Raw genomic sequence first — 55827 nt, 5'->3', positions numbered from 1 at the left:
CTCTTGGCGCGGCCGCCGAAGAAGGCCTTGTAATCGTCGACTGCTTGCGCAAGCCGCCGCGTCTCGGGTTCGACGCGTGTGTAGCGGATCATGATCGCAAGCGGGAAGGTCAGCGTCGCATCGCTGCGATGCAGCCAGTTGCGGTACGACCAGTAATCGGCCTCCTCGCGGCGCACTTCGAGCGGCGTTCCTTCCGCGATCCGCTCGCAGATTGCGGCCGATTCGGTCATGAGCCGCCCCTCCTCGACCCAGCCCGGCACGGTCATCAGCGGGTTCACCGGACGGTAGTCGGGTGCAAAGGCACGCGGTGGGAAGGGGAGGAGGCGAAGATCAATCTCCATCCCCGACTCTTCGGCCGCCCAAAGGCAGCGCAGCGACCGCGCGTCCGGGCAATGATAGAGGATGGGCTTCGGCTTCATGCCGCAATATCCTTCTGTCGCTCGATATGGAGCCGGTGCTCGCGCCAGGCAATGAAGAGGCCGCTGAGGATGATCAATGGCGCGCCGACCCAGGTCGTCTCGGCTGGGAAGGTGCCGAAGAAATACCAGCCGAAGGCAATCGCCCAAAGGAGGCTCGAATAATCCATCGGCGTCACCAGCGCGACCGGTGCGAGCCGCAGCGCGCCTGTCAGCGACATCTGCACTACCGCGCCGAGGAGACCAAGACCGATGAGGATGGCCCATTCGGACGCGCTGTGGGACGTCATCACGAAGGGCAGCGCGAGCGTGAGCGGGATGAGCGAGATCAGGCTGAACCAGAAGACGATCGACATCGCGCTTTCGGTGCGGCTGAGATCGCGGACCTGGATGGTGATGAGCGCGGTCATGACGGCGCCTCCAAGTGCGATGAGCGTCCCAAGACCATGATCGCCGCTGAACCCGCTCGCGACGACCGTCGTCGGATTGAGGACGACGAGGACGCCCAGGAAGCCGATGATGACGGCGCTCCAGCGCTGCCAGCCGGTCGGCTCGCCCAGGAATAGCGCAGCGAATATCACCGCGAAGATGGGGACCGAGAGGTTGATCGTCGTCGCCTCGGCCATCGGCAGGTAGATCATGCCGCCGAAATTGAGCGCCATGCCAGTCAGCCCCATGATGGCGCGGCGGGCATGGGTGCCGGGGCGGCGGGTATGAAAATTGGAAAGTCCCCCGTGCCGCATCGCCCAGATGACGAGCAGCGGTAACACGACAACCTGCCGCCAGAAGAGGCTCTCGGCGACGTGAACCCCCGCGTCGGCGGCCATCTTCACCAGCACGAACATGGCAGACAGACTCGCCATTGCCAGCAAGCGAAGCGCAATGCCGCCCAGATAATGCTGCGGAACCTCGGGATGCTGGGCGGCTTTCATGTGCCGCAAGCGCATATCAATCTCGAGATACTTTGCAAGCTATGGATCTTTTCCGGTCACGCTTCATGAGACAGCGATGCAATCCCCTTGCACACGGGCCCCTGATGCGGCTAAGGGCGGCGTCCGGCCTAGGGGTATAGCTCAGCTGGTAGAGCATCGGTCTCCAAAACCGAGGGTCGCGGGTTCGAATCCTGCTGCCCCTGCCAGGTCGGTGTGTTGTCCAGCCCGGACACATAGGTGACGTTTCGTACCGGAGACATAGGTTACAACCTCGGGCCGAACGGGTTGTCGAGGGTTTGCAGGGTTTTCTGCTCCAAGTCGATATATCCCAAGTCGTAATGCATGAAGCTGACGAGCCAGATGCCCTCGTCGATTTCCTTGATGCCGAGGCGCTGGCCGGCGAGGACGGTCGATATGTTGATCTTCTTTCTGTGCATGCAGATGCGTCCACAGGATGTGACGATGACATCCTTGTCGTGGAGCGGGTAGGTGAGCTCTGGGAGGCCGTGATAATCGCGCGCTGATGGCTGATAGCAATCGGCTGGGACCTTCATTCCGAGCGCCTCGTGCGGTCGCTCATTGTTGAACTCAGCCGTGAAGGCGTCGAACTTCGCTTGCTGCTGGAGGAAGTTGGCCCCGGCGGGTCTGGTTGCCTCCTTTTTCAGCGTCAGGTGCATTCGTTCATGACGGCCATTTTGCTGTGGGCGCCCTGGTTTGATGCGTTCGATCTCTATGCCGAGCCTGAGCCGCCAGACGGCGAGCCTGGAGAGGTTGTAGAGCCCGTTGGGGCTGGCGAAGGGCACGCCATTGTCGGAGCGGATGGCGGCTGGCAGTCCGCGCTCCTTGAACAGCTGCTCGAAGGCCGGAAAGGCCAGGTCTTCGCGGACCGACTCGAGTGCGTCACACAAGAGCAGATAGCGTGAGGCGTGGTCGGTGGCCGTGAGCGGATAGCAATATCGGCCATTGCCGAGCATGAACTCGCCCTTGAAGTCCACGCACCAAAGATCGTTGGGCCTGGCGCCTTGGGAGAGCGGCGTTCCGGTTGCGCGCTTGCGCCTTCGCATCCGTTGGACGAGGCCGTGCCGATCGAGGACGGCATGGATGGTGCTTCTTGCGGGTATGCGCACGTCGCCGGCAAGGCGCCTGACCAGCAGCTCACGGATCTTACGCGCACCCCAATGGGGCTTATCCTGCTTGGCCCTGACGATCATCCGCTCAATTGGCTCTGGCAGTTGGTTGGCGTAACGAACAGACCGTCTCGACCGATCGGTCAGCGCATCCAGACCATGGTCCTGATAGCGATTGAATATTTTGTAGCCCGTCTTGCGGGAAATACCGAACTCGCGACACAGCTCGCTCATCGGTTCACCGTCTAACAGGCGGACAACGAAGCGCATTCGCTCTTCCATTACCGAACACTCCTTCCACGGCATTGACACCTCCCGCATGCGATCGCATGCGGGAGGTGTAACCGATGTCTCCGGTACAGAGTGTCACCCATGTCTCGGGCCGCTCAGACCTTGCTTGAGAATGAAGTCGCGGCGGTGAAGGCGATCTTCACGCCCGATTGCGCCCGTCAGGAAAATGGTCGGGTCGTGGTCGAAGGCTCCGTCCATGGCGACTTCAAGGGCAGCCCGATCCGGTTCACCTATGCCTTCACGCTCGAAGGCGACCTCATCGAGACGCTGGAGATCACGCTATGAGCATCCGGACCGATCCGGCCGAGTTTGCGCACAAGCGCGTCGTCGTCAGCGGAGGCACCAAAGGGCTGGGCCGTGCAACCGTCGAGCGCTTCCTGGCGGGCGGCGCCCGCGTCCTCGCCGCCGCCCGCGGAAACCCCGACCCCATTGCCGGTGCAGAGTTCGTCCGGGCGGACCTGACGAGCCGCGAGGGCAGCGAAATGCTGGCGGCCGCCGCGCTCGCGAATATGGGCGGTGTGGACATCATCGCCCATGTGATTGGCGGCTCGTCTTCGCCGGCGGGGGCTTCGCCGCCTTGACCGACGATCACTGGCTCGCCGAGCTGAACCTGAACCTGAACCTGAACCTGAACCTGAACCTGAACCTGAACCTGAACCTGAACCTGCTCGCCGCCGTCCGCCTCGATCGCCTCCTCGTCCCCCGCATGATCGAGCAAGGGGCCGGAGCGGTGGTGCATGTGACCTCCATCCAGTCAATCCTGCCGCTGCCGGAAGCCACCACCGGATACGCCGCCGCCAAGGCTGCGCTCCGGACCTACAGCAAATCGATCTCCAAGGAACTGGGGGCGAAAGGCGTGCGGGTCAACGCTGTCTCCCCTGGTTGGATCATGACCGAGTCAGCCGTTCAATTGCTGGAACGCCTTCAGGCCGCTAATGGCGGCACGATCGAGGACGCCCGGCAAGCCGTTCTCCGCGGTTTGGGCGGCATCCCGATCGGGCGCGGAGCGGAGCAAGCCGAGGTCGCCGATCTTATCGCCTATCTTGCCTCGGATCGCGCCGCTGCGATTCATGGCGCCGAGTTCATCATCGATGGCGGAACCATACGAACGGTATGAGGATATGGCCCGACGTCTGCACGGAAACGACGTCGGCATGCGACAAACCTCGGCGCAGGGTTGGACCCACTTGTTGATACCGAGGTTCGAAGGTCAAATTTCCGTTCAAGCCGAGAGCAGACCCAAAGATATCTGTCAGCTCTCGGCCATGCCCAGCCGCTCCCGACTATCGATGCGCATGCTCAAGGCGCCCGTTTATCAAGAGGATGAATATACCCTGCGAGGTAAAATGTTCGCATATACCCTGTAGGGTATAGCTTCGCAGGTGGAAGCGGGCCGGGGCTATCTTCCGGTTCCGGTGAGCCCGATCGTCAGATCGCGAGGCGCCCGCGGTGCTGCTCGATCGCTTCGATGACGTCGGGCGTGAAGAGCAGCTGGTCCTTCTCCTCGCGCCATATGTCGTCGAAATGCTCGGCCGTCTCTTTCGCGGTCCGGACGATGAGCGCCGCCGGTAGCCGTGCCTTGCCGGCGATCGCCTCAAGTTCGCCGAAAGTGAAGCTCTCCCAGGCGCGCGAACGATGGAATTTGAGCGCGGCCTCCTCGTCTGCGGTATAGGGCAGCGTCGAGAGCAGGTCATAGGCGGGCGCCAGGATCGGCCGCCGCCGGTCGGGATAGATCAGCGACCAATTCTTGAGCTGCATGTCGCCATTGCCGATCAGCACCGAATAGGTGAGGCGGCGAATGAACTCGACAGCGCTTTCCTCGTCGCTCTCGATCGCGAGCACCGAGAGAATGCTGCGGTAGCTCGCATTCTCATATTTATCGTCGGCATAGACGCCGAAGACCTGCGCAAAATCCTCGATATGCACCGGGCCCTCGCGGCTGCGGTCGAAACGCCGGATAGCGAAAGCCCTGGCGCCGTAACGGCGGATGCCTTGGGGCAGGCCCGCGATGCTGTCGATCGGGACGAGGTCGACGTCGGGAACTTCGATGCCGAGACGGCGCGCGAGCAGCATTGCGGCATATTCATTCTCGGGCACGTCCGGAAAGCGCGAAGAAGGCAGTTTGACGATCCAGTCGCCGCCGGTGCCGGTCACCGGAATGGTGATTCCGCCGCCGCGTCCCTGGTTCTTCACAGCCGAGAATTTGAGCTGCACGCCTGCGAGCGAGAAGCGCAGCGCATGTTTCGCCTGAGCTTTTGTGCCTTCCTCGTCGGCCTCTTCCGGGGCCTCCCACCCTCCGACCGGTTCCGCCGTGACCGCGCCGGGAAGATCGGCGCCGAGCTCGGCGAGCAGCCGATATTCGCGCGGGCTTTTGACGCCGGCGCGCCGCGCGAGATAATCACGGAGCGTTCCTTCGGGGAGCAGATTAGAGAAAAAGGGCTCGATCCGCGTCTGATAGGCGCGCGGCTGGTCGATGAGCGCGCCGTGGGTGTCACGGTAGGCGAGCGAGAGCGTCGCGCGCGCCGGATCGGCGGCATAGGCCGCGTCGAACGAAAAGATGCTCCGGTCCCCGTCGAGCCGCGCGATCGTGCCGATCCGCGTACCGTGGAGGAGAATGTCGAGGACAGCGGCATCGGTCATGCGTCATCCTCCTCGTCGAGGCGGTGTGCGGGGCGCTGCGGAGCGGGGAGGGCGGGCCGATGCGCGGCTTCGTTGCGCAGCGATCGCAGCGCGGTGGTGGCCGTGCTGAGGCGCCGGGCAAGTGCAGTCGCCTCGGCGAAAGCCTCGAGCGATTTCCCTAGCTCGCGCGCCGGACGGAGGGCCTCGTCGAGCGCGCGCCAGGCCGGCGGCGTGTATTGGAGATTGCGCAAGCTGCGCACCGCTCTCCCAAAGCTTTCCGTCTCGATAAGCTCCGGGAATTTCCGCTCGATCCTTTCGGCAAGCTCGAGCTGCTCGTCGAGCGCGGCGATCGCGCGGCTGGTTTCGTCTGCCCCGCCGAACGCCCTCACGCTGCTTTCGACCGCCCGGAGCGCGCGACGCGGTACGAGCGTGACTTCGAGGTCGAGCGCGCGCGCGATCTCCGTCAGGCTCGACAATTTTATGTCGACGCTGCCCTTCTCGATCTTCGAAATATGGCTTTGCGGGATGCCGACGCGCGCCCCGAGTTCGGCCTGTGTCAGGCCCCGCGCATGGCGCGCCTTTTTCAAGGTCTCGGCAAGGGTCAGGCCATTGGTCATTATATTCTCAAGCATATAATTATGCGTAGGAATATGCTTGAATATATGAAAACCGAGCCGAGAGCAATAATTATATGCCAAAGCATATTTTTGCTCCTGAATATATTCTGGAATATATACGGGCGCTGCAAGCCGTCGGCCAACTCCTGCGCCCGCGGAAGCGGAGCGCTCCGCGCCAGCGCCAGCGCGGCACAGATATGGGAGAGCTTTCCTCTTTCGCCGCGGATCAGGCGCATGCTCGCGCCGGCACGTGAGAAGATCGGGCATATAGGCGTCGGCATTGTTATAGATAGATCGCTCCCGTCGATCCGCGAGCAACAGTCCGCGCGCGCGCGACAGCGGCAGGCACGCAGGAAGCCCGCTTTAGCGGTCCCCCGGCATGGAAGTTAGATGTCCGCCTCGGCCCCGGACGGTTGCCATTTGCCTTGGCGCCGGCCGATTCCGTGGCGAGGAACTCGGCGCCGAGAGCGCCGGCCACAGGCTCCCCCGCCGGGCGGGTCAGGCTCACCAGCCTATGCGGTCGCTGAGGTGCCGGAGGACTGTCGGCAATGCGATCGGTGAGGAGCGTCAAGCCTGGTCCAGGGAGCGCCCGGATCCTGCTGTCCCTGCCATTTTTTCAAATGGACCGCCGATCGCTTGAAGGTTGAGCGTTCGCTCGCATCTTTTTTTTTGGATCATCACGCGGCAGGACGAATATGTCTGGCCGACGCTCGGAGTCGCCGCGCGCCCGCCCAAGCGGCAAGGCGGCCTTAGCGGGGCTGGTCGAGGCGCTGATGCGTTCGGATATAAAGAGGTCCGAGGGACCATGACCGCCACAAACCTTCGCGCTCGCTGCTGCGGAGCTGCGAGCGGCGCCATTTGATCACCAGACCCAATTGCGATTTGTCCCCCCGGCGGAACCGAAAAACAATGTAAATTCCGCCCCGTTCGAATGCTACGCGCATGATCGCCCCTGCTTGGCGCCCCCAAGGGTTTTTCCGTTGCCGAGATCGGTTGCATTTTTCCAGAAAAATCGTTGCCAGATATGAATTATTGCACTCGCCAGGCGTATGGGGGGCAGGCGCCCGCGCGCGGGCAAGTGGGCATGGCGATCGGGGAGGGGGCGGCGTCGCAGTATTTTCGGTCCCATCTGCTTGTCGCGGGAACCGAACGCTCCAACGATCCATTCATGGTCCGGTCAGGGCATTTGGCCTTTGCTATCGGCCGCTCGTTTCGGGCAGGAGAAGGGACCCATGAAAAAGATTCTTGCCGCTCTACTGTTCGCGGGGATCGCGCTTCCCGCCCCCGCCGCCTATGCCGATCCGCCCCCGTGGGCGCCGGCGCATGGCAAGCGCGCGAAAGACCGCGCTCTCTATGACCGCTATGGCCGCTATTATGAACCGCGCCGGCTGTCCTATAACGACCGAATCTGGCGCGGCCGCGACGGCCGCTATCACTGCCGTCGCGATAATGGCACGACGGGGCTGATTATCGGGGCAGCCGTGGGCGCGCTCGTCGGCCGCGAACTCGACGGTGGCCGGGATCGCACAGTCGGCACGATCATTGGTGCGGCGGGCGGGGGCCTCCTTGGCCGAGCGATCGATCGCGGCGAGCTCAGGTGCCGCTAGGCGGGGGCAGTTCTTCTGCTTCGCTCAGGGCAGCACGCGCCCTTCGTCGCGCCGCGGCATTGGCGCGGCAAACCGGAGCGCAGTAGAGGAGAGGATCAGCCAGCCGGCCGCCGCCGCGAGCGCCGCTGGCAGGCTCGACAAATCGGCAACCACGCCGAGCAGCCAGGCGCCGAGGGCCATCCCGCCGAATGTTACTGCCTGATAGATCGAAAGGCAGCGGCCGAGAATCGCCTCGGGCGAGCGCAGTTGCATTGCGACATTCAGCGTTGTCATCGTTGCAACCCAGCACATGCCCGCTACGAACGCCGCAGCAAGCACGGGCGTCATGCTATTCGAGAGCGCGATCGCGAAGGTGGCCATAGCGAACAGGAGCGCGGCGCCCCCGACTAGGGTTTCGCTACCCCAGCGATGGCGCGCCTTGCCGATCCCGAGCGCGGCAAGGATCGAGCCTGCTCCAAATCCCGTGAGGCACAGCCCATAGATGAGTTCGTCGCCCGCGAGCTGATCGCGAACGACCGACGGCAGCAGCGCCTGGAAACCCGCCGCGCCGAACCCGAAGGCGAAGCCGCGCACGAGGACGCGGCGAACCGGATCGGATTGCGCGCAGAAGCGAAGCCCCGTGGCGATCGCCGAAAGCATCGGAGAGCGCTTGGGCGGCGTGATCTCGGGGTGCCAGCGCAAGAGAACGATGATCAGCGCGACATAGCTCAGCGCATTCAGCCCGAAGCCGATGGCGGGACCCGTCAGCGAAATGAGCAGCCCGCCAAGCGCCGGCCCGACGCTGCGGGCAAGGTTGAAAGCGATGGTATTGAGCGCGATCGCCTGCGGCAGATGCTCGTGCCCCACCTGCAGGCGCACCGAGGCCTGCCACGCGGGCGCGTTGAGCGCCGTACCGCAGCCGACGGCAAGAGTGAAACAGAGGAGCAGGATCGGATTGATCATACCGATCCAGGTCGCAAGCGCGAGCAGCGCGGAGACGAGCAGCATCCCGCTTTGCGCCGCGAGCATCACCCGGCGGCGGTCGAAATTGTCCGCGATGGCGCCTGCGAAGATGCCGAGCAGCATGATCGGGATCGTCGCGCTCGCCTGCACCAGGGCGATATAAAGGTGCGAAGGCGTCAGCTCCGTCATCAACCAGGCGGCCCCCACCGCCTGGATCGTCGATCCCATGTTCGAGGCAAGGTTCGCGATCCAGATCGCGCGAAAGGCGGGAAAGCGGAAAGGGGCGAGGGCAGAAGGAGCGGAAGGCTTGTCGGTACTCACTGCACTGCGACTAGACGCGCTGCCGCGCCCCGGCAAGCCTGCGGCGCTGCGAGCCCGCTCAGCAGGTCAAAGCGGCCTCGAACAGGCAGCGGAAGCGATATTCGCATTCCGCGCGCTGGCGCGGCGACCCATCGAGCGCGTCGATTTTCATGATGGTGCGCAGCACGCCGATCCCCATGAGAACCGCGAGCAGCATGTTGGCGCGCAGCTCGGCATTCTCATCGCCAAGGATCTCGGCGAGGGGGCCAAGAATATCATGATGGACAAGATCGCGAATAATCTCTCCCGCCTGGGGCGAGGACGCCGAGCGGAGCATGACGATGAACATCTCCATGCGGTGCTGGCGGTTCTCGTCGGCGTCGTCGACGACAAGCTGCGCGAGATAGGCGGGAATCTCGGTCGCGGAGAGCGGCTGGCGAAACAATCCCCCTTCCTTGCCGTGAAGCAGGACATCGCGAAACAGCCCTTCCTTGCCGCCGAAATAGCGGCTGATCAGCGCGACATCGACGCCGGCATCGCCGGCGATATCGCGCAGGCCGACGCTGGCATAGCTTTCGCGCAGAAAGCGGTCGCGCGCCGCAGACAAAATCGACGCGCGGGTTGCAATCGCATCGCGTTTCTTGATCCCCGGAGGGACGATCGTGGTCCTCGACATAATGCTTCTATTATCTGAGTTGAGAACTAAATCAACACCTGTTGACTTAATGGAAATCGCAATTTAGGGCACTCCTCCGGCATCGCGCTGCGCCTCCCCCTCCCTGCCGCGCGATGCCGAACCGCCCTGACAGAAAAGAAAAACGCTATGCTCAAGCGCGCTCGCCTCGCGCCACTGATCCTTCTTTCGGTGCTTCTTTCCGCCTGTTCAGGCGGGGACAGCTCGCAGAGCGGCCCCCCCGCGCTGCCCGTCACCGCCGCAAATCCGCTGGTGAAGGAGGTCACCGAATGGGATGATTACGTCGGCCGCTTCGAGGCAATCCAGAGCGTCGAGGTGCGTCCGCGCGCCTCAGGCTATCTGACGCGATCGCATTTTTCCGATGGGCAATATGTGCGGGCAGGGCAGCTGCTCTTCACGATCGATGCGCGTCCTGCGCAGGCTGCGCTCGACCAGGCGCGCGCGCAGCTCGCGCGCGCGCAGGCAACCCTTGCCAATGCGCGCACCGAGCTTGCGCGCTCCGAAACGCTCGCAGCGTCACAGGCGGCAAGTCGCGAAGAGGTCGAGCAGCGCCGCGCTGCCGTGCGCACGGGCGAGGCCGATGTAGCTGCAAACCGCGCCGCGATCCGCGGCGCCGAGCTCAATGTCGGCTTCACGCGCGTTACCGCGCCGATTTCGGGCCGCGTATCGCAGCGGCTCGTCGATCCCGGCAATGCGGTCACTGCCGACCAGACGGTTCTGACGACCATCGTATCGACCAATCCCTTGCACTTCAGCTTCCAGGGGTCGGAGGCGAGCCTGCTCGCCTATGAGCGGCAGGGCGACACGCTCGAAGGCTCGCCGGTGCGCATTCGCTTGCAGGGCGAGGAGGCGTATAGCCGCACGGGCAAGATCGATTTCGTCGACAATGCGCTGAGCACGGGTTCGGGCACGATCACCGTGCGCGCGGTTGTTCCCAATCCCGACGGCAAGCTGCGCCCGGGCCTTTTTGGACAGCTTCAGCTTGCCGCCTCGGCGCCGCGCGCGGCAATCCTCGTTCCCGACACCGCGATCGTCACCGACGCTGCCCGCCGCGTCGTCTATGTGATCGGTCCCAAGAATGTCGTGCAGGCGCGCCCGGTTACCCTCGGTCCCGTCATCGATGGCCTGCGGGTCGTGCGTACCGGCCTCACCGCGAAGGACCGCGTCATTGTGAACGGCATTCAGCGCGCGATGCCCGGCCAGCCCGCCAAGGTGGAGGCAGGCCGCATCCTCCCGGATGGTAAGGTGGTCACGAGCAAGGCCGCGCCGCCGGCCGGTACATCCAGGTCAGCGCCCGCGAAGGACGCGGCCAAGTGAAGTTCAGCCGCTTCTTTGTCGACCGTCCGATCTTCGCGGCGGTCATTGCAATCTTCATCACGCTGATCGGGGCCTTCTCGTACCCGCAGCTTCCGCTCGCACAATATCCCGAGATCGCCCCGCCGACGATCGGCATCACCGCCGCTTATCCGGGCGCATCGCCCGACACGATCGCGGAAACGGTGGCATCGACGCTCGAGCAGGAGATCAACGGTGTCGAGAACATGCTCTACATCCAGTCGTCATCGACGCAGGGTGCAGCGCAGATCACCGTGACGTTCGAGCCGGGCACCGATCTCGATGCCGCGCAGGTTCTGGTGCAGAACCGCGTCGCGCTTGCCGAACCGCGGCTCCCCGAGCAGGTGCGCCAGATCGGCGTCCAGGTGAACAAGCAGGAAACCGGCTTCCTGATGATCGTTGCGCTCACGTCGACCGACCCTGCGATCGATACCGATTATGTCGGAAACTATGCGAACTCGACATTGCGCGACCGGTTGCTTCGCCTCGAAGGCGTTGGCGGCGTCCAGATATTCGGCGGCGGCTATTATTCGATGCGCGTGTGGATCGACCCCGACAAGGCCGCCGCGCGCAACTTGACCGCAACCGAGATTGTCGCAGCGCTCCGGAACCAGAATGTTCAGGTCGCTGGCGGGTCGGTTGGCGCACCGCCCTATGGCAAGGGCAATCCGGCGTTCGAATTGCCGGTCGAGGTGCCCGGTCGCCTCGTGACACCCGAACAATTCGCGAATGTCGTTATCAAGACCGACACGCAGAACGGAGCGATCACGCGGCTGAAGGATGTGGCGCGCGTTGAGCTTGGAAGCCAGGATTATGGCGTGCGCGGCGTGTTCAACGGGCAGGAGGGGGTCGGCATGGCCGTCATCCAGCAGCCCGGTGCCAACGCGCTCGATGCCGCGAACCTCGTCCTGCAAGAGGTCGAGGCTGCCTCGAAGGATTTTCCGCCGGGCCTTGAATATCAGATCCCCTTCAACCCGACCGAATATGTCCAGGCGTCGGTAAGTGCGGTTCAGGAAACATTGGTCGAGGCGCTTGTCCTCGTCGTCCTCGTCGTGCTCGTCTTCCTCCAGACCTGGCGCGCCGCGATCATCCCGATCGTCGCGATCCCTGTCGCGCTCGTCGGCACCTTTGCGGTGCAGCTCGCGCTCGGCTTTTCGATCAACTCGCTGTCGCTCTTCGCGCTCGTCCTTGCGGTCGGGATTGTCGTCGATGACGCGATCGTCGTCGTCGAGGCCGTTGAAAAGCATGTGCGCGCGGGTCTCAGTCCGCGCGAGGCGGCGCACCGGACGATGGGCGAGGTGTCGGGCGCTCTCATCGCCATCGGCCTCGTGCTCGTCGCGGTGTTCGTTCCGACCGCCTTCGTGCCGGGCATTCCGGGCATCTTCTATCAGCAGTTCGCGGTCACGATTGCCGCCGCGACGGTATTTTCGCTGCTGACATCGCTAACGCTGTCGCCCGCGATGGCGGCGCTGCTCCTGAAGCCGCACGAGGAGGGGCAGCAGGAAGAACCCGCAAATCGGGTTTTGCGCGTCGCACGCCGCGCGGCCGACAGGTTCAATCATGCCTTTGACACGCTTTCCGAACGCTATGGTCAAACGACGGCAAATCTCGTGCGCAAGGCAGGGCTCATGCTCGCCATTTATGCGGTGCTGCTCGCGTTCACCGGGTGGCGTCTGACAGCGACGCCGACGGGCTTCATTCCCGATCAGGACCAGGGGGTGCTGATCGGTGTGGTCCAGCTGCCCCCCGGTGCATCGCTCGACCGCACGAGCGAGGTTCTGGCGCGCGCGCAGCAGACCGTCATGGGTCTCGACGGGGTCGACGGCATCGCGACCTTTGCAGGGCTCGACGGGTCGAGCTTCTCGACGGCCTCGAACGCCGGCACGATGTTCATCCGCCTCAAGGACTGGGAGGAGCGCGGCAAACAGCTCAGTGCCGCTGCACTGTCCGGCCAGCTATCGGGCGCGCTCGCGGGCGCACTCCCCGAGGCCAATGCCTTCGTCATCGCGCCGCCCGCGGTGCAAGGGCTCGGCAGCGGCAATGGCTTCACCATGATGATCCAGGCGACCGGCGGCGGGAGCTATCGCGAGCTTGAGCAGGCGACCGGCGCGATGATGGGCGCAGCGTCGCAAAATGACCAGGTGCAGCAGGTCTTCTCGCTGTTCAACACCGCAAGCCCGCGCATCTTTGCCGACGTCGACCGCGACAAGGCGCAGATCCTGGGTGTCGATCCGAGCCAGGTCTATGCGGCGCTCGGCACCTACCTTGCCTCGACCTATGTTAACGACTTCAACTTTCTCGGCCGCACCTTCCGCGTGACAGCGCAGGCGGAGCCGGCTTCACGCGCGCGGATCGAGGATGTGGGTCGGCTTCAGGTACGGTCCACGTCAGGCGAGATGGTGCCTTTGTCGTCGGTTGCGACCTTCCGTGACGACAGCGGGCCGACGCGCGTGGTGCGCTATAATCTTTTCCCGGCGGTCGAGCTCCAGGGGCAGGCGGCGCCCGGCGTCTCATCGGGTGCGGCGCTTGGCGTGATGGAAGAGATTGCCGCCAGCACGCTGCCTGCCGGCTTCGCCTATGAGTGGACGGGGCTTGCCTATCAGGAAAAGGCGGCCGGAAGCAGCGCGGTGCTGATCTTCCTCCTCGCGGTGGTCTTCGTCTTTCTCGTGCTGGCAGCGCAATATGAATCGCTGCCGCTGCCGCTCGCGGTGATCCTCATCGTGCCGATGTGCATCCTCGCGGCGATGATCGGCGTCAATCTGCGCGGGATGGACAATAATATCCTGACGCAGGTCGGCCTCGTGGTCCTCATCGCGCTCGCGGCGAAGAATGCGATCCTCATCGTGGAATTCGCCAAGCAGGGCGAGGAGGAGGAGGGGATGAGCAAGATGGAGGCCGCGGTCCATGCCGCGCGCTCGCGTCTGCGCCCGATCCTGATGACCAGCTTTGCCTTCATCTTCGGGGTGATCCCGCTCGCGATCGCAACCGGACCGGGGCAGGAAATGCGCCAGGCGCTCGGCACCGCGGTTACCTTCGGGATGCTCGGCGTGACCTTCTTCGGACTGATCTTCACACCGGTCTTCTACGTCGTGTGCCGAAAGATCGGCGAGCGGACGAAGGCGTGGGTAAAGCGCCGTGGCCACAAAGCGGGCGGCGGCAAGTCGCTGGAGGCTCAGTAATGAAGCGTTCCCTCCTTCTTGCCGCCACGGGCGCGCTCGCGCTGCCCGGCTGCACCGTCGGGCCGGCTCATGTTTCGCCTGTGCCCACGGCACCTTCGCAATCGCCTTTTGTCGAAGGCGAAAAATCGCCTGTCTTCACTGGCGATCAACCCCCGGGCGAATGGTGGAGCCTGTTCGGCGACCCGGCCCTCGACGCGCTCGTTGAGCAGGCGCTCGCAGCCAATACGGACTTGCGCGTCGCCGCCGCCAATCTGGCGCAGGCGCGCGCGGTGCTGAAGGAAGCGAAGGCCGGTCGCCTGCCGACGACGCGCGTCGGCGCGAGCGGCGCCTATGCGCGTCAGGGTGGAAGCACCACCGGGATCGGGCCGGTTGAAGGCGAGACCTATGATGTCGGGCTCGATGTCGGCTATCAGGTCGACCTCTTCGGCCGCGTCGAAAGCGCGATCCGCGCAAGCCGCGCTGATGCGCAAGCCGTGCAGGCGGCCTTCGATTTGACGCGCATCACTGTCGCCGCCGAAACCACGCGCGCATACGCTGACGTCTGCGCGTTCAACCGCCAGCTCGCAGCAGCACAGGAGACGCTGCGCATACAGGAGCAGACCTTTGATCTGACGCGCCGCCTCTTCGAGGGCGGCCGCGCGACCCGGCTCGAAACGGGACAGGCGGGGGCGCTGCTCGAGCAGACGCGCGCGGCGCTGCCGACGCTGGAGGCGCAGCGGTCAGCCGCACTCTACCGGCTCGCGGTGCTGACGGGGAAGCCGCCCGCCGAAGCGCCCGAGACCGTGCTGCAATGCCAGGCGCCGCCCGCGCTTGACCGACCGATACCGGTCGGTGATGGCGCCTCGCTGCTCGCGCGGCGTCCCGATATCCGCCGTGCGGAGCGGGAACTCGCGGCCGCAGCAGCACGGGTCAATGTCGCGACCGCGGAACTTTATCCCAGCATCAGCCTTGGAGGTTCGATCGGCTCAACCGCAGGGTCGATTTCTGGGCTCGGCTCCTCTGACGGCTTTCGCTTCTCGCTCGGCCCGCTCATATCGTGGAATTTTCCGAATATGGCTGCCGCGCGCGCGCGCCTCAGACAGGCCGAAGCCGGCGCCGATGCCGCGCTCGCTGCCTTCGACGGGGCCTGGCTCTCCGCACTGCAGGAGACCGAAAGCGCGCTTGCAGCCTATGCGGGCGAACTCGACCGGCTTTCCGCGCTTCGCCGGGCATCCGAGGAAGCCGGAGAGGCCGCGCGGATCGCGCGGCTGCGTTATCAGGCGGGACGCGAGAATTTCCAGGTTGTGCTCGACGCTGAACGTTCGCTGGCGCAGATCCAGGCGACCATTGCGCAGTCCGAGCAGCAACGCTCGACCTATCTCGTGGCCCTGTTCCTCGCGCTCGGCGGCGGGTGGCAAGAGGCGGCAACCGGCGCTTGATCCAAACAGGGGTGGAGCATCCCCCCAATAGCTCCACCCCCGGCCTCGCGGCACCGCGCGAGGCTATATGGTCACGCGATTTCGACGCGATTTCGTCCAGCCTCCTTGGCGCGATAGAGCGCATCGTCGGCCGCTTTCAGCGCCGCGCGGGGGCCCGGGTATCCGAACACATCCGCGACGCCCCCCGAGAAGGTGACAACGCCGAAAGGCGTATCGGTCTTGCGGTTGACGAGGCGGCGATCAGCGAGCCGCGCGCGCGCGCCGTCGAGACGCGCCGCCGCCTCGGTAGGGGTCAGGCCGCGGAACAGCATGACGAATTCCTCGCCGCCGTGGCGTGCGACGTGGCAATTGTCGTCCGAAATCTGCGCGAGCGTGTCGGCAATGACCTTGAGCACGCGGTCGCCCGCTTCATGGCCGTGCGCGTCGTTGATCGCCTTGAAATTGTCGATGTCGCAAAAAGCGACGCTCAGCGCCACGGGCGTCTCGCGCGCCTCGCGATAATGGCGTTCGAGCAGCGCCTCGAAGGCGCGGCGGTTGGGTAGGCCGGTGAGATAGTCGACTTCGGCGTCGCGCTGCGCGCGAGCGAGGCTGCGGCGCAGCGATTTTGCCTCTTCCTCGCTGCGGCGCATTTCGTCCTCTGCCTTGCGCGTGCGTTCGAGCATGGCCTTTGCAAGGTCGGCAAGGCTCGACACGATCTGGCCCGTCTTTTGGAGCCGCTCGAGGTCGGTGAGATGTTCTTCGAGCTCGCTGCCATAGTCGCGCGTCATCTGATGCGCGGCTCTGGAGCGCGTCTGGAACGCGTCGAGATTGGTTTCGAGCCGTGCCATCAGCCGGTCGAGATCCGCGCGGGTCTCGTGCTGCGTTTCTTCGCTGGTGACCTCGTTGATCCACTGCTGACTGACGCCTTCGCGTGACCGGCTGCGCCTCGCAATCTGGCGCGCGAGCTGCGGATTGCGCCCCGAAAAGGCGCTATGGGCAACCAGCAGATTGGCGGGCGAGACCTCGAGGTCATTCTCGATCAGGAAGCCTCCAATAGCCGCGATGAGGTTGCGGCGCGCCTGCCGCACTCCTCCGGGGTCGGGCGCATCGCTCGATGCGGGCGCGTCGCTTCGGGGACGGCGCAGCCCTAGGTAACCGAGGAGCCGCCCGACCGGCTCCCGCGATATGGTGCTTCCAATGGTCATGCGACGATTAACGGGCGCACGTCTGCCATTTTAAGCGCGCTTGGCCTCCCGCCTCCATGCTATTAGCGCTGGTCTAACGGGCGCATCCGCGCAATGCAACCGGTTACATTGGCGCCTGCGGGAGCTTTGAGGCGCCGCGGGCGCTTGCTTCCAAATATTCGTCCATCGCCTACTGGCGCGTTCGCCCTCGACTGGTTACATGGGCCGCCACCGAACGAATCGCGCGCGCCGCTACCGTGATGCGGGGCAGGCGCCGCCCGCACCAGAAAGTGGCACCCATGGAAATCATCACCGGTCTGACCTTCGACGACGTGTTGCTGGTCCCCGGTCCGTCCGATATACTGCCGTCCGACGCCAATCTGTCGACCCGGATTACCGGCGGCATCCGGCTCAACATCCCCATTCTCTCCTCGGCGATGGACACGGTGACCGAGGCCGACATGGCGATCTTGATGGCGCAGATCGGGGGGCTCGGGGTGCTCCACCGCAACCTTACGATCGAGGAGCAGGCGGCGGCGGTGCGCCAGGTCAAGCGCTTCGAAAGCGGGATGATCGTGAACCCCATCACCATCGCCCCCGACGCGCCGCTCTCCGATGCGACCGCGCTCATGGCGCAGCACAATATCTCGGGAATTCCGGTGGTCGAGACGGGCGGAAAGCTCGTCGGCATACTCACCCATCGCGATGTACGCTTTGCGGAAAATCCGAAGCAGCCGGTGCGCGAACTCATGACGTCCGATAATCTTGCGACCGTGCGTCCCGGCGTCGGCCAGGACGAGGCGCGCAAGCTGCTCCATCAGCGGCGCATCGAGAAATTGCTCGTGGTCGACGACGATTATCGCTGCATCGGCCTCATTACCGTCAAGGACATGGAAAAGGCGGTCAATTTTCCCGATGCGACCAAGGATGAGAGCGGCCGCCTCAGGGCTGCAGCGGCGACGAGCACCGGTGACAGCGGCGTCGAGCGCGCCGAGGCCCTTCTCGACGCCGAATGCGACCTCATCGTTGTCGATACTGCGCACGGCCACAGCAAGATGGTCGGCGCGACGGTCGAGCGGATCAAGAAACTTTCAAGCCGGGTCCAGGTGCTCGCGGGCAATGTCGCGACCGGCGATGCAACCAGGGCGCTGATCGACGCGGGCGCCGACGGGGTCAAGGTCGGCATCGGTCCGGGCTCGATCTGCACCACCCGCGTTGTCGCGGGTGTCGGCGTGCCGCAGCTCACCGCGATCCTCGACAGCGTCGAGGCAGCCTCGAAGCAGGATATCCCGGTCGTTGCCGACGGCGGGCTGCGAACCTCGGGTGATCTTGCAAAGGCGCTCGCCGCGGGCGCCTCGTGCGTGATGGTGGGCTCGCTGCTCGCAGGCACGAGCGAAGCGCCCGGGGAGACTTTCCTCTATCAGGGCCGCACCTATAAAAGCTATCGCGGTATGGGCAGCGTCGGCGCGATGGCGCGCGGTTCGGCCGACCGCTATTTCCAGCAGGACATCAAGGACCAGATGAAGCTCGTCCCCGAAGGGATCGAGGGGCAGGTGCCCTTCAAGGGGCCCGCAAAGGACGTCATCCACCAGCTCGTCGGCGGCGTGAAGGCGGCGATGGGCTATACCGGGAGCCGCACGCTCCAGGATCTTCGTGAGCGCGCAAAGTTCGTGCGCATCACCAACGCGGGGCTGCGCGAGAGCCATGTCCACGACGTCGCGATCACGCGCGAGGCGCCCAACTATCCGGCGGGCTAGTCGGCTCTTGCACCCGAAGCACGTCCGATGACCCCCGCAGCACGCGTCCAGGCGGCGATCGAGATTCTCGATGCAATTGCCGTCGCGGCCCGCGAGGGCGGCGCTCCTGCCGATGCGCTCCTTGCGGACGCGATGCGCCAGCGCCGCTACGCGGGATCGAAAGATCGCCGCGCGATCCGCGGCCATGTCTATGAAGCGATCCGTGCGGTGCGTATCGCTCCGCCCTCGGGGCGGGCGGCGATGGTCGCGCTGGCCGACCTCCGGCCCGATCTTGCCGCGCTCTTCGATGGTTCGCCTTATGGTCCGGCCCCGATAACGCCCAATGAGCCACGCGCCGAAGCGGGCTTTGTGGCACCAGCGCTCGCCGAACTTTTCGATCCGCTTGTAAGCGCCGAGGAAGGCGCTGCGATGCTGGCCCGCGCGCCGCTCGACCTGCGCGCAAATCGGATCAAGGCGAAGCGCGAGGATCTCGCCATGCTCTTTCCCGAGGGTGCGCCCATCGCACACGCACCCGATGGCTGGCGGCTGCCACCCGAAACCGCCGCGACGCAGCACCCGGCGCACGCCCAGGGGCGGTTCGAGGTGCAGGATGCGGCGAGCCAATATGCATCGGCCGCGCTCGGTGCCGCCTCCGGCATGGCCATCGTCGATCTTTGTGCGGGCGGCGGCGGAAAGACGCTCGCCATCGCCTCGGTGACGGAGAACGGCGCCGACATTCTCGCCTGCGACACCAACCGCGCGCGGCTCCAGCAGCTGCCGCCGCGGGCCGAGCGGGCAGGAGCGACCCGCATTGCGACACGGCTGCTCGATCCTGGCAAGGAAAATGCGATGCTTGCCGACTGGCAGGGAAGAGCGGACCGAGTCTTTGTCGACGCCCCCTGCTCGGGCAGCGGCACCTGGCGACGCAGTCCCGAGCTGCGCTGGCGGCTGACGTCATCGCGGCTTGAGCGGCACCTTGCCGATCAGGCGAAGCTCATCGAGATTGGAGCCGGGCTGGTGGCGCCGGGCGGAAAACTTCTTTATGCCGTCTGCTCGATCATCGCGCGCGAGGGGCGGGCACAGATGGATGATTTTCTGAACCGGCATCCGGGCTGGCGAGTCGACGCCGAGCCGCTTCCAGCCCGCGTCGGACGGCGTGCCGGCGCGGGTTTCCTGCTGACGCCGGGGCATGACGGATGCGATGGCTTTTTTCTCGCACGGCTGACGGCACCATGTTAGGCTCTCTCGACATGACGAAATGGGAGAATGCGATGCGTGTCAGTTTGCTGGCTCTCGGTGCCGGTCTTGTCCTCGCCAGCCTGCCTGCCGCCTCCGACGCGCAGCGCGCCGATAACGACATTCTTCCGCGTTCGATTGCGCTCCAAAAGCAGGGCGAGGAAGCCCAGGGCATGGGCGATCTGAACGGCGCGATCGATTATTATGAATCAGCCCTCGCCGCCGATCCGCGCAATCGCTCGGCGATCATCGCGCTCGCGCAGGTTGCGCGGGCGCAGGGATTGCCGGGCAAGGCGATCGGCCTCTATCGCGAGGCACTCCTCCTCGAACCCAATGATGTCACAGCGCTCGTGGGCCAGGGACAAGCGTTGGCCGAAAAGGGGGCTATCGAGCTCGCGCGGGAGAAACTGGCGGCGGCGCAGCGGGTCTGTTCGGACAAATGTCCGCAGGTCGCCGCGCTCGAAAAGGCGATCGCGGCCAGCGTATCGAAGCGCGTTGTCGCGGCCGAGGCAATTGCGCCAAAGCCGGTGGTGACGACGGTGACGCGCGAACAGAATTAGGAAGCGCGCTTCGCTCCCGCCCTCGGCGTTCGCGGGAGCACTCAATCGTAAACGCACCGGTCGAGACCGTCGCGGCGAACGACGCCGATCCGCGCGCGGATCATATTGCCATAACGGCGGGTAAAGCCCGAAGGGCTCACGGCCTCGCGCTTCTTGGGCAGCGGTAGAATTGCCGCGATGCGCGCAGCCTCCGCCGGGGAGAGTTTTGCCGCGCCGTGCCGGAAATAGCGCTGCGCGCCCGCTTCGACGCCATAGGTGCCAATACCCGTCTCGGCGACGTTGAGATAGACCTCCATGATCCGCCGCTTTCCCCAGATTTTTTCAATAAGGAAGGTGAACCAGATCTCGGGGACCTTGCGGACATATCGCGTCCAGCCGCTGCCCTGCCAAAGGAAGACATTCTTGGCCGTCTGCTGGCTGATCGTCGATCCGCCGCGCAGCCTCTTGCCCTTGGCATTGCGTTCGATCGCCTGCTCGATCGCCTCCCGGTCGAACCCGTCGTGGCTGCAGAATTTGCCGTCCTCGGCCGCGATCACTGCGCGCACCATGTTGCGATCGATATGCGAAAGGCCCGTCCAGTCCTTGGTGATGCCATTGCGGTCGGCAAGCATGGTGAAGGTCACTGGCGGCGGAACAACGACATAGATCAGGACCCAGATCGCCGAAATCGCGATGAACCAGAGCAGCCATTTGAACGGCCGCAGATACCAGGGCAGCTTGCGGCGGCGGACTTTGGTCGCTGGGCTCATCGCCGGGTCTCTATCGCAGCGCGGGGCGGTCGGACAAGCGGATCATTCGGGAAAGCGAACGACGCTGTTCGCGGGCGGAAACATCGGGCCCGGCGCAGCGGCTGGCAGCGGCTGCCATGCCGTTCCGAGCTTTTCGATTGACGAATAGCCGCCGATCCGCGTCGCGCCCTCGACCAGAAACGGGAGGCCCTCGGCTGCGAGCGGCGAAGGCGAGGAGGCCATATGAAAGTGAAGATGCGGTGCGGTGCCCTGACCGGTGAGGCCGAGGCGGGCGATCACCTGCCCGCGTTTCACCCGGTCGCCGGGCTTCACGCGCAGGCCGGGCTGGAGATGCTCGTAAAGGGCGTAGCGGCCACCGCCAAGATCGAGAGCGATGTAGTTGCCGGCCGCATCGCCGATCGCAACTTTGGGGAGATCGGCGCGCCATCGCGGCTCGTTGACGTCGTCCCGCGTCGCGGCGACCACCGCGTCGGCAACCGCGAGCACCTCGGCGCCATAGCTCAGCGAATCCGCCAGCGCCTTGCCGTCCGAGCGGTCGAGCCGGCCCTTCGCGTCGACCCTCATCCAGTCGATGGCGAAACGGCCAGGGATCCTCGCGCGTCCCGCGACGGCATAGGGAACTCGGCGATGACCACGCTCAAGCTCGGGCGCGTAGACTGCTACCCACGGTCCATTGCGCAAGGGCGGACCCAGAATGGGAAGTGGGCGTGGGTCGATCGTCACGGTGCCGGCCTCGATGACGCGGCGTCCATTGTCCTGGCGGATCTCAAGACTATGCGCGATCTTCGCGGGACGAGAACCGTCCGTTAGCGCGATGTCGAAATAGGCAATCGCCCGCGCGCCCGGCGCGATCGTCGCGCCGCCTCCCGATGGGACATGCCCTAACGCCGCCTCAAGCGCGGCGCCTGAAAGGGCAAGCAGTTCAGCGCCGCTCGCAGCGTCGCGCGCCACGATACGGTCAAGGGTCAGCGGGACGGCCGCGAAATTGCTCAGGTGCATCTCATAGACGAGATGTCGCTCGTCCCCGATGCGGACCGGCGCTGGGGAAATGCGAATGTCGGCGTCGAATGCCTGCATATCCGCCGATGGCGAGGCGAGGGGCGGGGCGGGGGCAGGTGCCGCCAGCGCCGCCAAAAGAGGAAGGAGCCACATGGCGCCACCTTATGGCAAAGGGCGCCGGCGGCAAATCTTCGCGTCAGGCCCCGACCAGCCGCCGTTCGCCGGCGAGCTTGAGCATGGCCTTCTGCAGCTTCTCGAACGCGCGCACTTCGATCTGACGGACGCGTTCGCGGCTGACGTCATAGACCTGGCTCAGATCCTCGAGCGTCTTCGGATCGTCTGTGAGGCGGCGCTCGGTGAGGATGTGACGCTCGCGCTCGTTAAGCGTTTCGAGCGCCTCGGTAAGTAGCTCGTGGCGCACGTCGCGTTCTTCCGCTTCCGCCACGCGTTCGTCCTGCAGCGGCCCTTCGTCGCCGAGCAAATCCTGCCACTGGCTGTCGCCATCCTCGCCCATCGGCACGTTGAGCGACGTGTCGCCGCCCATCGCCATGCGGCGGTTCATGCTGATCACCTCGTCCTCGGTTACGCCAAGGTCCTTTGCAATCTTCGCGACATTTTCGGGCGACAGATCGCCATCCTCGAAGGCCTCGAGATTATTCTTCATCCGGCGAAGGTTGAAGAACAGCTTCTTCTGCGCAGCGGTGGTGCCCATTTTGACAAGACTCCACGAGCGCAGGATGAATTCCTGTATCGATGCGCGGATCCACCACATCGCATAGGTCGCGAGGCGGAAGCCGCGTTCGGGGTCGAACTTCTTCACACCCTGCATCAGCCCGATATTGCCCTCGCTGATCAATTCACTGACCGGCAGGCCGTAGCCGCGATAGCCCATTGCGATTTTCGCCACGAGCCGCAGGTGCGAGGTCACAAGCTGCGCTGCAGCTTCATTGTCCCCATGCTCCTGAAAGCGCTTCGCGAGCATATATTCCTGCTCGGGGGTCAGGAGGGGAAATTTGCGAATTTCGGCCAGGTAGCGGTTCAGGCTCGCCTCACCGCCGAGTGCGGGCACTACTGCCGGAACATTGCTCTTGTTAGCCATAGCGTCTTCCCTAAATTTCAGAAGGAGAGTGATGCCGCGGTTCCATCCTGCGGTCGAGATAGATTTTTATTCGAAACTTAAACGCGCAGTTCATCGATCAGTTCCCGCATATCCTGAGGGAGTTCGCTGTCGAGCGCGATCTTGTTACCAGTTACCGGATGAATAAAACCCAAATGGGCCGCGTGCAATGCCTGCCGCGCGAAGCCCCGCGCTTTGAGCACATCGGACAGCGGTTTGCGCGACCGCCCATAGACCGGATCGCCGATGAGCGGATGGCCGATATGCGCCATGTGAACGCGCACCTGATGGGTACGCCCTGTCTCGAGCCGGCATTCGATCAGCGTTGCCCCGGTGAGCAGCTCGATGGTGCGGTAATGCGTGATCGCGTGCTTGCCGCGTCCTGTCGGAACCACCGCCATCTTCTTGCGGTTGGTCGCCGATCGGCCGAGCGCTGCGTCGACCGTAGCATTGGCCGGCATCGGCCGCCCGGTTGCAAGCGCGAGATAGCGGCGCTCGATGCTGTGCGCAGCGAACTGCCTGGCCAGCCCTTCATGCGCCTTGTCGTGCTTTGCGGCAACGATCAACCCGCTCGTATCCTTGTCGATTCGGTGCACGATCCCCGGCCGGGCGACGCCGCCAATCCCCGAAAGCTGCCCCGCGCAATGGTAGAGCAGCGCGTTGACCAGCGTGCCGTCGGCGTTGCCCGCAGCCGGATGCACGACCATGCCTGCGGGCTTGTCGACGACGATGAGGTGCTCGTCTTCATAAGCGATGACCAAGCCAAGGTCCTGCGCGACATTGTGCGCAGGCGCCGGAGCGGGAAGGCGGACCTTGATCGTCGTGGGCGCCGCGGCCTTGGCCGACGGGTCCCAGAGCACCGCGCCGCTCGCATCCGCAACGCGGCCTCCCTTGATGAGCATTTTGAGCCGTTCGCGCGACAGGTTCGGAAGCGCCTCGGCGAGCGCCCGGTCGAGCCGCTCACCGGCGGCGCCCTCACCGAGCGCTATGGTCAAAATGTCCTCATCCCCCTGCATTGGGGGGGATGTGGGTGCGAGATACCGGATTTCAAGAATTGGCGGGGCGCTAATCTCTTCGTCTCAGAAGGCCGCCGACGGGCATGTCTTGCGAAACGGATGCGGGGTTCGCCCTTGCTCTCGTGCCCGCGCTTGCCCTAGGGACCGGCAGGCCGGAAATATCCGGATCTGCGCTGGGGAGCCATTACATCCATGTCCGACGATCGCGTCGATTTCGCGTCCATGCTGGCCTCGCGGCTTTGCCATGACCTGCTAAGCCCGGTGGGGGCATTCGCCAACGGGCTCGAGCTGCTCGCCGACGAAAAGGACCCCGACATGCGCGCGCGCTGTTTCGAGCTTTTGGAACAGAGCGCGCGGACATCGGCGGCCAAGCTCAAATTTTTTCGCCTTGCCTTTGGTTCGGCGGGCGGTTTCGGCGAGGCGGTGCCGCCCGCGGAAGCGAGGTCGGCGATCGAGGGGATCATGGCCGATCGGCCGATCACCCTCCATTGGATGATCAGCGACGAGCCGCTGCCCAAGCCTGCGGTCAAGATCATCCTCAACCTCGCGTTGATCCTCGTCGACGCGCTGGTGCGCGGCGGCCGGCTCGACATTGGGTGCGAGAAGCAGGCCGACGGCATCGAGATTGCGCTTCACGCCGAGGCCGAACGCATTCTGGTCGACAAGGATGTCGAGCGCATCCTCGCGGAAGGCGAGAGCGCCGGCGCGATGAGCTCGCGTACTGCGCCTGCGGTGCTGGTGCAGGCCGTCGCGGAGCAGAACGGCGGCACGGTGATGCTCGCGCGCGAGACGCCGACATCGCTCCTGGTCGGTGCCGTCTTGCGCGGACGCGGGTAAAGTCTCCCTTAACCATTGTTCGGCATGGTCGCGCTTCGATTTTGGGGCGCACCGGAACCGCAATGGACGATCTGCTAAACGACTTTCTGGCTGAAACCGCCGAAATTCTCGCCGAGGCGGGCGGTGCGCTCGTTGCATGGGAGGCCGATCCCGGCGACCGTGAGCGGCTCGATGCCATTTTTCGCCTCGTCCACACGATCAAGGGCAGCTCGGGATTCTTGTCGTTGCCGCGCGTCACGGCGCTGGCTCATGCGGCCGAGGACGCGCTCGATCAGGTCCGGCGGGGCAATCGGCCCGCTGACGCGGCGCTCGTTACCGGGGTTCTCGGGGTCATCGATCGCCTGACCCACTTGTGCGGCGCGCTTGGCACCGGCGGCGGCGAACCCGCGGGCGATGACGGCGAGGTGATCGAGGCGCTGGCGCTTGCGGCCGATGAGCCTGCATCGCCCGAGCCGGCCGAAATCCAGCTGCGCCGCGAAGACGATCTGGCCGCCGAACTTCAGGCGTGGCGATCGATCAGAGTGCCTCTGCCGCTGCTCGACAGCGTGATGACGGGGGTCACCGACATCGTCCTCGCGCGCAACGAATTTGCCCGCATGCTGCGTGAATCGGGGGCTGACCCCCGCCTGATCGCCTCGTTCGACCGCCTCTCCGATTCGATCGCGGGGATGCGCCAGTCGGTCAGCCAGATGCGCATGCAGCGCATCGACAAATTGTTCGCGCCGCTGCCACGCATCGTCCGCGACCTCGCACAGGAGCTCGGGAAAAAGGTGAAATTCGTCGCCAGCGGCGGCGAGGTCGAGCTCGACCGCGAGATGATGGAGAATATTCGCGATCCGCTGATCCACATCGTCCGCAACGCCATCGATCACGGCATCGAACCGCTCGACCAGCGCGTCGCGGCCGGGAAGGGCGTGATTGCAACGCTGTCGGTCTCGGCGCGCCAGTCGGGCAACCAGATCGAGATCGAGGTGCGCGACGATGGGCGCGGCCTTTCGCCCGATGCGCTGGTCTCCAAAGCAGTCGCAGCGCGGATTGTCACCGCGACCGAGGCCCGCGCGCTCAGTGCGAAGGACAAGCTTGAGCTGATCTTCCGCCCGGGCTTTTCGACCGCGGCCAAGATCACCTCGGTCTCGGGGCGCGGGGTCGGCATGGACATCGTCAAGGCGAACCTCGAGAAAATCGGCGGGGTCGTCGAGCTGCGCAATGACGAAGGGCGCGGGCTGACGATCCTCCTGCGGGTTCCGATGACGCTCACGATCATCTCGGGGCTCATGGTGCGCGCAGCAGGTCAATATTTTGCCATTCCGCGCGGCGCTGTTCGCGAAATCCTGCTCGAAAGCAGCGACAGCGCGCGCATTGATTGTGTCGGAGGGGGCGAACTTGCGACGGTACGCGGCGAGAAATTCCCGCTGCTGAGGCTTGAAGAGATATTGGGCCTGAAACCAGGAGCGGACGAGGATGCCGAGGATCGCGCGATCGTGATCGTTCGGCCCGGACAGGGGCAAAGCTATGCGCTGAGCGTCGCGGCGATCCACGATCATGAGGAACTTGTGATCAAGCCCGCCGCGCCGCTGATCATGGCGACGGGCCTTTACGCGGGCACGACCTTGCCCGACAATGGTCGGCCGGTCTTGCTGCTCGACGTTCAGGGTCTGCTCGCGGCTGCGGGGATCGATGCGTCCGAAGCCGGGCGCTGCCATGACGAAGCCGAGGAAGCCGAAGCTGAGGCGGTCGCGGCGCGCAAGGCTGCACAGCTTCTTCTGTTCCGCGACACGGGCGGCCGCGTTCGCGGCATTCGCCTCTCGGTCATCGAGCGCGTCGAGGAGGTTCCCGCGCTCGCGCTCTTCGAGAGCGCAGGATTGGTGCAGGCCCAGATCGGGGACGATATTTTCCCCGTTCACGCCGGGCGCCTCCCCGAAGACGCCGGGATGCTGAAGCTCCTTCGTCTGCACGATGGGCAGCGGGTGCTCTGTTATCCGATCGAGGCCGTGATCGATATTGTGCGGCTGCCCGATACCGTCCAGCCGGCGCCGGTCCCCGGGTTGATCTCGGGCGTTACCCTCGTCGGCGGCGAACCGGTTGAACTGCTCGATCCCTTCTGGCTGATGGAGCAATATGCGCACGGCGAGATCGCCTCAGAGGCGCGCCAGCCGCTCTGCCAGCTCGCGGGCGATGCCGACGGCTGGGGCGAAAATTTTCTCGCGCCGATCCTGCGCAGCGCGGGCTACCGGGTTGCCTCGGCAGACGATGCCCTCGCCGGGGGCGCGCCTGACGTGTTCCTGACGCTTTCGGACGAGGAGAGTCTGATCGCCGACGGAGTGCCGGTGATCCGTCTGCGCGCAGCGGCCGCGGCCGCCGGGCCCGACGATCAATCGGTTTATCGTTACGATCGTCAGGCGCTGCTCGAAGCGCTGCGCGTCCGGATCGGGGGAGGCGGTTCATGATGGAAAAACTCTATCTCGTCGCGCGCATCGCTGACACGCGCGTCGCGCTGCGCAGCCGCGCGATCCATTCGGTGGTAGCGGTCGGAACCCCGGTTGAGGTGCCCGCTGCCCCGCCGCACGTCGCGGGACTTTTTGCACTGCGCAGCCGCGTTTTCACATTGATCGATCCGCATGTCGTTGTCGGGCTGGCACCGGTGACGGTAATCGAGGGTCAGCGGGTGATCGTCGTCGATGTTGCCGACCATGGCTATGCACTGCTCGCCGACGCGATCGAGGATGTCTGCTTCATCGATGCGCCCGAGACTCGCGTCGCGGGAAAGCTGCTTCCCGGCTGGGCGCGCGTTGCCGATGCGATGATCGAACATGAGGGGGCGTCGCTGCTCGTTGTCGATCCCGCCCATTTCATCACTCTGCCCGTTGCGAGCGCGGCATGACAGTCTTCTTATTAACGGGCTGGACACCCCTTCGCGTTAACAAGGTGCGCTACCCCGGGGGCGGAGGAATATGAGAATGTCGAAATCCTGTCTGGTCGTCGATGACAGCAAAGTGATTCGCAAGGTCGCGCGTCATATTCTTGAAAGCATGGCGTTCGCCGTCGAGGAGGCGGCCGACGGACAGGAGGCGCTGACTTTCTGCCGCGCGAACCGACCCGATGTAATCCTGCTCGACTGGAACATGCCGGTCATGAGCGGAATGGAGTTTCTGGGGGCGTTCAACGATCTCGATTTCGGGCATGATGAGCGGCCGCGCGTCGTTTTCTGCACGACCGAGAATAGCATCGATCATATTCGCGCGGCGATCGAGGCCGGTGCGGACGAATATGTGATGAAACCATTCGATCGCGAAACACTCGAAGGAAAATTGCAGCTCGTCGGCGTCGCCTGAGGACCAAAGTGAGTCAGCCACAGCTCGACATTTCCAGCCGCGAAGCGGCGCCATTGCCCTCGGGACGTACCGTGCGTGTGATGCTCGTCGATGACAGCCTGGTCGTGCGCAGCATTCTCGAACGGATCGTCGATCAGCGGCCGCAGCTCAGGATCTGCGCCTCGGTTGCATCGGCACAGGAGGCTCTGGCCTATCTTGCGGGCGAACCCGTCGATGTCATCGTGCTTGACGTCGAAATGCCGGGGATGAACGGCCTTGACGCGCTGCCGCACCTCCTCGAGCGCGCGCAGGGCGCGCGTATCCTCATCCTATCTTCCAATTGCGACGAGGGCGGCCCCGCCGCGATCGACGCACTCGCGCTTGGCGCGAGCGACACGCTCGCCAAACCGGGGCGGGGGAGCTTTTCAGGTCGCTTCGCCGACGTGCTGACCGAGCGGATTTTGACCCTCGGCCAGCAGCCTCCCGCAGCGCCCGTGATCGCACGGCCTCACCAGATACCGGCGCCGCCGCCTGTGATGGCGCTCGACACCGATCAGCCGCTCGAATGCATCGCTGTCGCTGCCTCGACCGGGGGGATCCCGGCCTTTGCAAACTTCATCGCGCACCTTGATCGCCGCATCACCGCGCCCATTCTTTTGACCCAGCATCTGCCCGACGCTTTCATGGAGTTCTACGCACGCCAGATCGCGACGATGACCCAGCGCCGGGTGCGCGTGGCGGCGGCGGGCATGATTGTCGAGCGAGGTCATGTCTATCTCGCGCCGGGTGACGCGCACCTTGTCGTGATCGCGAACGGCCGCCGCCGCGAGATCGCGCTCGATCGCCACCCGACCGAAAATGGGTGCTGCCCCTCGGCCGATCCGATGTTCGCCTCGGTTGCCGAAGTCTACGGGAAGGGCGGTGTTGGCATCGTCCTGAGCGGCATGGGGCGCGACGGCGCGAACGGCGCCGCACGGCTCAAGGCTGCGGGCGGCACGGTCTTTGCGCAGGCGCCCGAAAGCTGTGTGATCTGGGGCATGCCAGGCGCGGTGAGCAAGACGGGAATCGCGGCAGCAACGCTCAACCCCGATGCGATCGCGCTGATGCTCGGCAGCTTCCTTCCGGGACACAAGCCATGATGGGGAGCGCGAGCGAGTCGGCCTACCGCGTGCTGATGGGCGTTCTTGAATCGCGCACGGGGCAAAGCTTGTCGCCGAACCGGATCTGGCGGATCGAAATGTCATTGAAGCCGGTGATGCAGCGTCACGGCATCGCCGATCTCGATGCGCTCGTTGCCGCGCTTGTCACCTCGACGAGCCGCCAACTGCTCGACGACACGGTCGATGCAATGCTCAACAATGAGACATTTTTCTATCGCGAACACAGCGTATTCGACGACATTGCTACCAAGGCGCTCGAACATATCCGCGAGGTCAATGCGCTGTCGCGCCGCCTCACCATCTGGCATTGCGGGGTGTCGACGGGACAGGAAGCCTATTCGATGGCGATGCTGCTCGCAGAGCAGGCCGAACGGTGGGCGGGTTGGCAGATCCAGATCATCGGGACCGATGTCAGCTACCACGCGATTTCGCGCGCGCGCGTCGGGATCTATTCCCAGTTTGAAATCCAGCGCGGCCTTCCCGTCCAGCGCATGGTGCGCTGGTTCGATCAGACAGAGGCCGGCTGGCTCGCCAAGGCCGATCTTCGACGCCGAATCGAATTTTCCGTGCAGAACATGCTCGTCGACCGACCGCCGCTGACGCACCCTGCCGATCTTATTTTCTGCCGCAACCTCCTGCTCTATTTTGCAGCGCCCATGCGTCTCAAGGCCTTTGCCCGGCTGCGCGCGGTCGCGGCGCCGCAGAGCTTTCTCGTGCTGGGAGCGGGGGAAACCGTTCTTGGACAAACCGACCAGTTCGTCGCCAGCCCGCGCCTGCGCGGTCTTTACGAACCCGCCGACCAGCAGGTGCGCCGCGTCGCCGCCTGACGATGCTCCAACCTTGCAATTTGACCCCCGCTGGCGCAAGCGGCAACGGGGTGGCAGCAAACGGGCAGCGACAGGCATGAACGATTTTATCGAACGCTGGTCTCCGAATTTCGACGAGCGCTCGCTGCCAATTTCGATGATCGTCCTTCATTATACCGGTATGAAGACCGGAGACGAAGCCATTGATCGGCTTGCCGATCCTCAATCGAAGGTGTCGGCGCATTATGTCGTCAGCGAGGACGGGCAGATCACGCATATGGTCCCTGAGGCAAAGCGCGCGTGGCACGCGGGCAAGTCGCACTGGCGCGGGATCAGCGATGTCAATTCGGCAAGCGTCGGCATCGAGATCGTCAATCCGGGCCACGAATGGGGCTATGTGCCCTTTCCCCAAGAGCAGGTCGCCTCGGTCGTCCGGCTGGTCCATCTGATCAAGGATCGCCATGCGATTACCCGCGGCAATGTCGTGGGGCATTCAGACATCGCCCCGGCGCGCAAGCAGGATCCGGGCGAGCTATTCCCCTGGGAGGAACTCGCGCGGCGCCGGCTGGCGCTCCCGCGTCCGACCAAAAAGCTTACCGATCCCTTGTGGACCGACGCCGGCTTTCTCCTCGCGCTCGAGCGCTTCGGCTATGACGTGACCGACGGCTTTGCCGCGACGGTCGCCTTTCAGCGGCGCTTCCGTCCCGAACTGATCGACGGGACTATCGACGGCGAATGCCGCGCGATATTGCTCGCCCTGCTGCTTCCGCAGCCGGAAGGCGATTGAGGGTCGGCACACCCTCGCAAATTTTTGCGCTCATGCTATATTGCCTTGCGCCAGAGGGTCGGGCGATCGCCGCTTCGCGCAAGCGAAGGGGAGGAAAGTCCGGGCTCCACGGAAACCACGGTGCCGGATAACGTCCGGCGGGTCCGCTTTCGGGCGGGTTCAGGGAAAGTGCCACAGAGAAGAGACCGCCCAGGGCTTCGGCCCGGCGAAAGGTGAAAGGGTGCGGTAAGAGCGCACCGCGCGGACGGTAACGGACGCGGCACGGCAAACCCCACCGGGAGCAAGGTCGAATAGGGATGGCAACGGGCTTAGTCCCAGGGCTGGTTCCGGCCCCGCCGTCCGGGTTGACTGCTTGAGCGTTCGGGTAACCGTTCGCCTAGAGGAATGATCGCCCATCCCCTCAAGGAGGGGTGGACAGAACCCGGCTTACAGACCCTCTGGCGCATCTCTCCCCGCCGCCGCCGGCGGAACCGCTTGCCGGCGCGGCGCGTTTCGGTTTCTAGAAAGGGAGACACAAGATGCGAGTCGTCGAAGACCATGTCGAAGTCACCGACGAAGAGGCCTCGAGCGGGGTCAAAGGCCACAATGTCCGCTATGTCCTTGCGATATCGCTGACCGCGGTGGTGATCGTCCTTTCGGCGATCTGGATCATTCCCGCTTTGCTGCGGAGCTGACCTGCTGAAATTGTCCGGTGGAGGGTAGCATCGCGGCGAGCTCGGCTTCAGCGTCCGGCGTCGATTCCATGTCGATGACGGCGATCGGTCGCCGCACGCGTTTGGTGCCAGCCTCCCGATAGGCTGCATCATCGCCGCTTCCGGTCAGCTCGAGCCGTGCGGTGATGAGGTCTCCGGTGAGCAGATTCCAGCTCATCCTCGCACCCTCATGTGCGAAGGTGCGGCTGTAAAGCCGCGCATCGAGACCAATCAGCCGCATGCGCGCGGCAGCCGCCTCGCCGCGAAAGCGATATGTGGCGGCGAGCGCCGTCGTCCCGCCGGTCAGATCCTTTATCACGAGCACGTCCTTGTTCACCGAAAGATCGGCAGGGCCCAGCCGGTCGGATGGCAGGGCAAAGCTCCCTGCGGGAACATGACGCAAGTCCGCCCCTTTCCGAAGTACGAAGTGGACATGGACGGTTCGTCGGTCGGGCCCTGCTGCAATCCAGGCGGCATCGCTCTCGCCATCGCCGTTGAAATCGGCGTCGATGCGCGCTTCGACCTGTTCGCCCGGTTTCAGTTTCGCGGCTATCTCGGCATCGACGGAGCGGGAGGCGGACCCCGCCGCGGCGCTGCACACCAGCATGGCGGCGGCCGGAAATGCCAGCAGATAACGCATTGTCCCCTCCTCGCGTCCCAAAGCAAGCATCGCCATATACGAAAGCGCGTCCGCTGCGGCTGTGACGATGATCACAGGGGGTCAAGGATAGGCGATCGAGAGGATTTCCCATTCCTTGGCGCCGGCAGGTAGCAGCACAGTGCGCAGGTCGCCGACCGCTGCGCCCCGCAAGGCGCGGGCGAGGGGGCTGTTCCAGCCGATCCTGCCGGCTCCCGCGTCGGCTTCGTCATCGCCGACCAGCTCCACGGTCCTTCGCATGTCGTTCTCGTCGGCAAGTTCCACGTGCGCGCCAAACCAGATGCGGCTTTTGTCAGGCTGCGCCGCGGGGTCGACGACTCGCGCCGCTTTCATCCGCCGTGCAAGGAAGGCGAGCCGCCGGTCGATCTCGCGCAGGCGCTTGCGCCCATAGATGTAATCGCCATTCTCGCTGCGATCGCCGTTGCCCGCCGCCCAGCTGATGACTTCGACCAGCTTCGGGCGTTCCTCGCCGAGCAGTGCGTCATATTCGGCGCGCAGCGCGGCATAGCCCGCGGGCGAGATAATATTTGTCCTTTCCCCCGCCACCGGAGTTAGCCCGGCGTCGACTTGCCGAGATAGAAGCTGAGCGGCGCTGCTCGCCGCGCGCCGCCGCCTTCGCGCAGCGTGTCATAGACCACGGCATTTTCAAGCACGCGCTGCACATAGTTGCGCGTCTCAAAAATCGGGATCGCCTCGATCCAGTCGACGATACTGATCGCGCCGCTGCGCGGATCGCCGTTGGCGCGCAGCCATTTGTTCACATTGCCCGGTCCGGCATTATAGGCTGCGATCGCGAGCGGATAGCTACCGCCGAAATAGCGGAGCATCTGCTGGAAATAGGTCGACCCCAAGGTCATGTTGTAATTGGTATCGGTGGTCAGCGACCCTGCGTCATAGCTAAGGCCGAGCTTGCCCGCGACTTCGCGCGCCGTGCCGGGCATCAGCTGCATCATGCCGCGCGCGCCGGCATGACTGATCGCGGCCCGATCGAACTGGCTTTCCTGCCGGGTGATCGCATGGATGAACGTCCAGTTGCTTTCGTGCCCTGCGGGAACGCGAACGGTCGGAAAGCCCGAAACCTCGACCGCGTCGAGGCTGTTTGCCTGTGCGCTGCGGCCAATCATCACGCCAAGGTCGGGTCGCCCGATCTGCGACGCAAGCTGGCCTGCAAGGACATGATCAGCGGGCGAGGTCGCCTTTTGCGCAAGGGCGCGAAGGAAGAGCGACTGTTCGCGCCAGGCTCCGATCTCGCCGAGCGCGCGGGCCGCGCGAACGAGCCGGTCATTCTCGAACGCGGTCATCTCAGCCTGCGAGACCTGGATGCTCGGGGTGGACGCCGGGCGAGGCTGTGGGCGGCCGAGGCGTTCGAGGGCCAGCTGGCCGTAAAATTGATCATAATGCTCCGCCGCGTCCGCAAGATAGGCATTGGCGGTCTCAGCGTCGCCCGCCGCAAGCGCGGCGCGCCCGGCCCAGTAATAGCCCTTGGTGCGCGTCTGAGCGGAACGGGCCGCGTCGCCATAGGCGCGGTAGAGGCGCACCGCCTCGGCGGGGCGATTGAGCTGCTTGAATGCGAGCTCGCCTGCAAGCCAGGCAAGCGACGTATAGTCGTCGCGCACGCCGAGCGGCTGTTCGCGGACCACCGTGCCGGCCGGCAAAGCGTCGTCGATCTGCTTCGCGATGCGGTAGGCCGTCGCCTTGTCGCCCCCCGCGCTCGCGAGTCGGGCGTTGGTCAATAGGGTCTCGAGCCATTCTTCGGCATCGAGCGGCGCGCTCGCAAGCTCGCGCGGGCCGGCAAGCAGGGCCCGCGCTTCGCCGTCGCGACCCGAGCGACGGAGCCAGGTGGCCTTGGCCGTGATGTAGCCGGGGTCGGTGCGAAGAATCGACGGGTTCGCCGCCTCGACCGCCGAGGCCTGCAATGCCGCGTCGACCGCGCCGCTGCGCATTGCGAGGCGCGCGGAATAGACCGCCCGCCTGTGCGGCGAGGTAAAGACAAGCTGGCGTGCAGCAGCGCTGGTGTCGTTCGACCAGAGCAATCGCTCCATGCGTGCATCATGATCGGCTGTCGTCAGCGCGCCCGGGAAAAAGGTCAGCACGCGGTTGACCTCGTCCTGCGTGAGCGAGCCGCCCCTCCAGGCGCGGCGTACTGCCGCATTGGCCTCGTCACGGCGCCCCGAAGCATTGAGTGCGAGCGCCATGCGCAGTTCGCCGCTCGGCGTCTTGGGCGGAAAGGCCTGGAAATAAGCAAGGGTGCGCGCCGGGTCGAAGCTGTCGATCGCGATCGCCTTTTCGGCGCGCACGCGCATCTTGTCGGCGTCGGGCCAGCCGCGGTTCGCCATCAGGAAGCGCGACAGTCGGTCAAAGGAGGCATTGCTGTCCTGGGTAAGGCGGCGCCATTCGAGCACCGCATCGCCGACAGAATTGGTTGTGGTTGGCGGGCTCGTCGACGCCGACGCGAGGCCCATCTGCGCGCGATACCAGTTCATCTGCTCGGGCGTCAGCTCGCCTGCGCAGGCGACAGCGGGGATGAACAGGGCGGCCGCGATGGCGAGGCGGGAAATGGAGGACAGATAGGACATGCCCGGCATGATAGTGGCAAACTCCTTGCAGCGCGCTGAATAGGCGTTCATTAGGCGGCGCGCCGATCATTTTGTAACGGGCGCGGCCAGATTTTGTAAAGGAGCGGTGCATGTTTTCGGGGTCGATTCCCGCCTTGGTAACGCCATTTCGAGATGGGGCGTTCGATGCGGCCGCGTTCAAACGGCTGATCGACTGGCAGATCGACGCGGGAACGAGCGCACTGGTGCCTTGCGGCACGACGGGCGAGAGCCCGACGCTGGGGTTTGACGAGCATTACCGGGTGATCGATTGCTGTATCGAAGCGGCGGCGGGGCGCGTCCCGGTGATCGCCGGCTGCGGGTCGAACGACACCGCGACCGCGATCCGCCACATGCGCCACGCTGCAGCCGCGGGCGCCGACGCGGCGCTCGTCGTTGCGCCTTATTACAACCGGCCGACCCAGGAGGGGCTGCTCGCGCATTTCGAGGCGCTCGCCGAAGCGAGTGATCTTCCGATCGTGGTCTATAATGTTCCCGGGCGCACGGTCACCGACATCAGCGCCGAGACGATGGGCAAGCTTAGCGAAATCCCGAACATTGTCGCCGTCAAGGATGCGAGTGGGGATCTTGCCCGCGTGACCGTCCACCGCGCCGAGGCAAGAGAGGATTTCTGCCAGCTCAGCGGCAATGACGACCTCTGGCTGCCGCACGCGGTTATGGGCGGGGCGGGCTGCATCTCGGTCACCGCCAATGTCGCGCCGCGGCTCTGCGCCGACTTTGCCGCAGCCTGCGGCGCGGGCGACTGGGCGCGCGCGCTCACGCTTCACGACAGGCTGTTCAAGCTGCACAAGGCGATGTTCTCCGACGCTTCGCCGGCGCCCGTCAAATATGCGCTGTCGCGCGTGCACAGCTGGTTCGACCCTGAAGTGCGCCTTCCCATCATTCCCGCATCGGCCGCCTCGCGCGCTGCCGTCGACGCCGCGCTCGAAGCCGCGGGAGTTCTCTAGGCTTTTTCGATGGCCCGTCCCCAGTCCGCCGCCGAATTCGACAAGAAGAAGGTCGTTGCCGAGAACCGGCGCGCGCGCTTCGACTATTCCATCGAGCAGGTGTTCGAGGCAGGAATCGCGCTGCAAGGCACCGAGGTCAAATCGCTGCGCTTTGGGGAAGGTACGATCGCGGAAAGCTATGCCGAGGTGACGGGCGGGGAGGTGTGGCTGATCAACGCCAACATCCCCGAGTTCAGCCATGGCAACCGCTTCAACCATGAGCCGCGGCGGCCGCGCAAGCTCCTCCTCAACGGGCGGGAGATCAACAAGCTGCATGCAGGGGTGATGCGGCAAGGCATGACGCTCGTGCCTTTGTCGGTCTACTTCAACAGCCGCGGCCGCGCGAAGGTCGAACTTGCGCTCGCCAAGGGCAAGAAAGCGCATGACAAGCGCGAATCGATCAAAGAGCGCGACTGGAAGCGCGACAAGCAAAGATTGATGAAGGAGCGCGGATGAGCGGAGGCGCGCCTCGCGATCCCAAGGTCCGCGACAAGGCGGCGGTGATGAACTGGATCCGCCGCAATTCGCCGACTCGCGAGGAATTGCTCGCGAGCCGCTTCGTGAGGCCGTTCGCGCATCGCGTGGCGCACAGCCATTTGTGGCGGTTTACCCGCACTTCGGTGCCGCGTGGAACCGCACTCGGTCTCTTCGTCGGCATCTTCTTCCTGATCCCCGGTGTGCAGATATTGGGCGTCGCGCTGCTCGCCTTGCCCTTTCGGGCCAATATCCCGATCGGCGCCGCGATGACCTTTTTGTCGAACCCGGTGACGACACCTTTCATCATCGCCGCATCGGTGTGGCTTGGCGATCGCATGTTCGGGCTCCACGCCAATGTCGCGACCTTTTCGGTGATGATCGAGCAAGGGGCGACGGCGGGGCAATGGCTGCGCTGGCTCTTGTCGGACGCCGCGCCCGCGCTGATTGCAGGCCTTTTCGTCATTTCGGCCGTGTCGGCCGCTGTCGGCTATGTGCTTGCGACGCTGGTCTGGGACAATTGGATCCGCTTGCGCTGGCGGCGCAAGCTGGCGCTGGCACGCGACAAACGACTTGAGGCGTCGACGAGCGACACGCGGGCCAGTTGAACCGCCCCTCGGCCCGGCTATAGCTATCGCATCATCAGCCTGCACCGCGCATGCGCGCGGCGCGTTCCTGTTTAGTAAGAATCTGGGGAAAATCATGACTCGTCCGCAATTTTCTTCGCGCTTGCTCGCGACGGCGGCGCTCGGCGCCCTTCTCTTGGGTGCGCCGGCGGCGCTGCTCGCGGCCAAGGAAAACACCGCCCGCGCCGAGGCGAAAGCGTCCGCCAAGCCCGAAATCGGCTCCTATGGTTTCGATGCCTCGGGCATGGACACGACGGTTCTTCCGGGTGACGATTTTTATGCCTATGCCAACGGGGCCTGGGCAAAGAACACCGCAATTCCCGCCGACAAGTCGAATTACGGCATGTTCACCGCACTTGCCGATCTCTCGCAAAAGCGCACGCAGGAGATTCTCGAGGCTGCGAAGAGCAATCCGGACAGCATGATCGGGCGTTCCTACGCCTCCTATCTCGACGCAGCGACAGTCGAGGCGAAGGGTCTTGCACCGATCGAGCCGTGGCTCGCCAAGGTGCGCAGCGTCGACAAGGCGGGGCTCGCGAAGCTGCTGGCCGAGGCGGATCGAAATGGCGTCCAGCACTTCTTCGGCGGTTATGTCGGCCAGGATGACAGAAATCCCGACGTCTATATCTATTCGCTCTACCAGGGCGGCATCGGCATGCCCGACCGCGATTTCTATCTCAAGGATGGCGAGCGCAACACCAAGCTGCAGGCGGCCTATCTTCAGCATTTGCAGAATGTTCTCACGCTGGCAGGCGAAGCGAACGCCGCCGCGCGTGCGCAGGCGATCTACGACTTTGAAAAGCAGATCGCCGCTGTCCACTGGGACAAGAATGACAGCAGCGATGCGGTCAAAATCTACAACAAGATGACGATCGCCGAACTCGCCAAGGCCGCCCCCGGCTTCGACTGGGCAACTTTCATTCGCGGCGTCGGAGTCGAGGAGGATTCGCTCCTCATCGCGCAGCCGAGCGCGTTTACGGGCGAGGCGAAGCTGATCGCCGATGCGCCGATCGGAGTTATCCGCGATCTGCTGCTTGTCCGCAGTCTCGACAGCTTCTCGGACGTATTGCCCGACGCCGTCGCGAAGGAGGCCTTCGCCTTTTACGGTACCGCGCTGTCGGGCACGCCGGAAATGCAGGAGCGCTGGAAGCGCGCAGTCGATTTCACGACGAACAATATGGGCGAGGCGGTCGGACAGGATTATGTCGCGAAATATTTTACGCCCGAAACCAAGGCGGAGATGGACAAGCTGGTCAAGAATGTCATCGCTGCGCTTGGCGATCGCATCGACAATCTGACCTGGATGCAGCCTGAAACCAAGGTCCGCGCGCGCGCGAAGCTTGCGAATTTCACCACCAAGATCGGCTATCCCGACAAGTGGAAGGACTATAGCAAGCTCGAGATCCGGGCCGACGACCTGTTCGGCAATGCGCTGCGCGCCAACCAGTTCGCGCATGATGACAATATCAGCCGTCTCGGTGGCCCGATCCGGCGCTGGGAATGGGCGATGACGCCGATGACGGTCAATGCCTATGCCAATTTCAGCATGAACGAGATCGTCTTCCCAGCCGCGATCCTGCAGCCGCCCTTCTTCGATCCTCATGCCGATCCGGCGATCAATTACGGCGGTATCGGCGCGGTGATCGGTCACGAGATCAGCCACCATTTTGACGATCAGGGCGCCAAATATGACGAAAGCGGCAAGCTCGCCGATTGGTGGACGCCCGAAGACGTCGCGGCCTTCGAGGCAGCCGGCAAGGCGTTGGTCGCGCAATATGACGCCTATGAGATTCTGCCGGGCGAACATCTCGACGGCACCTTCACGCTTGGCGAGAATATCGGCGATCTTGCAGGACTGACGATTGCCTATGACGCTTACAAGAAATCGCTGGGCGGCAAGGAAGCTCCGGTGATCGACGGGATGACCGGCGACCAGCGCTTCTTCCTCGGCTGGGCGCAGGTGTGGCGGCGCAATTATCGCGAACAGAATCTGTCGCAGCGCATCACCACCGATCCGCATTCGCCCTCGATCCAGCGGACTTGGGTCTCGCGCAACCTTGATCCCTGGTATAAGGCCTATGGGGTGAAGGAAGGCCAGAAGCTCTATCTGGCGCCCGAAGATCGTGTCCGCATCTGGTGATGCGCCAATAGGGGAAGCAAGAATTGACCGCGAAGAGCCTGCCTTCCGCTGATACCGATATCGGCAGGGGGGCGGCTCTCGCCGCGGCAGCGCCCGGGCGCTTTTCGCGGACCGACGCGGGGCTGCTCGCCGGCCTTGCGCTATTGTCGGTCGCGCTTCTCTTCTGGGCAACGCGCGATACCGTGCTGGCGGCAGGGTTCGTCGCCGGGATCGCTCTTGCTGTCGGCGGCGTGATCCTCGCGCGGCGGCTATTTCCTGCGGCCGCGGCGGGTGAGGCGCCGCCTCCCGACTGGACGATGCTGCGCCAGGCGGTCGCGCACGACGATGTCGCGATTGCCGTGACCGACCGTGCGGGCCGGATGGTCTGCGCCAACGATCTGTTCGCGACCTGGATGGGCGGCTTTGTCACGCCGCCCGGACTGCCGCTCGAAGGTCGCGGCGCAGACCTGCTCAAAAATGCCGGGCGCGCGGCTTGGCGCGACGGCGAGGGGCGCGCCGACGAGATCGCCGTTGGCGGGTTGCAGCTGCGCGCCCAGGTCACGCGAACCGGCCAGGCCGAGGACTATCTTGTCTGGCGCTTTTCGGCGCACGAGCGGCTCGACCTCGCGTCTGAAATTGCCCGCCACCTCGACGGTCCTGCAGGGCGCACGCTTGGCCAGGCGGGGGTGATGGCGGCGCTCGTGAGTGCCGAGGGGCGGCTGCGCGCGGCGAACGAGGCTTTCCTCCTTCGCGCTCTCGGCGAGGTGGACCGCGCACATTATGCCGGACGCGACGCTGCGGCAATGCTGCGTCTCGACGACGCCGGCGCGCTCTATTATGCGCGGGAGGGTGATCGCCCGACGCCGGTGCGGATGATCCAGATCCCGCTAGCGCCCGCCGAGGCGGGTGGGCCGATGCTCCTCGCGCTGATCGACGAAGAGATCGGTCCGGCCGACCGCGGCACCGCGCAGACCTATGTCGAGACGCTGCTCTCGCTGCTGCCCTTCGGGCTCGCCATGGTCGATCGCGATGGGCGCTTCTTGTACATGAACCGCGCTTTTGTCCGCGCCGCGGGCATCGATGATGGCAGGATGCCCCGTTATCCCGGCGATCTGGTGGTAGCGGAAGACAAAGGACCGCTTGCCGACATGATCCGCCGGCACAGCAGCGGGCAGCAGGTCGGAGGCGACCTGTCGATCCGGCTCGCAGGACAAGGCGATGAGCCGGTATCGATGCGCGTCGTCGGGGTGCGCGGGCTGGGCGAGGCAGCGGTAATGCTGAGCCTTAAGGATTCGAGCGAGGAGTCCCGTCTCAAGCGGCAGGTCGCGCAGCAATCGAAAATGCAGGCGGTCGGTCAACTCGCGGGCGGTGTCGCGCATGACTTCAACAACATCCTGACCGCGGTTCTTGGCGCCTGCGATCTGATGCTGATGCGGCACACGCCCGGCGACAGCGATTATGATGATATCCAGCAGATCCGCAGCAACGCGAACCGTGCGGCGAGCCTCACCCGGCAATTGCTCGCTTTCTCGCGTCAGCAGACGCTGCGTCCCCAGATCTTGCAGCTTCCCGATGTGATCTCGGAAGTCTCGCATCTGCTGAAGCGGCTGATCGGCGAGACGGTGCAGCTGTCGGTTCATCACGGCCGCGGCCTCGGCGCGGTGCGTGCCGATCCTGGCCAGCTCGAGCAGGTGATCATCAATCTTGCTGTCAATGCGCGCGACGCGATGCCAGGGGGCGGTACGCTGACGATCGAGACCTATCCGGTCACCGCAGCAGAGGTCCGGCAAATGGGGAGCGAGATCATGCCCCCCGCCGATTACAGCGCGCTCAAGGTGAGCGACACCGGCGCGGGCATCCCGGCCGATGTGTTGCCCAAGATCTTCGAGCCCTTCTTCACCACCAAGGATGTGGGGAAGGGCACAGGGCTTGGCCTTTCCACTGTCTATGGCATCATCAAGCAATCGGCGGGCTTCATCTTCGCCGACAGCAAGCCGGGACAGGGGACGAGCTTCACCATCTATCTTCCGGTGCATCGAAGCGAAAGCGGGGCGGCTGTCCCCGCGGCGCCGGCGGTCAAGCCCCGCAAGAGCCAGTGGGGCAGCGGCACCATCCTGCTCGTTGAAGACGAGGATATGGTGCGCGCGGTCGCGGAACGCGCGCTGGTCCGCGCGGGTTATACCGTCGTCAACGCGGCGCAGGGCGAAGAGGGACTGGAAAGATTTGGAACAATGGACAGGATCGACCTCGTGATCAGCGACGTGGTGATGCCGGTGATGGACGGCCCCGCGATGGTGCGCACGATGCGCGCAAAGCGGCCTGATCTTCCCGTGCTGTTCATGTCGGGCTATGCCGAAGAGCAGCTGCGCCAGTCGATCGACATCGATCGGGTAAATTTCCTGCCCAAGCCTTTCTCGGTCGCGCAGCTTGCCGAGGCGACCTCCGCCGCGCTGGAGGATGCCGCGCACCGGACATCACATGACGGATAACCGCCTGATCCTGCTGGTCGAGGATGACGTGCTGATCGGCATGATGCTGGTCGACATGTTCGAGGCGCTCGGCTTTCCCGAGCCCGCGCAGGCGGCCGCGGTCCCAGACGCGCTTGCCATCATCGAGGCGCGCCCGGTCGCGGCGGCGCTTATCGACATCAACTTGGGCGAGACCAAGGGTTGGCCGGTCGCGGATGCGCTCGCGCAACGGGGGATTCCCTTCGCCTTCACCTCGGGCGGCGGCGATATCATCCCGCCCGCGCATGCGCACCGCAAGCTCGTCTCGAAGCCGTTTCGCCTCAGTGAGATCGAGGCGGTACTGAACGACTTTTTCAAGGAATAACCCGCCGCTTTGATGTTCCTGTCTTGTTCTTTGAGAACAAATGGCGTACATGGGTCAGGCGTTGCGATGCTACTGCCTTCGCTTTAGAGCAGGAAAGGTGCGGTTATGGCCGGACAATTATCACTCGTCGAATCGGGGAAATCAGTGAACGGAACGGATAGGCAGAAGGCGCTCGACGCCGCATTGGCGCAGATCGACCGCGCTTTCGGCAAGGGCTCGGCGATGAAGCTGGGCTCAAAGGAAGCGATGCAGGTCGAGGCGATCTCCACCGGATCGCTCGGGCTCGACATCGCGCTGGGGGTCGGCGGCTTGCCGCGGGGCCGGGTGATCGAAATTTACGGTCCCGAAAGCTCGGGCAAGACCACACTCGCGCTGCACTGCATCGCCGAAGCCCAGAAGACGGGCGGCACGGCGGCGTTCGTCGACGCTGAGCATGCGCTCGACCCTGTCTATGCGAAAAAGCTGGGCGTCGACATCGATGAGTTGATCGTGTCGCAGCCCGACACCGGCGAGCAGGCGCTCGAGATCGTCGACACGCTGGTGCGCTCGAACGCGATCGACGTGCTCGTCGTTGATTCGGTCGCCGCACTGGTGCCGCGCGCCGAGATCGAGGGCGAAATGGGCGACAGCCATGTCGGTCTCCAGGCGCGTCTCATGTCGCAGAGTCTGCGCAAGCTCACCGGTTCGATCAGCCGCTCGCGCTGCATGGTGATTTTCATCAACCAGCTGCGCATGAAGATCGGCGTGATGTATGGCAATCCCGAGACGACAACGGGCGGCAACGCGCTCAAATTCTATGCCTCGGTTCGCCTCGATATTCGCCGCACCGGTCAGATCAAGGACCGCGACGAGATCGTTGGCAACACGACGCGCGTGAAGGTGGTCAAGAACAAGGTCGCGCCGCCGTTCAAGCAGGTCGAATTCGACATCATGTACGGGCAGGGCATTTCGAAGGTCGGCGAGATCCTCGACCTTGGCGTCAAGGCCGGGCTGGTCGAGAAATCGGGCGCATGGTTCAGCTATGATTCGATCCGGATCGGGCAGGGTCGGGAGAATGCGAAGAATTTCCTCACCGAGAATCCCGAACTGATGGCGCGGCTCGAAACCGCGATCCGCGGCCGTACCGATGCGGTCGCCGAGGAAATGATGGCAGGCCCCGGCGACGGGGACGGCGACGACATCTAAGGGTAACAGGGTCGCGCGAGCGACCCTGTCACCTTTGCCATCCGGCCGGTCCCCGTCCCTCTTTTGACCGGCCGGCCGACGGCGGCGGGCCCTATCCTTGAACCTGCCTCCCCCTCTCGCAGGTCGGCCCGCCCGCCGTTGATCGGTCAAGCCTTTGCGTTGTTAACGGCGATAACATCGGTTCGCAGTATGAGTCTTGCCGAGATCAGCCGAGCAACGCTCATTTTTTCCGACCTTCCAAGAATCTGCATCCGCATAGGCCCCGGGCCCGATGGGCTTTTGCTCGCCTCCAAAGCCGATGACAAAAGGGCGCGGGCGCACCTGAAAGCGCCGGACGAAAGAAGCTTGGGCTTCCCTTCCACGAATCTTCTTCCCTTTCCTGTGGGGGCGCTCCAATCTTGTCCAACCCGGCGGCTGGAAGGAAAGCGCGATGAGCCTGATCGTTCACCATCTCAACAACAGTCGGTCGCAGCGCATCTTGTGGCTCCTCGAGGAGATCGGCGCGCCCTATGAGATACGCTTCTACGACCGCGATCCTGAAACCAATCTCGCGCCGGCAGAGCTGCTCGCGGTGCATCCGCTCGGCAAGTCGCCGGTGATCGAGGATGACGGGCGGGTGATCATCGAATCGGGGGCGATTGTCGAATATCTGTGCGAGCGTCACGGGGGCGACGCGCTTGTCCCCGGGCGCGGCACTGAAGAGCATGTCCGCCACCTTGAGTGGATGCATTTCGCCGAAGGGTCAGCGATGACGCCGATTCTCCTGCGCATCTACACCGCGCGGCTCGGCGAGGCCGCAGCGCCGCTCGAGGCCCGGATCGCACAGCAGCTTCAATCGCATTTCGAATATATGGAAAGCCGGCTCGGCCCGAGCGGCCATTTTGTCGGCGACGCGCTGTCGGCAGCCGACATCATGCTGAGCTTTCCGGCCGAGATCGCGGTCATGCAGGGGCTCGCGCCGCGCTATCCGAAGCTCGCCGGGTTCGTGAACATGTGTCATGATCGTCCCGCATGGCGGCGCGCGCGCGACAAGGGCGGGGCCTATTATGGCTATTGAGCCGCGGCTCGCCGTTCGGTGGTCGCTCATGACTGCCATGCTGCTCGCCCCTGCGGGGGCCGCGCTTGCTGCGCCGCCTTTGGTGGGGCCCGAGGTCGAGCGCGACGTCGTTGCTCCGCAAGGCGCGACCTTCCAGCCCGCAGTCGCGGACGAGGAGGGTGCAATCGACCGGTTCGCCTCCTATGTGATTGCGCTCGCGAGGCGCGATTATGACGCAGCCTACGCCATGCTCCGCCTGTCCCTTCAGGCCGCGAGCCCGCGGCTCGAATGGGAGATGAACCTGCGCAAGCGCAGCGCGCTGTGGGCTGACGGGACGCTTCGCATCATTCGGCTGAGCTGGTATCTCGACCCACCGGGCCAGCCGCGGGGCATCTATGCCGCGTTCGATTTTCGCGGCGATCGCACCGACGGGACGATGGATTGCGGCTATGTCGTTGTGCACCGGGCCGAGCCTGCCGCGCCCTTCACCGTTGTTCGCACCGACGTCTCGGAGGTGCCGCCCGACATGATCGAGGACGGTGTTCCCAAGGCGGACATTCTTCGCCAGCTCCCCTGCTATCTGGGCAAGGGGATCGCGACGGCCTTTTAGGCAGGCTGCAATAAATCCTGCTTGCGCGGCGCGGTTGCCCTCCGCACTATTGCGGGCGGCGCGCCGGGCGCGGTGATGGGGGGGATAATGGGAATCGTTGCATTGGCATTGCTGCTGGCAGCTGCGGGCGAGCCGGGCATCGCGATCAAGGCGGTGCCGGAGCGCGGCTATACGGCCGAAATCGAAACATTTGATTCCGCGACGATCGGCGGCGTGATGGAGCGGATCAAGCGCGCCGCGGCCGAACGCTGCGGGGCGCAGGGGGTCCGCTTCGGCCGCCACCAGTTCGACACCCGGGTCGACACCGATCGCAATGTGATGCTGATCGAGAATATGAAGCAGAATTTCATATGCTTCGACCGCGCGAGCGACCCTTACAAGCCGGTACCTGCTGACTGGAAAGCGAGCGCAGAGGATACCGCGGGCGCGAGCGCATTTGTCACGCGCTTTCTTGACCTTCTAGATCGGGGCGATGCGGCGGGCATCGCGATGATGGACCCTCTTGTCGAGCTGACCCAGGCGGACTGGGACGGTCTGCACAAGGCCGCCATGCAGCATCGCACAGGGAGCGGGGGAGCGCTGAAGCCGCAATTCCGGCTGTGGTTGAACAATCCGCCGGATACGACCTATCCGGGAGCTTATGCATTTTTCTCGGTGATGGATGATCATCCGGGTATCGAAGGAACCTGCGGCGGCATTTTGGTGCACCGCGTGCACGCAAGCGAATATCGGATCGTGCAATATGACGTCCAGTATATCTCGGCCGCGCTCGTCGAGCAGCAAGGATTGACGCCTGACGAACTCGATGGCCTTTGCCAGCGGTGAGGGTCTTGCGCGTTGTGCTTGAGAAACCTGCCGTCCCGCACTAGATCGCGCGCATGACATCGACCAACGACATTCGCCGCTCTTTCCTCGACTATTTCGGGGGCGCGGGCCATCATATCGAGCCGTCGGCCCCGCTAGTGCCGCACAATGACCCGACGCTGATGTTCGTCAATGCGGGCATGGTGCCGTTCAAGAATGTCTTCACCGGGCTCGAGAAGCGGCCCTACAGCACCGCGACCTCATCGCAGAAATGCGTGCGCGCGGGCGGAAAGCACAATGATCTCGATAATGTGGGATTTACCGCGCGGCATCACACCTTCTTCGAAATGCTGGGGAATTTCTCCTTCGGCGACTATTTCAAGGAACAGGCGATCCATCATGCCTGGACGCTGATCACCAAGACGTGGGGCCTGCCCGCGGAGAAGCTGACCGCGACCGTCTATCACACCGATGACGAGGCGTTCGACCTCTGGCGCAAGATTTCGGGCCTGCCTGAAAGCCGGATCATCCGCATCCCGACGAGCGACAATTTCTGGTCGATGGGCGACACCGGCCCGTGCGGGCCGTGCAGCGAGATTTTCTACGATCACGGCGACCATATCTGGGGCGGCCCGCCGGGATCGCCTGAAGAAGATGGTGATCGCTTCGTCGAGATCTGGAACCTCGTGTTCATGCAATATGAGCAATTGCCGGGAGGCGAGCGTGTCGATCTGCCCCGGCCGAGCATCGACACGGGCATGGGGCTCGAGCGGATCGCCGCGGTGCTTCAGGGCGTCCACGACAATTATGACACCGACACATTCAAGGCGCTGACCGCCGCCTCGGTCGAGCTGACCGGCGTCGCGGCCGATGAGGCGCACAAGGCGAGCCACCGCGTCATTGCCGATCACTTGCGGGCGTCGAGTTTCCTCATCTCCGACGGCGTCCTCCCCTCGAACGAGGGGCGCGGCTATGTGCTGCGCCGCATCATGCGCCGCGCGATGCGCCACGCGCACCTCCTCGGCGCCAAGGACCCGTTGATGTACCGTCTCCTGCCCGCGCTGACCGCCGAGATGGGTGCCGCCTATCCCGAGCTGATCCGCGCGCAGCCGCTGATCGCAGAAACCCTCGAGCGGGAGGAAACGAAGTTCCGCCAGACGCTCGACAAGGGACTGCGCCTGCTTGACGAAGCGACGGTGGGAATGGGCGAGGGCGCGACGCTCCCCGGCGATGTCGCCTTCAAACTCTATGATACCTACGGCTTTCCCTATGACCTTACCGAGGATGCGCTGCGCACGCAGGGCATTGCGGTCGATCGGGAAGGCTTTGACGCCGCCATGGCACAGCAGAAGGCGGCGGCACGCGCGGCCTGGAAGGGCAGCGGCGAAAAGGCGTCGGACGAAATCTGGTTCGATCTTGCCGAAGCCAATGGCAGCACCGAGTTCACAGGCTATGGCGCAAACGCGGGCGAGGGCACGGTGATCGCACTCGTCAAGGATGGCAAGCCCGTCGGCGAGGCGGTGGCGGGCGATGAGGTTGTCGTGCTGACCAACCAGACGCCCTTTTACGGTGAAAGCGGAGGCCAGATGGGCGATGCCGGGACGATCGCGACGCTCGAAGGCGCAAGGGCGTTTGTTCGCGACACCGGCAAACCGCTCGGCCGCCTGCACACGCATCAGGCGAAGCTCGAGGCGGGGACACTGAAGGTCGGCGATACGGTACAGCTCACGGTCGATGCCGAGCGCCGCGACCGCATTCGCGCCAACCACAGCGCGACGCACCTGCTGCACGCAGCGCTCCGCAACCGCCTTGGCGGGCATGTAACCCAGAAGGGTAGCCTGGTCGCGGAGGATCGCTTCCGCTTCGACTTTTCGCATCCCAAGGCGCTGAGTGCTGAGGAGATCGCGCAGATCGAGGCCGATGTGAACGCGCAGATCCGCGCCAATGAGCCGGTGACGACGCGGCTCATGACCCCCGACGATGCGATTGCGGCGGGCGCGATGGCGCTCTTCGGCGAAAAATATGGTGACGAAGTGCGGGTGCTGAGCATGGGCAAGGCCGATGACCAAAGCTATTCGGTCGAGCTTTGCGGCGGCACCCATGTTCGCGCCCTCGGTGATATCGCCTTGTTCAAGATCGTCAGTGAATCCGCGGTCTCGTCGGGGGTGCGGCGTATTGAAGCGCTGACCGGCGAAGCCGCGCGCGCGTGGCTTACCAGCCGCGACGAGGCGCTGAAGGCCGCCGCGGCCGCGCTCAAGACCTCGCCCGATGACGTACCGGCGCGCGTGACGGCTCTTGCAGAACAACTCAAGAAGGCCGAGCGCGAACTCGCCGAGGCAAAGAAAGCGCTCGCAATGGGAGGCGGCACCGGCGCTGCGAGCGGCCCCGCGATTGAAAAGGTCGGCGACACCGCCTTTCTGGCCCAGGTTGTAGACGGCCTCGACCCCAAGGAACTGCGCGGCACGGTTGACGGGCTGAAGAAGCAGGTCGGCAGCGGGGTTGCGATGCTCGTGGCGGTCAATGAGGGGCGTGCCTCGGTCGCGGTCGGGGTAACCGACGATGCGACCGAACGTCATAACGCCGTCGAGCTCGTGCGCGCCGCGGTGGCGGCGCTCGGCGGGCAGGGCGGCGGCGGACGGCCCGACATGGCGCAGGGCGGCGGACCCGATGGCAGCGCGGCCGATGCCGCGGTGGCAGCGGTCAAGGCAGCGCTCGCTGCCTGACCCTCGCCCTGGTCCCTGTTGAGGCTGCCCGGCACCTGCTTGCTACCTTGCCGGCTTGTGTGAGCGCCGCCTTGCCGCGCTCTCGAGGCGCCGCTGCCCTTGGAACCCGGCCAAGAATTAGGTTCCGCGCGCCCATTCCGCTGCCAGCTTCCCGGCCGCCGCGAGAACGGCTTCGTCCTCGCTCCTTATGGTCCCGATGGCCACAGGTCCTTCATAATAGACCGCGATAAGCAGCGGTGCGCCTTCCGGAGGAAAGGCGATGGCGATGTCATTATATTTGTTCATCATGCCTGGCGCCATCGCGGTGCCGGTCTTGTGACCGAGCCGCCAGGACGCGGGCAGACCGGCGCGCAGTCGCTTCGGGCCGGTGGTGGTTGCCGTGCCCCAGTCGGTCAGCCGCTTGCGCGAGGCATGGCTGAGCACATCGCCAAGAAGAATGGTGCGCAGCAGCGCGGCCATCGCGGCGGGTGTCGTCGTGTCGCGCACCTCGCCCTCGCCGACAAGGTTGAGCATTGGCTCAGCGCGATCGAGACGCGTCACAGGGTCGCCCCAGGCACGAAACTGACGCGTCACCGCCTCGGGCCCGCCGACGAGGGGCAGCAGCAGATTGGCGGCGGCATTATCGCTGACGGTGATGGTCGCCTCGAGCAGCTCGGCAACGCTCATGCTGCCCTTGGCGAGATTGTCTCTGGTTCGGGGCGAGTTGGAGAGAAGGTCGGATTTGCCAAAGCGAATGGGCTGCTCGAGCGACACTGTCCCCGCATCGACGGCCTTCAGAATCACGGCTGCCAGTGGCCATTTGACGGTCGAGCAGAGCGCGAAGCGCTCGTCGGCCCGGTGTCCCGTCACCCGTCCGCTCGCCGCATCGAGGAACAGGGCGCCGAGCCGTCCTCCCGCCTGGCGTTCGAGCGCTGCAAGCCTCCCTGCAATGGGATCCGGCGTCTCCGGCGGGCTGGCGGGAGCCTTGCGATCTTCTGGCGTGCAGCCTGCAGCGAAAGCCAGCCCGGCAAGGCCTGCTGCAGGGGCGAGGGAAAGCAGGCGGCGGCGTGACAGCAATGCGATCGTCATAGCGAGATTCCTCATGATCGGGGTGGCCTGGAAATATTGGGCAGCTTCTGCCTTGCGTCCAAGCGAGGATAGGTCAGAAGTGGCATTAGATTTTCTAAGGCAGGCAACATGGCGATTACCGAAATCTCGCTTAATCTGCTGCGCGCGTTCGATGCGGCGGCGCGGCAGGGCAGCTTTACCGAGGCGGCGAAGGAGTTGTTCGTCACCCAGGCGGCGGTGAGCCACCAGATCAAGGCGCTCGAGGCCTGGCTGGGCAAGAGCCTCTTCCATCGCACCTCGCGCGGGCTGCTGCTGACCGACGAGGGGCAATGGCTCGCGCCGACCGTCGCTGACGCGCTTGCGCGCATCGAGCAGGGGATCGACCTCGTGCGCGGCGGAGGGCCGCGCGAGGTGCTGACCGTGGGGGTCGTCGGGACCTTTGCTGCGGGTCATCTGGTCAGGCGACTTCCCGATTTCCGCCGCCGCTTTCCTCATATCGAGCTGCGGCTGCTCACCAACAACAACAAGCCTGAACCCTCGACCGACAGCCTTGACCTCTCGATCCGCTTCGGCGACGGCGCGTGGCGCAGCGTCGATGCGCTTCGCGTGATGGACGCGCCGATGACGCCGCTCTGCATCCCCGCGATTGCGGACACGCTTCACCACCCTTGCGACCTCGCGCGCTGGCCGCTGCTGCGCTCCTACCGCGCGCAGGACTGGCCGGCGTGGTTTGCTGCCGCAGGCGCAGCGGCGGTCGCGGCGCGAGGGGCGCAGTTCGATACGTCGATCATCATGATCCAGGCGGCGCTTCTGGGCGAGGGCGTCGCGCTCGCACCGGCCGCGATGTTCGAGGCTGAACTTGCCGACGGGCGGCTGGTCCAGCCCTTCGCTTGCGAGGTTGACGTCGGAACCTATTGGCTGACGCGCCCGCTGGCGCGCGCCGAGCGCGCCGCCGAGCGGACCTTTGCCGAGTGGCTTCTGGCGGGCGCGTGAGGCCTCAAGGGCGCCCCCGCGCCTCGCATCTTTTTTTGGGGCTGCGCTTTGCCTGGGCGAGGCTTTCAAGCCTCGCTACCCTTCGCCTTTCCCCACGCGCGCGCCGCGGTGTAGCCGAGATAGCCTGTTGCGAAGAGCGCGTAGAGCGGTTCGGGAAGGCCAGCGAGATAGGCGTTCATCCCTTCGGCGATCACCCTGGCCGTGTCAGGGCTGACGGCGGTGATCAGCCCCATAGGGATGGACCAGAGCAGAAGGATATACATGACGTAGAGGAAGCTCGGCCGGGCGCGGCTCGTCCAGGGGTCGGAGCTGCTGACTTCGACGAGGAGCGCGGACATGCGCGTGCGGATCGCATCCATTTCGAGGCTGTCTTCCAGCTTCAGAAGCTCAAGCTTGGCGCGGTCGCGCGACTCCGGGTCGAGGATGATCTTGTCGATAATCCTGGCGACGGGGCCGATCAGGCCGTCGATGCTGCTCATCGGGATGTCCTTGTCTTGAAATATTGTCCTTTGGGGCCGGGGCGCGTGCGCCATCAGCCACGCGCAAGGTGGTTCGCGAGCCACCCGTAGAGAAAGATTTCCTGGCTCGGGCGGCGCTCCGCAAACGCGATGTAGCGTTCGCCTTTCAACGCGTCGATCGCGCGTAGCAAAACGGTCTCGCCCGCGGCGCCGCGTCTCCCCAACAAGCCGTCGAGCGCAAAGAGGCTGCGCGGCCCGATCATGCAGTCGACCGCGATGTCGGGATAATCGCGCGCGCCGCAATTGAGCGCATTGAGCGAGCGCTGGAGGAGGCTGGCGGCAACCGCGGTGCCCATGTGAGCGGCGATATCGAAAAGCTCGGCAGCGACGAGGGGCGCGCGCAGCGCGACCCGGTCGAAGCCGGGGCTTTGCCAGTAGACGTCGCGATAGATGGACGCAGCGGTCTCGCGCGGCAGGTCGCGCATCTCTCCGGTATAGCCTGCCGCGCGGGCGACGGCCTCGGCGATGCCCCAGCAGGTCGCCCCGCCGCGGTGAGCCGGGTGGTTTACATAATGTCCTTCGCGGTCGATGAGAGCCTCCACAAGGGCGACGAGATCGACGCGAGGCGGCTTGCATCGTGGCACGAATTTACTCCTATGGTTCGACATTCTCATCGAAAGAACCATATGGGTACAATGTAGGAAAGGGGTTTTTTGATGCGGGCATTGGAGGTGAGCGAATTGGCGCCCGACCATGGCGGCTGCCGGCTTGTCGATCGGCCCGTGCCCGAACCCGGGCCCGGCGAAGTGCGTGTGCGGGTTTGCGCAGCGGGCGTAAATTTTCCCGATTTGCTGATGACCCGCGGAGCCTATCAGCTCAGGCCCGAACTCCCTTTCGTGCCGGGGCTTGAATTTGCGGGCGAGATCGATGCTTTGGGCGCCGATGTTCAGGGCTGGGCGAGGGGTGATGCGGTGGTCGGCGCGAATCGCCTCGGCGCGATGGCCGAATATTGCGTCGTCCCCGCAAATGCGCTCCGTCCCAAGCCTTCGGCGATGCCTATGGAAGAAGCTGCCGCTTATGGCGTCGCCTATCTCACCGCCTATGTCGGCCTCGTGCGCTGCGGGCGCGTCGCGGCGGGCGACTGGGTGCTTGTGCACGGCGCTGCGGGCGGCGTCGGGCTCGCGGCAGTCGATCTGGCGAAGGCGCTCGGCGCGCGCGTGATCGCTGCCGCGAGCACTTCCTCCAAGCGCGAGGCGATCGCTGGCCTCTACAGCCCTGACGCCGTGATCGAGGCCCGGCCCGGTTTTCGCGCGACGGTAAAGGCGCTCACGGGCGGAAAGGGCGCCGACCTCATCTTCGACCCCGTTGGCGGGGACGTCTTCGACGAATCGACGCGCTGCATTGCCTTTGACGGGCGGCTGCTTGTTGTGGGCTTTGCCTCGGGCCGGATCCCCGAGATTTCGGTGAACATGCCGCTGATCAAAGGCTTTTCGGTTGTCGGCGTGCGCGCGGGCGAATATGGGCGCCGCTTTCCCGAGCGCGGGGTCCAGAATCTCGCGGCGATCGACGCGCTCGCCGCCGAAGGACGCATCCGCCCGCATGTTCATGCCGTGCTCGACCTTGCGCAGTGGCGCGACGCCTTTGCGATGATCGAGCGGCGCGAGGCGGTGGGGAAGCTGATCTTGCGGCCCTAAGCCTGCGGGCACCCGCATCGGCTTTTCTGCATAGCTATGCGCGAAAATTTGCGGATGGTCAGCGGCGCAGGGCGCAGCTAGTCTTTCGCGCCATAAGGAGCGCCGAAGCGCCGGTTGCGATAATTCCCGGGAGACGATCATGGCCCTAGCGCCCGATACCGCCAGCAGCACCGACCCGCGCCTCGGCTCGGACGCCAGCGCCCATGTCGACGCGCCCGAACTGCGCCTGTTCGTGATGGGCCTCTTCTTCATCTTCGGCGGCATCACGTCACTCAACGACGTGATCATTCCGAAGCTCAAGGAATTGTTCACGCTCAACTACACGCAGGCGATGCTCGTGCAGTTCTGCTTCTTCACCGCCTATCTGGTGATCGGCATCCCAGGGGCAAAGCTCGTCAAGAAGATCGGCTATATGCGCGGCGCCGTCGTGGGCCTTCTGGCGATGCTCGTCGGCTGCCTGCTCTTCATCCCTGCATCGCAAAACGCGATCTACGAACTCTTTCTGCTCGCCCTGTTCGTGCTGGCGAGCGGGGTCGTGATCGTGCAGGTCGTCTCTAACCCCCTGATTTCGCTTCTCGGCAAGCCTGATACCGCCCACAGCCGCCTCACTTTTGCGCAGGCATTCAATTCGCTCGGGACGACGCTGTTTCCGCTGGTGGGAGCGGGTCTTATCCTCGGCAGCATCGTCGATCTTAAAGCCGAAGATCTCTCGGGCCCCGCGCTCGCCGCCTACAGGACCGCTGAAAGCCAGGCGATCGTCAACGGCTATCTCGGCATTGCGGTCGCGCTCGCGGTTGTCGCGGCCGCGGTGTGGATGTTCCGCAACCGCCTGCCGCATGATGCGGCGAGCATGTCGGGCGGCGAACTCGTCCGCCTGCCACGCTATCTTGCGGGCCTCGCGCTGATCGTCGGCGGCGCCCTCGTTGCGACTGGCGTCAATGCGGCTATCGGCTTGCTGCTCATCCTGCTCGCGCCGGTCGTCTGGCTTTACGGCAATGATCTTCTCAGGCGGCGACGCTTTGGCTTCGGCGCGCTATGCATCTTTCTCTATGTCGGCGCCGAAGTCGCGATCGGGTCGCTGATCATCAATTATCTGGCGCAGGACCGCGTGCTCGGACAGCCTGAAGCAGTCATCGGGTGGATGGTGTTCTTCTATTGGGGCGGCGCCATGCTCGGCCGCTTCGCGGGCTCTCTCCTGATGTATCTCGGTATCAGTCCCGGCAAGCTGCTCGCCTTCAACGCGGTGGGCGCCATCATTCTCATCCTGATTTCGGCGAACAGCAGCGGGGGGCTCGCGGCCTATTCGCTGCTCGCGACCGGGCTGATGAACTCGATCATGTTCCCGACGATCTTCAGCCTCGCCAGCGAGCGACTTGGCAATCGTGCAGCGGACGGGTCGGGTATCATCAACGTCGCGATTTTTGGCGGCGCGGTCGTGCCTGTCGCCACCGGTGCGCTTGCCGATGCCGCAGGCGGCAATCTCGCGCTCGCCCTGACGCTGCCAGCGCTTTGCTACGCGGTCATCGCGGCCTATGGCATCTACGCCCGGCGGCCTGCTGCCGATTCACCCGCCGCCTAGGCGGCGATCGGCGCGATCACGGCCTTGAGCAACCTTGCCGCATCGCCTGGGGCGAGCCGCACCTGCAGCCCGCGCTGCCCGCCATTGAGATAGACCTTCGAGTGGGCGAGCGCGGCCTCGTCGATGACGGCAGGCACCCGGCGCATCTGACCAAAGGGGCTGACGCCGCCCACCTTGTAACCCGAGACGCGCTCGGCTTCCGCGACCGGCATCATCGCGGCCGACTTGCCGCCGAGCAGGGCGGCAAACTTTTTCATCGACACCTCGCGGTCGGAGGCAAGAATCGCGCAGGCGGGCTTTCCGTCCACGCGCAGCATCAAGGTTTTCAGGACGCGCTCGGGCGCCTCGCCCAGCGCCTCGGATGCCTGCAGGCCGACGCGCTCTGCCGAGGGATCATAATCATAGCTGTGGATGGTGAAGGCGATTCCCGCCTGGTCGAGCGCCCTTGTCGCCCGCGTGGCCCGCGACATGCGCCGTCTCCCAATTGAACGGGAATGGACCCGGCGGCGTGTCACTCCCTGATCGATATACGGCTCGACGAAATCACCGGCCTGAATGTGGAGCGTTGGCGTGAAAGGCCGCTCGAGCGCGGTCTGAGCTTTGAGACCATCAACAGGGACATAGCCTCGATCAAGGCGGCGTTCAATCACGCGCTAGATTGGGGACTGATCGCGGTCGATACTCTCGCCCCAACAGAAAGCTCGTCCTGCGGCGATTGCCGATTATCCTCGGCGCGGTCGCGTCTGGACGGTCATGCGCCCTTATCTCGAGGTGCTAACCGCCAATGGCTAAGCGGGTAAACAGCTCGGGTGCATCCGTTCGCGCACGGTTGCTGAACCTCGCCCAATCGAGCGGACAAGCGTTCGACATCCTGCTCGTGCGTTTTCGTACTCGAACGCTTGCTCTATCGTCTCGGCGAGTCGCAGCATGCCAATCGCTTCGTGCTGAAGGGCGCGATGCTGTTGATGACCTGGCTTGAGGAACCACCTCGACTCACCCGCGAACGCGACCTCCAACCGGGAGATCGCTTCGATCAAGGCCTCCTTCAATCTCGCCGTTGACTGGGGCATTCTTCCCGCGAGCCCTCTCGCCAAGTCAGGAAGGCGCGGGTCGATGACTGCCTCAAGGTCCGCTATCTCAGCGAAGCCGAGGAAACGCGGCTGCGCAAAGCAATCGAGGACCGGGAAGAGCGCCGCCGCGCCGAACGCGACACTGCCAACCATTGGCGAGCCGAGCGAGGCTATGTGCTACTCCCCAGCCTGCGCGATTTCGTGTTCGCCGATCACGTCAAGCCGCTGATCCTGCTGTCGATCAACACGGGGTGTCGCCGGGGCGAGCTGTTCGATCTCACCTGGTCGAACGTCAATCTCGACCGGCGCATCCTGACGGTGACGAGCGCAACCGCCAAGTCGAGGCGGACACGTCATATCCCGCTCAACCGCGAAGCCACATCGGTCCTGCTCAACTGGCGCGCGCAAAGCGAGGACACGTCGGGCCTTGTCTTCGTCAACGAACACGGCGAGCGGTTCGATCGCGCCAATTCGTCATGGCGGCGTCTGCTCAAGCAAGCACAGATTACCGAGTTCCGCTGGCACGATATGCGCCACCATTTCGCCTCGCGTCTGGCAATGGGCGGGGTCGATCCCAACACCATCCGCGAACTGCTTGGCCATAGCGACTATACGATGACGCTTCGCTACGCTCACCTTGCGCCGGAGTTCAAGCTGAAGGCCGTCGAAGTG

53 protein-coding genes, 1 tRNA gene and 1 other RNA gene (2 of these 55 cut by a window edge) are annotated in these 55827 nt (G+C 64.6%); 36 read left to right on the top strand and 19 right to left on the bottom strand.

Going from position 1 to position 55827, the window contains the following annotated elements; translation table 11 throughout:
* Together B5X69_RS01110 and B5X69_RS01105 are read right to left on the bottom strand one after the other, a co-directional pair.
* A protein-coding gene (locus B5X69_RS01110) for a glutathione S-transferase family protein (protein ID WP_079636840.1) crosses the window boundary here: on the bottom strand, positions 1 to 419 show its 5' portion. The gene continues 217 nt to the left of window position 1, outside the view; the window shows 419 of its 636 coding nt (coding positions 1–419); it begins with the start codon at positions 417 to 419; the stop codon falls past the left edge of the window.
* On the bottom strand, positions 416 to 1348 hold the full coding sequence (locus tag B5X69_RS01105; protein ID WP_079636839.1) for a DMT family transporter: 933 nt from the start codon (positions 1346 to 1348) through the stop codon (positions 416 to 418). The genes B5X69_RS01110 and B5X69_RS01105 overlap by 4 nt, the downstream gene beginning before the upstream one ends.
* 130 nt (positions 1349 to 1478) lie before the next feature.
* Between B5X69_RS01105 and B5X69_RS01100 the strand changes: the two genes are divergently transcribed.
* Positions 1479 to 1554: transfer RNA gene (locus B5X69_RS01100), tRNA-Trp, on the top strand.
* A gap of 57 nt (positions 1555 to 1611) precedes the next feature.
* Here B5X69_RS01100 and B5X69_RS01095 read toward each other — a convergent pair.
* Complete coding sequence (locus B5X69_RS01095; protein ID WP_217699084.1) at positions 1612 to 2757, bottom strand: integrase core domain-containing protein; 1146 nt, start codon at positions 2755 to 2757, stop codon at positions 1612 to 1614.
* A gap of 90 nt (positions 2758 to 2847) precedes the next feature.
* Here B5X69_RS01095 and B5X69_RS01090 point away from each other — a divergent pair, with 90 nt between their 5' ends.
* The 3 genes from B5X69_RS01090 to B5X69_RS22185 are packed head-to-tail and all read left to right on the top strand — an operon-like array spanning position 2848 to position 3883.
* Positions 2848 to 3051: a Rossmann-fold NAD(P)-binding domain-containing protein gene (locus B5X69_RS01090; protein ID WP_217699083.1), complete on the top strand. Its 204-nt coding sequence runs from the start codon at positions 2848 to 2850 to the stop codon at positions 3049 to 3051.
* Positions 3048 to 3347 (top strand): SDR family NAD(P)-dependent oxidoreductase, encoded by a 300-nt coding sequence (locus tag B5X69_RS22190; protein ID WP_281250910.1) that lies wholly within the window; start codon positions 3048 to 3050, stop codon positions 3345 to 3347. Before B5X69_RS01090 ends, B5X69_RS22190 begins: the two co-directional genes overlap by 4 nt.
* Positions 3344 to 3883 (top strand): oxidoreductase, encoded by a 540-nt coding sequence (locus B5X69_RS22185; protein WP_281250909.1) that lies wholly within the window; start codon positions 3344 to 3346, stop codon positions 3881 to 3883. The genes B5X69_RS22190 and B5X69_RS22185 overlap by 4 nt, the downstream gene beginning before the upstream one ends.
* 311 nt (positions 3884 to 4194) lie before the next feature.
* Here the strand turns inward: B5X69_RS22185 and B5X69_RS01075 are convergent, their stop codons facing one another.
* Together B5X69_RS01075 and B5X69_RS01070 are read right to left on the bottom strand one after the other, a co-directional pair.
* Positions 4195 to 5406, bottom strand: a complete 1212-nt coding sequence (locus B5X69_RS01075; RefSeq protein ID WP_079636836.1) for a type II toxin-antitoxin system HipA family toxin — start codon at positions 5404 to 5406, stop codon at positions 4195 to 4197.
* A complete protein-coding gene (locus B5X69_RS01070; protein ID WP_079636937.1) occupies positions 5403 to 6002 on the bottom strand; it encodes a helix-turn-helix domain-containing protein in 600 nt (199 codons plus the stop codon). Before B5X69_RS01070 ends, B5X69_RS01075 begins: the two co-directional genes overlap by 4 nt.
* 1232 nt (positions 6003 to 7234) lie before the next feature.
* Here B5X69_RS01070 and B5X69_RS01055 point away from each other — a divergent pair.
* Positions 7235 to 7609, top strand: a complete 375-nt coding sequence (locus tag B5X69_RS01055; protein WP_079636833.1) for a glycine zipper 2TM domain-containing protein — start codon at positions 7235 to 7237, stop codon at positions 7607 to 7609.
* Between the two features lie 24 nt (positions 7610 to 7633).
* On the opposite strand, the gene B5X69_RS01050 is transcribed toward B5X69_RS01055, so the two are convergent.
* The gene (locus B5X69_RS01050) at positions 7634 to 8872 is read right to left on the bottom strand and encodes an MFS transporter (RefSeq protein WP_176141471.1); all 1239 of its coding nucleotides are present in this window, start codon (positions 8870 to 8872) and stop codon (positions 7634 to 7636) included.
* Positions 8873 to 8930: 58 nt separating this feature from the next.
* Positions 8931 to 9527, bottom strand: coding sequence for a TetR/AcrR family transcriptional regulator (locus tag B5X69_RS01045; protein ID WP_079636831.1), 597 nt, complete (start codon positions 9525 to 9527; stop codon positions 8931 to 8933).
* Positions 9528 to 9674: 147 nt separating this feature from the next.
* Between B5X69_RS01045 and B5X69_RS01040 the strand changes: the two genes are divergently transcribed.
* From B5X69_RS01040 to B5X69_RS01030, 3 genes are read left to right on the top strand one after another with little or no spacing between them, the layout of a single operon-like run.
* Positions 9675 to 10862 carry an efflux RND transporter periplasmic adaptor subunit gene (locus B5X69_RS01040; protein ID WP_079636830.1) on the top strand — a complete coding sequence of 396 codons (1188 nt, stop codon included), beginning with the start codon at positions 9675 to 9677 and terminating at the stop codon, positions 10860 to 10862.
* Complete coding sequence (locus B5X69_RS01035) at positions 10859 to 14059, top strand: efflux RND transporter permease subunit (protein ID WP_079636829.1); 3201 nt, start codon at positions 10859 to 10861, stop codon at positions 14057 to 14059. Before B5X69_RS01040 ends, B5X69_RS01035 begins: the two co-directional genes overlap by 4 nt.
* Positions 14059 to 15477: an efflux transporter outer membrane subunit gene (locus tag B5X69_RS01030; RefSeq protein ID WP_079636828.1), complete on the top strand. Its 1419-nt coding sequence runs from the start codon at positions 14059 to 14061 to the stop codon at positions 15475 to 15477. The genes B5X69_RS01035 and B5X69_RS01030 overlap by 1 nt, the downstream gene beginning before the upstream one ends.
* A 71-nt stretch (positions 15478 to 15548) precedes the next feature.
* Here the strand turns inward: B5X69_RS01030 and B5X69_RS01025 are convergent, their stop codons facing one another.
* Positions 15549 to 16661 (bottom strand): GGDEF domain-containing protein, encoded by a 1113-nt coding sequence (locus B5X69_RS01025; RefSeq protein ID WP_079636827.1) that lies wholly within the window; start codon positions 16659 to 16661, stop codon positions 15549 to 15551.
* A gap of 278 nt (positions 16662 to 16939) precedes the next feature.
* On the opposite strand from B5X69_RS01025, the gene guaB reads away from it, so the two are divergent.
* From guaB to B5X69_RS01010, 3 genes are read left to right on the top strand one after another with little or no spacing between them, the layout of a single operon-like run.
* Positions 16940 to 18397 (top strand): IMP dehydrogenase, encoded by a 1458-nt coding sequence (guaB, locus tag B5X69_RS01020; protein ID WP_079636826.1) that lies wholly within the window; start codon positions 16940 to 16942, stop codon positions 18395 to 18397.
* A 27-nt stretch (positions 18398 to 18424) separates the two neighbouring features.
* Positions 18425 to 19615, top strand: coding sequence for an RsmB/NOP family class I SAM-dependent RNA methyltransferase (locus tag B5X69_RS01015; protein ID WP_079636825.1), 1191 nt, complete (start codon positions 18425 to 18427; stop codon positions 19613 to 19615).
* A 32-nt stretch (positions 19616 to 19647) separates the two neighbouring features.
* Positions 19648 to 20172 carry a tetratricopeptide repeat protein gene (locus B5X69_RS01010; protein WP_079636936.1) on the top strand — a complete coding sequence of 175 codons (525 nt, stop codon included), beginning with the start codon at positions 19648 to 19650 and terminating at the stop codon, positions 20170 to 20172.
* 41 nt (positions 20173 to 20213) lie between these two features.
* Here B5X69_RS01010 and mtgA read toward each other — a convergent pair whose 3' ends face one another.
* The 4 genes from mtgA to B5X69_RS00990 form a co-directional block, all read right to left on the bottom strand.
* Positions 20214 to 20921, bottom strand: a complete 708-nt coding sequence (gene mtgA, locus B5X69_RS01005; RefSeq protein ID WP_079636824.1) for a monofunctional biosynthetic peptidoglycan transglycosylase — start codon at positions 20919 to 20921, stop codon at positions 20214 to 20216.
* Positions 20922 to 20963: 42 nt separating this feature from the next.
* Positions 20964 to 22073 carry a M23 family metallopeptidase gene (locus tag B5X69_RS22180; RefSeq protein WP_079636823.1) on the bottom strand — a complete coding sequence of 370 codons (1110 nt, stop codon included), beginning with the start codon at positions 22071 to 22073 and terminating at the stop codon, positions 20964 to 20966.
* A gap of 43 nt (positions 22074 to 22116) precedes the next feature.
* Positions 22117 to 23019, bottom strand: a complete 903-nt coding sequence (rpoH, locus tag B5X69_RS00995; protein WP_053553569.1) for an RNA polymerase sigma factor RpoH — start codon at positions 23017 to 23019, stop codon at positions 22117 to 22119.
* Positions 23020 to 23096: 77 nt separating this feature from the next.
* On the bottom strand, positions 23097 to 24053 hold the full coding sequence (locus B5X69_RS00990) for an RluA family pseudouridine synthase (RefSeq protein WP_079636822.1): 957 nt from the start codon (positions 24051 to 24053) through the stop codon (positions 23097 to 23099).
* Between the two features lie 192 nt (positions 24054 to 24245).
* Here B5X69_RS00990 and B5X69_RS00985 point away from each other — a divergent pair, with 192 nt between their 5' ends.
* The 9 genes from B5X69_RS00985 (at position 24246) to B5X69_RS21260 (ending at position 31628) form a co-directional block, all read left to right on the top strand.
* Positions 24246 to 24890, top strand: a complete 645-nt coding sequence (locus B5X69_RS00985; RefSeq protein WP_079636821.1) for a histidine phosphotransferase family protein — start codon at positions 24246 to 24248, stop codon at positions 24888 to 24890.
* Positions 24891 to 24952: 62 nt separating this feature from the next.
* Complete coding sequence (locus B5X69_RS00980) at positions 24953 to 27337, top strand: chemotaxis protein CheA (protein WP_079636820.1); 2385 nt, start codon at positions 24953 to 24955, stop codon at positions 27335 to 27337.
* Positions 27334 to 27771 (top strand): chemotaxis protein CheW, encoded by a 438-nt coding sequence (locus B5X69_RS00975; RefSeq protein WP_245798502.1) that lies wholly within the window; start codon positions 27334 to 27336, stop codon positions 27769 to 27771. The genes B5X69_RS00980 and B5X69_RS00975 overlap by 4 nt, the downstream gene beginning before the upstream one ends.
* 76 nt (positions 27772 to 27847) lie before the next feature.
* Positions 27848 to 28222 carry a response regulator gene (locus B5X69_RS00970; RefSeq protein ID WP_053553573.1) on the top strand — a complete coding sequence of 125 codons (375 nt, stop codon included), beginning with the start codon at positions 27848 to 27850 and terminating at the stop codon, positions 28220 to 28222.
* A gap of 8 nt (positions 28223 to 28230) precedes the next feature.
* Positions 28231 to 29340, top strand: a complete 1110-nt coding sequence (cheB, locus tag B5X69_RS00965; RefSeq protein ID WP_245798496.1) for a chemotaxis-specific protein-glutamate methyltransferase CheB — start codon at positions 28231 to 28233, stop codon at positions 29338 to 29340.
* Positions 29337 to 30188, top strand: a complete 852-nt coding sequence (locus tag B5X69_RS00960; protein WP_079636815.1) for a CheR family methyltransferase — start codon at positions 29337 to 29339, stop codon at positions 30186 to 30188. The genes cheB and B5X69_RS00960 overlap by 4 nt, the downstream gene beginning before the upstream one ends.
* A gap of 76 nt (positions 30189 to 30264) precedes the next feature.
* Complete coding sequence (locus tag B5X69_RS00955) at positions 30265 to 30954, top strand: N-acetylmuramoyl-L-alanine amidase (protein WP_079636813.1); 690 nt, start codon at positions 30265 to 30267, stop codon at positions 30952 to 30954.
* Positions 30955 to 31004: 50 nt separating this feature from the next.
* An RNA gene (gene rnpB, locus B5X69_RS00950) (RNase P RNA component class A) lies at positions 31005 to 31399 on the top strand.
* A 73-nt stretch (positions 31400 to 31472) separates the two neighbouring features.
* Positions 31473 to 31628, top strand: coding sequence for a hypothetical protein (locus tag B5X69_RS21260; RefSeq protein ID WP_176141470.1), 156 nt, complete (start codon positions 31473 to 31475; stop codon positions 31626 to 31628).
* Here the strand turns inward: B5X69_RS21260 and B5X69_RS00945 are convergent.
* The 3 genes from B5X69_RS00945 to B5X69_RS00935 form a co-directional block, all read right to left on the bottom strand.
* Positions 31603 to 32286 carry a hypothetical protein gene (locus B5X69_RS00945; protein ID WP_139375607.1) on the bottom strand — a complete coding sequence of 228 codons (684 nt, stop codon included), beginning with the start codon at positions 32284 to 32286 and terminating at the stop codon, positions 31603 to 31605. The two genes, B5X69_RS21260 and B5X69_RS00945, sit on opposite strands and share 26 nt — an antisense overlap.
* An 81-nt stretch (positions 32287 to 32367) precedes the next feature.
* Positions 32368 to 32850: a transcription elongation factor GreB gene (greB, locus tag B5X69_RS00940; RefSeq protein ID WP_079636809.1), complete on the bottom strand. Its 483-nt coding sequence runs from the start codon at positions 32848 to 32850 to the stop codon at positions 32368 to 32370.
* Positions 32851 to 32855: 5 nt separating this feature from the next.
* Positions 32856 to 34931, bottom strand: coding sequence for a transglycosylase SLT domain-containing protein (locus tag B5X69_RS00935; protein WP_245798494.1), 2076 nt, complete (start codon positions 34929 to 34931; stop codon positions 32856 to 32858).
* Between the two features lie 59 nt (positions 34932 to 34990).
* Between B5X69_RS00935 and dapA the strand changes: the two genes are divergently transcribed.
* The 11 genes from dapA to alaS all read left to right on the top strand — a co-directional run bounded on the left by dapA (position 34991) and on the right by alaS (position 48314).
* Positions 34991 to 35866 (top strand): 4-hydroxy-tetrahydrodipicolinate synthase, encoded by an 876-nt coding sequence (gene dapA / locus B5X69_RS00930; RefSeq protein ID WP_079636807.1) that lies wholly within the window; start codon positions 34991 to 34993, stop codon positions 35864 to 35866.
* 9 nt (positions 35867 to 35875) lie between these two features.
* Positions 35876 to 36361: an SsrA-binding protein SmpB gene (gene smpB, locus B5X69_RS00925; RefSeq protein ID WP_053553579.1), complete on the top strand. Its 486-nt coding sequence runs from the start codon at positions 35876 to 35878 to the stop codon at positions 36359 to 36361.
* Complete coding sequence (locus B5X69_RS00920; protein ID WP_079636805.1) at positions 36358 to 36987, top strand: DUF2062 domain-containing protein; 630 nt, start codon at positions 36358 to 36360, stop codon at positions 36985 to 36987. The genes smpB and B5X69_RS00920 overlap by 4 nt, the downstream gene beginning before the upstream one ends.
* Before the next feature lie 94 nt (positions 36988 to 37081).
* Positions 37082 to 39145, top strand: coding sequence for a M13 family metallopeptidase (locus B5X69_RS00915; RefSeq protein WP_079636804.1), 2064 nt, complete (start codon positions 37082 to 37084; stop codon positions 39143 to 39145).
* 122 nt (positions 39146 to 39267) lie between these two features.
* A complete protein-coding gene (locus tag B5X69_RS00910; RefSeq protein WP_425441483.1) occupies positions 39268 to 41613 on the top strand; it encodes a hybrid sensor histidine kinase/response regulator in 2346 nt (781 codons plus the stop codon).
* Complete coding sequence (locus tag B5X69_RS00905) at positions 41603 to 41956, top strand: response regulator (protein WP_079636802.1); 354 nt, start codon at positions 41603 to 41605, stop codon at positions 41954 to 41956. Before B5X69_RS00910 ends, B5X69_RS00905 begins: the two co-directional genes overlap by 11 nt.
* Positions 41957 to 42061: 105 nt before the next feature.
* Positions 42062 to 43141, top strand: coding sequence for a recombinase RecA (gene recA / locus B5X69_RS00900; protein ID WP_079636800.1), 1080 nt, complete (start codon positions 42062 to 42064; stop codon positions 43139 to 43141).
* Between the two features lie 430 nt (positions 43142 to 43571).
* Positions 43572 to 44198 carry a glutathione S-transferase family protein gene (locus tag B5X69_RS00895; RefSeq protein ID WP_079636798.1) on the top strand — a complete coding sequence of 209 codons (627 nt, stop codon included), beginning with the start codon at positions 43572 to 43574 and terminating at the stop codon, positions 44196 to 44198.
* Positions 44188 to 44787, top strand: coding sequence for a hypothetical protein (locus B5X69_RS00890; protein ID WP_079636796.1), 600 nt, complete (start codon positions 44188 to 44190; stop codon positions 44785 to 44787). Before B5X69_RS00895 ends, B5X69_RS00890 begins: the two co-directional genes overlap by 11 nt.
* An 87-nt stretch (positions 44788 to 44874) precedes the next feature.
* The gene (locus B5X69_RS00885) at positions 44875 to 45612 is read left to right on the top strand and encodes a hypothetical protein (RefSeq protein WP_139375606.1); all 738 of its coding nucleotides are present in this window, start codon (positions 44875 to 44877) and stop codon (positions 45610 to 45612) included.
* Positions 45613 to 45665: 53 nt separating this feature from the next.
* Positions 45666 to 48314: an alanine--tRNA ligase gene (gene alaS / locus B5X69_RS00880; RefSeq protein WP_079636793.1), complete on the top strand. Its 2649-nt coding sequence runs from the start codon at positions 45666 to 45668 to the stop codon at positions 48312 to 48314.
* A gap of 117 nt (positions 48315 to 48431) precedes the next feature.
* On the opposite strand, the gene bla is transcribed toward alaS, so the two are convergent.
* Positions 48432 to 49382: a class A beta-lactamase gene (gene bla / locus B5X69_RS00875; protein WP_139375605.1), complete on the bottom strand. Its 951-nt coding sequence runs from the start codon at positions 49380 to 49382 to the stop codon at positions 48432 to 48434.
* Between the two features lie 108 nt (positions 49383 to 49490).
* Between bla and B5X69_RS00870 the strand changes: the two genes are divergently transcribed.
* Positions 49491 to 50354, top strand: a complete 864-nt coding sequence (locus tag B5X69_RS00870) for a LysR family transcriptional regulator (RefSeq protein ID WP_079636779.1) — start codon at positions 49491 to 49493, stop codon at positions 50352 to 50354.
* Positions 50355 to 50419: 65 nt separating this feature from the next.
* Here B5X69_RS00870 and B5X69_RS00865 read toward each other — a convergent pair whose 3' ends face one another.
* Positions 50420 to 50833, bottom strand: a complete 414-nt coding sequence (locus tag B5X69_RS00865; protein ID WP_079636777.1) for a holin family protein — start codon at positions 50831 to 50833, stop codon at positions 50420 to 50422.
* Between the two features lie 53 nt (positions 50834 to 50886).
* Positions 50887 to 51456, bottom strand: coding sequence for a glycoside hydrolase family 108 protein (locus B5X69_RS00860; protein WP_245798493.1), 570 nt, complete (start codon positions 51454 to 51456; stop codon positions 50887 to 50889).
* Between the two features lie 72 nt (positions 51457 to 51528).
* On the opposite strand from B5X69_RS00860, the gene B5X69_RS00855 reads away from it, so the two are divergent.
* Both B5X69_RS00855 and B5X69_RS00850 read left to right on the top strand, forming a co-directional pair.
* The gene (locus B5X69_RS00855) at positions 51529 to 52506 is read left to right on the top strand and encodes an NADPH:quinone oxidoreductase family protein (RefSeq protein WP_079636775.1); all 978 of its coding nucleotides are present in this window, start codon (positions 51529 to 51531) and stop codon (positions 52504 to 52506) included.
* Positions 52507 to 52645: 139 nt separating this feature from the next.
* Positions 52646 to 54085: a sugar MFS transporter gene (locus tag B5X69_RS00850; protein WP_079636774.1), complete on the top strand. Its 1440-nt coding sequence runs from the start codon at positions 52646 to 52648 to the stop codon at positions 54083 to 54085.
* Here B5X69_RS00850 and ybaK read toward each other — a convergent pair.
* A complete protein-coding gene (gene ybaK, locus B5X69_RS00845) occupies positions 54082 to 54555 on the bottom strand; it encodes a Cys-tRNA(Pro) deacylase (protein WP_079636932.1) in 474 nt (157 codons plus the stop codon). The genes B5X69_RS00850 and ybaK overlap by 4 nt on opposite strands.
* A gap of 429 nt (positions 54556 to 54984) precedes the next feature.
* Here ybaK and B5X69_RS22390 point away from each other — a divergent pair, with 429 nt between their 5' ends.
* Together B5X69_RS22390 and B5X69_RS00840 are read left to right on the top strand one after the other, a co-directional pair.
* Positions 54985 to 55146, top strand: coding sequence for a nucleotidyl transferase AbiEii/AbiGii toxin family protein (locus tag B5X69_RS22390; protein ID WP_425441478.1), 162 nt, complete (start codon positions 54985 to 54987; stop codon positions 55144 to 55146).
* Between the two features lie 183 nt (positions 55147 to 55329).
* Positions 55330 to 55827, top strand: partial view of a tyrosine-type recombinase/integrase gene (locus B5X69_RS00840; protein ID WP_176141469.1) — the 5' portion only. Its footprint extends 60 nt past the window's final position; the window shows 498 of its 558 coding nt (coding positions 1–498); the start codon lies at positions 55330 to 55332; the stop codon falls past the right edge of the window.

This window comes from Sphingopyxis flava (assembly GCF_900168005.1).
Lineage (GTDB): Bacteria > Pseudomonadota > Alphaproteobacteria > Sphingomonadales > Sphingomonadaceae > Sphingopyxis > Sphingopyxis flava.
This window is presented reverse-complemented; position numbering and strand designations above follow the sequence as displayed.

Coding starts and splice junctions, on each gene's coding strand:
- B5X69_RS00955 (WP_079636813.1), top strand. CDS start 30,265: ATGAACGATTTTATCGAACGCTGGTCTCCGAATTTCGACGAGCGCTCG.
- B5X69_RS00970 (WP_053553573.1), top strand. CDS start 27,848: ATGTCGAAATCCTGTCTGGTCGTCGATGACAGCAAAGTGATTCGCAAG.
- B5X69_RS01045 (WP_079636831.1), bottom strand. CDS start 9,527: ATGTCGAGGACCACGATCGTCCCTCCGGGGATCAAGAAACGCGATGCG.
- B5X69_RS01070 (WP_079636937.1), bottom strand. CDS start 6,002: ATGACCAATGGCCTGACCCTTGCCGAGACCTTGAAAAAGGCGCGCCAT.
- B5X69_RS00870 (WP_079636779.1), top strand. CDS start 49,491: ATGGCGATTACCGAAATCTCGCTTAATCTGCTGCGCGCGTTCGATGCG.
- B5X69_RS01040 (WP_079636830.1), top strand. CDS start 9,675: ATGCTCAAGCGCGCTCGCCTCGCGCCACTGATCCTTCTTTCGGTGCTT.
- rpoH (WP_053553569.1), bottom strand. CDS start 23,019: ATGGCTAACAAGAGCAATGTTCCGGCAGTAGTGCCCGCACTCGGCGGT.
- ybaK (WP_079636932.1), bottom strand. CDS start 54,555: ATGTCGCGGGCCACGCGGGCGACAAGGGCGCTCGACCAGGCGGGAATC.
- B5X69_RS01030 (WP_079636828.1), top strand. CDS start 14,059: ATGAAGCGTTCCCTCCTTCTTGCCGCCACGGGCGCGCTCGCGCTGCCC.
- B5X69_RS00905 (WP_079636802.1), top strand. CDS start 41,603: ATGACGGATAACCGCCTGATCCTGCTGGTCGAGGATGACGTGCTGATC.
- B5X69_RS00850 (WP_079636774.1), top strand. CDS start 52,646: ATGGCCCTAGCGCCCGATACCGCCAGCAGCACCGACCCGCGCCTCGGC.
- alaS (WP_079636793.1), top strand. CDS start 45,666: ATGACATCGACCAACGACATTCGCCGCTCTTTCCTCGACTATTTCGGG.
- B5X69_RS01010 (WP_079636936.1), top strand. CDS start 19,648: ATGCGTGTCAGTTTGCTGGCTCTCGGTGCCGGTCTTGTCCTCGCCAGC.
- B5X69_RS00865 (WP_079636777.1), bottom strand. CDS start 50,833: ATGAGCAGCATCGACGGCCTGATCGGCCCCGTCGCCAGGATTATCGAC.
- guaB (WP_079636826.1), top strand. CDS start 16,940: ATGGAAATCATCACCGGTCTGACCTTCGACGACGTGTTGCTGGTCCCC.
- B5X69_RS00975 (WP_245798502.1), top strand. CDS start 27,334: ATGATGGAAAAACTCTATCTCGTCGCGCGCATCGCTGACACGCGCGTC.
- B5X69_RS00985 (WP_079636821.1), top strand. CDS start 24,246: ATGTCCGACGATCGCGTCGATTTCGCGTCCATGCTGGCCTCGCGGCTT.
- B5X69_RS00885 (WP_139375606.1), top strand. CDS start 44,875: ATGGGAATCGTTGCATTGGCATTGCTGCTGGCAGCTGCGGGCGAGCCG.
- dapA (WP_079636807.1), top strand. CDS start 34,991: ATGTTTTCGGGGTCGATTCCCGCCTTGGTAACGCCATTTCGAGATGGG.
- B5X69_RS00890 (WP_079636796.1), top strand. CDS start 44,188: ATGGCTATTGAGCCGCGGCTCGCCGTTCGGTGGTCGCTCATGACTGCC.
- B5X69_RS00990 (WP_079636822.1), bottom strand. CDS start 24,053: ATGCAGGGGGATGAGGACATTTTGACCATAGCGCTCGGTGAGGGCGCC.
- B5X69_RS00980 (WP_079636820.1), top strand. CDS start 24,953: ATGGACGATCTGCTAAACGACTTTCTGGCTGAAACCGCCGAAATTCTC.
- mtgA (WP_079636824.1), bottom strand. CDS start 20,921: ATGAGCCCAGCGACCAAAGTCCGCCGCCGCAAGCTGCCCTGGTATCTG.
- B5X69_RS01015 (WP_079636825.1), top strand. CDS start 18,425: ATGACCCCCGCAGCACGCGTCCAGGCGGCGATCGAGATTCTCGATGCA.
- B5X69_RS00935 (WP_245798494.1), bottom strand. CDS start 34,931: ATGAACGCCTATTCAGCGCGCTGCAAGGAGTTTGCCACTATCATGCCG.
- B5X69_RS00915 (WP_079636804.1), top strand. CDS start 37,082: ATGACTCGTCCGCAATTTTCTTCGCGCTTGCTCGCGACGGCGGCGCTC.
- B5X69_RS21260 (WP_176141470.1), top strand. CDS start 31,473: ATGCGAGTCGTCGAAGACCATGTCGAAGTCACCGACGAAGAGGCCTCG.
- B5X69_RS01105 (WP_079636839.1), bottom strand. CDS start 1,348: ATGAAAGCCGCCCAGCATCCCGAGGTTCCGCAGCATTATCTGGGCGGC.
- B5X69_RS01055 (WP_079636833.1), top strand. CDS start 7,235: ATGAAAAAGATTCTTGCCGCTCTACTGTTCGCGGGGATCGCGCTTCCC.
- B5X69_RS00895 (WP_079636798.1), top strand. CDS start 43,572: ATGAGCCTGATCGTTCACCATCTCAACAACAGTCGGTCGCAGCGCATC.
- recA (WP_079636800.1), top strand. CDS start 42,062: ATGGCCGGACAATTATCACTCGTCGAATCGGGGAAATCAGTGAACGGA.
- B5X69_RS01075 (WP_079636836.1), bottom strand. CDS start 5,406: ATGACCGATGCCGCTGTCCTCGACATTCTCCTCCACGGTACGCGGATC.
- B5X69_RS00855 (WP_079636775.1), top strand. CDS start 51,529: ATGCGGGCATTGGAGGTGAGCGAATTGGCGCCCGACCATGGCGGCTGC.
- smpB (WP_053553579.1), top strand. CDS start 35,876: ATGGCCCGTCCCCAGTCCGCCGCCGAATTCGACAAGAAGAAGGTCGTT.
- B5X69_RS22180 (WP_079636823.1), bottom strand. CDS start 22,073: ATGTGGCTCCTTCCTCTTTTGGCGGCGCTGGCGGCACCTGCCCCCGCC.
- B5X69_RS01090 (WP_217699083.1), top strand. CDS start 2,848: ATGTCTCGGGCCGCTCAGACCTTGCTTGAGAATGAAGTCGCGGCGGTG.
- B5X69_RS01025 (WP_079636827.1), bottom strand. CDS start 16,661: ATGACCATTGGAAGCACCATATCGCGGGAGCCGGTCGGGCGGCTCCTC.
- bla (WP_139375605.1), bottom strand. CDS start 49,382: ATGACGATCGCATTGCTGTCACGCCGCCGCCTGCTTTCCCTCGCCCCT.
- B5X69_RS01095 (WP_217699084.1), bottom strand. CDS start 2,757: ATGGAAGAGCGAATGCGCTTCGTTGTCCGCCTGTTAGACGGTGAACCG.
- B5X69_RS22190 (WP_281250910.1), top strand. CDS start 3,048: ATGAGCATCCGGACCGATCCGGCCGAGTTTGCGCACAAGCGCGTCGTC.
- B5X69_RS00960 (WP_079636815.1), top strand. CDS start 29,337: ATGATGGGGAGCGCGAGCGAGTCGGCCTACCGCGTGCTGATGGGCGTT.
- B5X69_RS00945 (WP_139375607.1), bottom strand. CDS start 32,286: ATGCGTTATCTGCTGGCATTTCCGGCCGCCGCCATGCTGGTGTGCAGC.
- B5X69_RS00920 (WP_079636805.1), top strand. CDS start 36,358: ATGAGCGGAGGCGCGCCTCGCGATCCCAAGGTCCGCGACAAGGCGGCG.